The sequence below is a fragment of the Fibrobacter sp. UWH6 genome (genome assembly GCF_900142465.1).
Classification (GTDB): Bacteria; Fibrobacterota; Fibrobacteria; order Fibrobacterales; family Fibrobacteraceae; genus Fibrobacter.
Map to the genome: position 1 here is coordinate 57,672 of NZ_FRAX01000007.1, position 57,671 is coordinate 115,342.

Annotated in this window: 50 protein-coding genes and 2 tRNA genes (2 of these 52 cut by a window edge); 25 read left to right on the plus strand and 27 right to left on the minus strand. The window is 49.2% G+C overall.

Translation table 11 applies throughout. From position 1 onward, the window contains the following. The 6 genes from BUB73_RS07905 to BUB73_RS07930 all read left to right on the plus strand — a co-directional run. Nucleotides 1-1,087 carry the 3' portion of an RHS repeat domain-containing protein gene (locus BUB73_RS07905; RefSeq protein ID WP_073284902.1) on the plus strand. It extends 53 nt beyond the left edge of the window, so the window shows 1,087 of its 1,140 coding nt (coding positions 54-1,140); its start codon lies beyond the left edge, outside the window; the stop codon is at nucleotides 1,085-1,087. 1 nt (nucleotide 1,088) lies between these two features. After that, nucleotides 1,089-1,535, plus strand: a complete 447-nt coding sequence (locus BUB73_RS07910; protein WP_088658771.1) for a hypothetical protein — start codon at nucleotides 1,089-1,091, stop codon at nucleotides 1,533-1,535. Nucleotides 1,536-1,604: 69 nt separating this feature from the next. Further along, nucleotides 1,605-2,939 (plus strand): RHS repeat-associated core domain-containing protein, encoded by a 1,335-nt coding sequence (locus BUB73_RS07915; RefSeq protein ID WP_073284907.1) that lies wholly within the window; start codon nucleotides 1,605-1,607, stop codon nucleotides 2,937-2,939. Then, entirely contained in the window at nucleotides 2,936-3,223 is a 288-nt protein-coding gene (locus tag BUB73_RS07920; RefSeq protein WP_073160973.1) for a hypothetical protein, read from the plus strand. Before BUB73_RS07915 ends, BUB73_RS07920 begins: the two co-directional genes overlap by 4 nt. A 43-nt stretch (nucleotides 3,224-3,266) precedes the next feature. Next, nucleotides 3,267-4,076: an RHS repeat-associated core domain-containing protein gene (locus tag BUB73_RS07925; RefSeq protein WP_083539695.1), complete on the plus strand. Its 810-nt coding sequence runs from the start codon at nucleotides 3,267-3,269 to the stop codon at nucleotides 4,074-4,076. A 135-nt stretch (nucleotides 4,077-4,211) separates the two neighbouring features. Then, nucleotides 4,212-4,496 carry a hypothetical protein gene (locus BUB73_RS07930; protein ID WP_175552197.1) on the plus strand — a complete coding sequence of 95 codons (285 nt, stop codon included), beginning with the start codon at nucleotides 4,212-4,214 and terminating at the stop codon, nucleotides 4,494-4,496. 82 nt (nucleotides 4,497-4,578) lie between these two features. Here the strand turns inward: BUB73_RS07930 and BUB73_RS07935 are convergent, their stop codons facing one another. From BUB73_RS07935 to BUB73_RS07950, 4 genes are all read right to left on the minus strand, one after another. After that, complete coding sequence (locus BUB73_RS07935; RefSeq protein WP_073284913.1) at nucleotides 4,579-5,169, minus strand: zeta toxin family protein; 591 nt, start codon at nucleotides 5,167-5,169, stop codon at nucleotides 4,579-4,581. Next, a complete protein-coding gene (locus BUB73_RS07940; protein ID WP_073160981.1) occupies nucleotides 5,166-5,363 on the minus strand; it encodes a hypothetical protein in 198 nt (65 codons plus the stop codon). Before BUB73_RS07940 ends, BUB73_RS07935 begins: the two co-directional genes overlap by 4 nt. Before the next feature lie 139 nt (nucleotides 5,364-5,502). Then, nucleotides 5,503-5,940: a hypothetical protein gene (locus BUB73_RS07945; RefSeq protein WP_073160983.1), complete on the minus strand. Its 438-nt coding sequence runs from the start codon at nucleotides 5,938-5,940 to the stop codon at nucleotides 5,503-5,505. After that, nucleotides 5,933-6,283: a DUF3990 domain-containing protein gene (locus BUB73_RS07950; protein WP_073284915.1), complete on the minus strand. Its 351-nt coding sequence runs from the start codon at nucleotides 6,281-6,283 to the stop codon at nucleotides 5,933-5,935. The genes BUB73_RS07945 and BUB73_RS07950 overlap by 8 nt, the downstream gene beginning before the upstream one ends. Before the next feature lie 163 nt (nucleotides 6,284-6,446). On the opposite strand from BUB73_RS07950, the gene BUB73_RS07955 reads away from it, so the two are divergent. Then, nucleotides 6,447-6,710 (plus strand): hypothetical protein, encoded by a 264-nt coding sequence (locus tag BUB73_RS07955; RefSeq protein WP_143395192.1) that lies wholly within the window; start codon nucleotides 6,447-6,449, stop codon nucleotides 6,708-6,710. A gap of 262 nt (nucleotides 6,711-6,972) precedes the next feature. On the opposite strand, the gene BUB73_RS07960 is transcribed toward BUB73_RS07955, so the two are convergent. The 3 genes from BUB73_RS07960 to BUB73_RS07970 form a co-directional block, all read right to left on the minus strand. Further along, nucleotides 6,973-7,971, minus strand: a complete 999-nt coding sequence (locus BUB73_RS07960) for a class II fructose-bisphosphate aldolase (protein ID WP_073237255.1) — start codon at nucleotides 7,969-7,971, stop codon at nucleotides 6,973-6,975. Nucleotides 7,972-8,082: 111 nt separating this feature from the next. Then, nucleotides 8,083-9,204, minus strand: a complete 1,122-nt coding sequence (locus BUB73_RS17680; RefSeq protein ID WP_254795016.1) for an OmpA family protein — start codon at nucleotides 9,202-9,204, stop codon at nucleotides 8,083-8,085. Beyond that, a complete protein-coding gene (locus BUB73_RS07970; RefSeq protein ID WP_073160991.1) occupies nucleotides 9,204-9,605 on the minus strand; it encodes a DUF4398 domain-containing protein in 402 nt (133 codons plus the stop codon). Before BUB73_RS07970 ends, BUB73_RS17680 begins: the two co-directional genes overlap by 1 nt. Before the next feature lie 147 nt (nucleotides 9,606-9,752). Here BUB73_RS07970 and BUB73_RS07975 point away from each other — a divergent pair, with 147 nt between their 5' ends. Continuing rightward, entirely contained in the window at nucleotides 9,753-10,940 is a 1,188-nt protein-coding gene (locus BUB73_RS07975; RefSeq protein WP_139259158.1) for an RICIN domain-containing protein, read from the plus strand. 314 nt (nucleotides 10,941-11,254) lie between these two features. On the opposite strand, the gene BUB73_RS07980 is transcribed toward BUB73_RS07975, so the two are convergent. The 6 genes from BUB73_RS07980 to BUB73_RS08005 all read right to left on the minus strand — a co-directional run bounded on the left by BUB73_RS07980 (nucleotide 11,255) and on the right by BUB73_RS08005 (nucleotide 15,780). Next, a tRNA-Asp gene (locus tag BUB73_RS07980) sits at nucleotides 11,255-11,330 on the minus strand. Between the two features lie 25 nt (nucleotides 11,331-11,355). After that, a tRNA-Val gene (locus BUB73_RS07985) sits at nucleotides 11,356-11,430 on the minus strand. 18 nt (nucleotides 11,431-11,448) lie between these two features. Beyond that, the gene (locus BUB73_RS07990; protein ID WP_073237252.1) at nucleotides 11,449-11,649 is read right to left on the minus strand and encodes a hypothetical protein; all 201 of its coding nucleotides are present in this window, start codon (nucleotides 11,647-11,649) and stop codon (nucleotides 11,449-11,451) included. Between the two features lie 532 nt (nucleotides 11,650-12,181). Beyond that, nucleotides 12,182-14,467: an HD family phosphohydrolase gene (locus BUB73_RS07995; RefSeq protein WP_073284921.1), complete on the minus strand. Its 2,286-nt coding sequence runs from the start codon at nucleotides 14,465-14,467 to the stop codon at nucleotides 12,182-12,184. Between the two features lie 16 nt (nucleotides 14,468-14,483). Then, a complete protein-coding gene (locus BUB73_RS08000) occupies nucleotides 14,484-15,458 on the minus strand; it encodes a PhoH family protein (RefSeq protein WP_073160996.1) in 975 nt (324 codons plus the stop codon). A 16-nt stretch (nucleotides 15,459-15,474) separates the two neighbouring features. Beyond that, nucleotides 15,475-15,780 carry a hypothetical protein gene (locus tag BUB73_RS08005; RefSeq protein WP_073161095.1) on the minus strand — a complete coding sequence of 102 codons (306 nt, stop codon included), beginning with the start codon at nucleotides 15,778-15,780 and terminating at the stop codon, nucleotides 15,475-15,477. 112 nt (nucleotides 15,781-15,892) lie between these two features. Between BUB73_RS08005 and BUB73_RS08010 the strand changes: the two genes are divergently transcribed. From BUB73_RS08010 to BUB73_RS08060, 11 genes are all read left to right on the plus strand, one after another. After that, nucleotides 15,893-17,272: an aminopeptidase P family protein gene (locus BUB73_RS08010; RefSeq protein ID WP_073284923.1), complete on the plus strand. Its 1,380-nt coding sequence runs from the start codon at nucleotides 15,893-15,895 to the stop codon at nucleotides 17,270-17,272. A gap of 70 nt (nucleotides 17,273-17,342) precedes the next feature. After that, complete coding sequence (locus tag BUB73_RS08015) at nucleotides 17,343-20,774, plus strand: MFS transporter (RefSeq protein ID WP_073284926.1); 3,432 nt, start codon at nucleotides 17,343-17,345, stop codon at nucleotides 20,772-20,774. Between the two features lie 16 nt (nucleotides 20,775-20,790). Next, on the plus strand, nucleotides 20,791-21,687 hold the full coding sequence (locus BUB73_RS08020) for a hypothetical protein (protein WP_073161002.1): 897 nt from the start codon (nucleotides 20,791-20,793) through the stop codon (nucleotides 21,685-21,687). A 137-nt stretch (nucleotides 21,688-21,824) separates the two neighbouring features. After that, complete coding sequence (locus BUB73_RS08025; RefSeq protein WP_073161004.1) at nucleotides 21,825-22,067, plus strand: acyl carrier protein; 243 nt, start codon at nucleotides 21,825-21,827, stop codon at nucleotides 22,065-22,067. Nucleotides 22,068-22,095: 28 nt separating this feature from the next. After that, nucleotides 22,096-24,492, plus strand: a complete 2,397-nt coding sequence (locus BUB73_RS08030) for a beta-ketoacyl-[acyl-carrier-protein] synthase family protein (protein WP_073284929.1) — start codon at nucleotides 22,096-22,098, stop codon at nucleotides 24,490-24,492. A 22-nt stretch (nucleotides 24,493-24,514) separates the two neighbouring features. Next, on the plus strand, nucleotides 24,515-25,246 hold the full coding sequence (locus tag BUB73_RS08035; protein WP_073161008.1) for an SDR family NAD(P)-dependent oxidoreductase: 732 nt from the start codon (nucleotides 24,515-24,517) through the stop codon (nucleotides 25,244-25,246). Beyond that, on the plus strand, nucleotides 25,243-25,695 hold the full coding sequence (gene fabZ / locus BUB73_RS08040) for a 3-hydroxyacyl-ACP dehydratase FabZ (RefSeq protein ID WP_073161010.1): 453 nt from the start codon (nucleotides 25,243-25,245) through the stop codon (nucleotides 25,693-25,695). Before BUB73_RS08035 ends, fabZ begins: the two co-directional genes overlap by 4 nt. Before the next feature lie 8 nt (nucleotides 25,696-25,703). After that, the gene (locus BUB73_RS08045) at nucleotides 25,704-26,435 is read left to right on the plus strand and encodes a lysophospholipid acyltransferase family protein (protein WP_254795017.1); all 732 of its coding nucleotides are present in this window, start codon (nucleotides 25,704-25,706) and stop codon (nucleotides 26,433-26,435) included. After that, nucleotides 26,432-27,280: a patatin-like phospholipase family protein gene (locus BUB73_RS08050; RefSeq protein ID WP_073237233.1), complete on the plus strand. Its 849-nt coding sequence runs from the start codon at nucleotides 26,432-26,434 to the stop codon at nucleotides 27,278-27,280. The genes BUB73_RS08045 and BUB73_RS08050 overlap by 4 nt, the downstream gene beginning before the upstream one ends. A gap of 59 nt (nucleotides 27,281-27,339) precedes the next feature. Beyond that, nucleotides 27,340-28,092 (plus strand): flavodoxin family protein, encoded by a 753-nt coding sequence (locus BUB73_RS08055; protein ID WP_073237230.1) that lies wholly within the window; start codon nucleotides 27,340-27,342, stop codon nucleotides 28,090-28,092. A 170-nt stretch (nucleotides 28,093-28,262) separates the two neighbouring features. Beyond that, nucleotides 28,263-30,467 carry a DUF6055 domain-containing protein gene (locus tag BUB73_RS08060; RefSeq protein WP_139259159.1) on the plus strand — a complete coding sequence of 735 codons (2,205 nt, stop codon included), beginning with the start codon at nucleotides 28,263-28,265 and terminating at the stop codon, nucleotides 30,465-30,467. Here BUB73_RS08060 and BUB73_RS08065 read toward each other — a convergent pair. Together BUB73_RS08065 and BUB73_RS08070 are read right to left on the minus strand one after the other, a co-directional pair. Beyond that, nucleotides 30,446-31,210: a thioredoxin family protein gene (locus BUB73_RS08065; protein WP_073284934.1), complete on the minus strand. Its 765-nt coding sequence runs from the start codon at nucleotides 31,208-31,210 to the stop codon at nucleotides 30,446-30,448. The genes BUB73_RS08060 and BUB73_RS08065 overlap by 22 nt on opposite strands. A 132-nt stretch (nucleotides 31,211-31,342) precedes the next feature. Further along, nucleotides 31,343-32,728 (minus strand): TrpB-like pyridoxal phosphate-dependent enzyme, encoded by a 1,386-nt coding sequence (locus BUB73_RS08070; protein ID WP_073237219.1) that lies wholly within the window; start codon nucleotides 32,726-32,728, stop codon nucleotides 31,343-31,345. Between the two features lie 210 nt (nucleotides 32,729-32,938). On the opposite strand from BUB73_RS08070, the gene BUB73_RS08075 reads away from it, so the two are divergent. The 3 genes from BUB73_RS08075 to BUB73_RS08085 all read left to right on the plus strand — a co-directional run bounded on the left by BUB73_RS08075 (nucleotide 32,939) and on the right by BUB73_RS08085 (nucleotide 34,875). Then, the gene (locus tag BUB73_RS08075; protein ID WP_073161029.1) at nucleotides 32,939-33,922 is read left to right on the plus strand and encodes a UDP-3-O-acyl-N-acetylglucosamine deacetylase; all 984 of its coding nucleotides are present in this window, start codon (nucleotides 32,939-32,941) and stop codon (nucleotides 33,920-33,922) included. After that, nucleotides 33,909-34,394 (plus strand): 3-hydroxyacyl-ACP dehydratase FabZ family protein, encoded by a 486-nt coding sequence (locus BUB73_RS08080; RefSeq protein ID WP_254794956.1) that lies wholly within the window; start codon nucleotides 33,909-33,911, stop codon nucleotides 34,392-34,394. The genes BUB73_RS08075 and BUB73_RS08080 overlap by 14 nt, the downstream gene beginning before the upstream one ends. A 190-nt stretch (nucleotides 34,395-34,584) precedes the next feature. After that, nucleotides 34,585-34,875 (plus strand): GIY-YIG nuclease family protein, encoded by a 291-nt coding sequence (locus tag BUB73_RS08085; RefSeq protein ID WP_073284936.1) that lies wholly within the window; start codon nucleotides 34,585-34,587, stop codon nucleotides 34,873-34,875. A gap of 81 nt (nucleotides 34,876-34,956) precedes the next feature. On the opposite strand, the gene BUB73_RS08090 is transcribed toward BUB73_RS08085, so the two are convergent. Then, nucleotides 34,957-35,556: an L-threonylcarbamoyladenylate synthase gene (locus BUB73_RS08090; RefSeq protein WP_073161039.1), complete on the minus strand. Its 600-nt coding sequence runs from the start codon at nucleotides 35,554-35,556 to the stop codon at nucleotides 34,957-34,959. A 92-nt stretch (nucleotides 35,557-35,648) separates the two neighbouring features. On the opposite strand from BUB73_RS08090, the gene BUB73_RS08095 reads away from it, so the two are divergent. After that, complete coding sequence (locus BUB73_RS08095; protein WP_139258440.1) at nucleotides 35,649-36,035, plus strand: hypothetical protein; 387 nt, start codon at nucleotides 35,649-35,651, stop codon at nucleotides 36,033-36,035. Nucleotides 36,036-36,039: 4 nt separating this feature from the next. Here BUB73_RS08095 and BUB73_RS08100 read toward each other — a convergent pair whose 3' ends face one another. The 5 genes from BUB73_RS08100 to BUB73_RS08120 form a co-directional block, all read right to left on the minus strand. Next, entirely contained in the window at nucleotides 36,040-36,450 is a 411-nt protein-coding gene (locus BUB73_RS08100; RefSeq protein ID WP_073161043.1) for a YraN family protein, read from the minus strand. 148 nt (nucleotides 36,451-36,598) lie between these two features. After that, nucleotides 36,599-38,104 carry a serine/threonine-protein kinase gene (locus BUB73_RS08105; protein ID WP_073161046.1) on the minus strand — a complete coding sequence of 502 codons (1,506 nt, stop codon included), beginning with the start codon at nucleotides 38,102-38,104 and terminating at the stop codon, nucleotides 36,599-36,601. Next, nucleotides 38,101-40,149 carry an ATP-binding cassette domain-containing protein gene (locus tag BUB73_RS08110; protein WP_073284939.1) on the minus strand — a complete coding sequence of 683 codons (2,049 nt, stop codon included), beginning with the start codon at nucleotides 40,147-40,149 and terminating at the stop codon, nucleotides 38,101-38,103. The genes BUB73_RS08105 and BUB73_RS08110 overlap by 4 nt, the downstream gene beginning before the upstream one ends. Before the next feature lie 98 nt (nucleotides 40,150-40,247). Beyond that, nucleotides 40,248-41,441 carry a pyridoxal phosphate-dependent aminotransferase gene (locus BUB73_RS08115; RefSeq protein WP_073284942.1) on the minus strand — a complete coding sequence of 398 codons (1,194 nt, stop codon included), beginning with the start codon at nucleotides 41,439-41,441 and terminating at the stop codon, nucleotides 40,248-40,250. Continuing rightward, nucleotides 41,422-43,770 (minus strand): MMPL family transporter, encoded by a 2,349-nt coding sequence (locus BUB73_RS08120; protein ID WP_175552198.1) that lies wholly within the window; start codon nucleotides 43,768-43,770, stop codon nucleotides 41,422-41,424. Before BUB73_RS08120 ends, BUB73_RS08115 begins: the two co-directional genes overlap by 20 nt. Before the next feature lie 138 nt (nucleotides 43,771-43,908). Here BUB73_RS08120 and BUB73_RS08125 point away from each other — a divergent pair, with 138 nt between their 5' ends. Beyond that, on the plus strand, nucleotides 43,909-45,390 hold the full coding sequence (locus tag BUB73_RS08125; RefSeq protein WP_073284948.1) for a BamA/TamA family outer membrane protein: 1,482 nt from the start codon (nucleotides 43,909-43,911) through the stop codon (nucleotides 45,388-45,390). 45 nt (nucleotides 45,391-45,435) lie between these two features. Here the strand turns inward: BUB73_RS08125 and ruvB are convergent, their stop codons facing one another. From ruvB to BUB73_RS08145, 4 genes are all read right to left on the minus strand, one after another. After that, nucleotides 45,436-46,506, minus strand: a complete 1,071-nt coding sequence (gene ruvB / locus BUB73_RS08130) for a Holliday junction branch migration DNA helicase RuvB (protein ID WP_073284951.1) — start codon at nucleotides 46,504-46,506, stop codon at nucleotides 45,436-45,438. Between the two features lie 4 nt (nucleotides 46,507-46,510). Then, nucleotides 46,511-47,128: a Holliday junction branch migration protein RuvA gene (gene ruvA / locus BUB73_RS08135; RefSeq protein WP_073161062.1), complete on the minus strand. Its 618-nt coding sequence runs from the start codon at nucleotides 47,126-47,128 to the stop codon at nucleotides 46,511-46,513. 469 nt (nucleotides 47,129-47,597) lie between these two features. Next, nucleotides 47,598-48,365 (minus strand): lysoplasmalogenase family protein, encoded by a 768-nt coding sequence (locus BUB73_RS08140; protein ID WP_073284953.1) that lies wholly within the window; start codon nucleotides 48,363-48,365, stop codon nucleotides 47,598-47,600. Nucleotides 48,366-48,448: 83 nt separating this feature from the next. Next, complete coding sequence (locus BUB73_RS08145) at nucleotides 48,449-49,378, minus strand: hypothetical protein (RefSeq protein WP_175552199.1); 930 nt, start codon at nucleotides 49,376-49,378, stop codon at nucleotides 48,449-48,451. A 122-nt stretch (nucleotides 49,379-49,500) separates the two neighbouring features. Between BUB73_RS08145 and BUB73_RS08155 the strand changes: the two genes are divergently transcribed. Next, nucleotides 49,501-56,292: a VWA domain-containing protein gene (locus tag BUB73_RS08155; protein WP_073284960.1), complete on the plus strand. Its 6,792-nt coding sequence runs from the start codon at nucleotides 49,501-49,503 to the stop codon at nucleotides 56,290-56,292. Nucleotides 56,293-56,416: 124 nt separating this feature from the next. Here BUB73_RS08155 and BUB73_RS08160 read toward each other — a convergent pair whose 3' ends face one another. Next, a complete protein-coding gene (locus BUB73_RS08160; RefSeq protein WP_073284962.1) occupies nucleotides 56,417-57,670 on the minus strand; it encodes a hypothetical protein in 1,254 nt (417 codons plus the stop codon). Beyond that, on the minus strand, nucleotides 57,670-57,671 hold a 2-nt sliver of the coding sequence (locus tag BUB73_RS08165; RefSeq protein ID WP_073284964.1) for a tetratricopeptide repeat protein. It continues 1,378 nt past the right edge of the window; just 2 of its 1,380 coding nucleotides fall inside the window; its start codon lies off the right edge, out of view; the stop codon is cut by the window's right edge — 2 of its three bases fall inside, at nucleotides 57,670-57,671. The genes BUB73_RS08160 and BUB73_RS08165 overlap by 1 nt, the downstream gene beginning before the upstream one ends.

Consider the following 57,671-nt stretch of genomic DNA (forward strand, 5'->3'; position numbering starts at 1 on the left):
CCTGATGGCTTACGACGGCTCGGGCCGCCGCATCTCGAAGACTCGCTACGCCAAGGACGATCAGTTCGGCTACTGGTACCTTGACCATGTGACGCACTACACCGGCATCGGCACCGAGGTGCGCGAAGCCATGCGCCGTTCTGCATCTCCCAAGCCGGATGTCGTCGTGAATATGCCCCAGGGCCTGGGCCGCTACGGCGTGGAACGTTATTCTGATTCCTATGTTGCCAAAAGTGCCAATGAAAATACACAAGCATCCTTTGAATGGTTCCTCAAGAACCACATTGGCTCTACAATGCTGGTCTATGGAACGCAGACCGTCGATGATGCTGGTTTTGTTGACCTAGGTTCATCAAAGGCTGCCTACGACTACCGCGCCTTCGGCGAGCAGATAACGCTCTCGGAACCCGCTGAAAAAGTGACGGAAACGTTTACAGGCAAGGAACGCGACGACGAAACCGAGCTGAACTACTTCGGCGCAAGATATCTGGATCCAATGCTTGGATTGTGGATTAGTGTGGATCCGGCTCGTCAGTTTAGTAGTCCGTATCTGTATGCCGGAAATGGCGTGAACCCAGTGAATGTAATTGACCCCGATGGAAATAAAGTTTTTTATCATCCTTCAGTACGGAGTAATCAAAATTTTAAAAATGAATTTTCTACAGCAATCCAATATTTGAATAAAGGGGGCGTGTCGGGAACATTCGCATGGCTTCAAAAAAGACCAGAAAAAATCTATATTGCAAAGGCGGCTAATGGAGAAGGTTCTACAATAGACTATGATGATTATATGAAAGCAATTGTTATAAATTGGAATCCTAATGAGGCTTTGGTTTTTCCTGAGGGTACACAGAGTCCTGCTCTAGGAGTTTTACATGAAGGATTTCATGCAAAAGGCTTTTTGAAAAATCCTTCGTTGTATATGAAAAGGTTTCTGGAAAACGATGACCAATATGATAATAAAGAAGAACGGCGGGTTATCGAAGGTCCTGAGTCATGGGCTGCAGAAAAATTGGGGGAGTCTATTCGCTTTAATCATGGTGGTGAACCTGTTTACGTAGAACATTCTGATGAACTTCCGGAGTAAAATGAAAAAGTTGTTGTTTTTTCTCCCTATTTATATATATGCCAGTTGTGATGTCTTTTTGCAAGATAGAATTCCTTTGACAAATGATGGAATACGATATTTGAATGAATCGTTTGTTGAATCGTTTGTTATTCAATACGATTCATCAGATAATTCGACAAAATGGAAAAAAAATGTTTTCAGTAATCAGGTATGTTCTGATATTGAACAGTCATTTGGGAAAACATATTTACTTCAAAAAAATAAACCATCATTGTTTGGGTTCATTTTATGTGGAAAACAGGTGTATTTTATTGAAAAATATGTAAATCTTTACAGAGAAGATCGTAATATTTTTATTCCAATAGATTCTATCCCTTCATTAAAGAAAAATCTAATGGGTGTAGAAGCTTATAAAAAGAATTACGACATCCGTGTAAAAAAAATAAGACCGGAATTGACCAAGTAAAATTGTATTTCTCTAGAATAAATAAAACAGTGATGCCAAACCGTAACTTGAAAAAAGCAAAGCTAATAAGTGGTAACCGATAACTTCGTCTACGATTCCGAGGGGAATCTCATCGAGGACAAATCCAAGAACCTCAAAATTTCCTATGATTGGAGAGGTATGCCGGTGGAATTCAGGATGGAAACGAGAGCAGACGATGGGTCTCAACCTACGCGTAGTTGCAGCAGGGACAGTGTCAGGGTGCTGATGGCATACGACGGCTCCGGCAGGCGCGTGTCCAAGACCCGTGAGCGCAAGGCGTGCATTTCCGAGACATCCTCTGGCGCGACATCCGAGCGAACATACGCCGCCGACTGGGAACGTGAACTCGTGACCCACTACACAGGCATCGGCACCGAGGTCCGCGAAAGTTTCCACAACGGCTCTCCCAGCGAAACAAAGGTTGTGGTGAACATGCCCCAGGGCCTCGGCCGCTACGGCGTGGAAGATGCCACGGATCCCTTCTATGGTGTCGACAAGATGCAACTCGCGGGATACATCCCCAGCGCAAAATTTGAATGGTTTCTCAAGAATCATCTCGGAAGCACTATGCTCGTATACGGAACCTCCGCCTACAACGACACCTATTTTTCTGGCTACAAGGGTGGTGTGCAGGCCGCCTACGATTACCGTGCATTCGGCGAGCAGGTCTCCCTCATGGAACCCGCCGATAAGGTGACGGAAACGTTTACAGGCAAGGAACGCGACGACGAGACCGAGCTGAATTACTTCGGCGCAAGATACCTGGATCCTATGCTCGGATTGTGGACAAGCGTGGACCCCAAGCGACAATTCGCAAGCCCGTATTTGTATGCGGGGAATGGAGTGAATCCCGTGAATGGGGTGGATGATGATGGGAAAGCCTTTAATCCTTTTGGTTTGTTGGTTGGTGTTGGGACAGGTGTTGCTGCATCGTGGGATGCTCAGGCTGAATATAGGCGAGTTAGTGGAGAGAATTACAATCCCGTGACAGAAACTATTGTAGGCGTGGTTACGTATGGCGCCTATGTTGCTGCCGGAGCTGTGGGTATCAATGGAGGTCTTCTTAAGGCTACACTTTTAGGTGGTCTTGTTGGAGGATTAACTAGTGGTGGCTCAACGGCATTTGCTGAAATTCTAGGGTCAGAAAAACTTGAAGGTTTTGATGGAGATAAAGTTGCTGAAGATTTTACTAAAGGGTTCGTGACAACTGCGTTCGGAGCAATGATGGGCGCTGGTGCTACAGAATTATTGGGTGGAGCTGCTCCTGCGGGCTATGTTGCTCCTTCCTCTGCGGAAGCTATCGGTGGTGCTGTTGGTGGTGCTGCTGGATTCGTTCTTGACCAATGTACAACGTCAGAATGGAATAAGGAATTTGCCGAATGATTTATTTTATTGCAAGTATTCCTTTTACTGTTGTGTTTCAAATACATGTTTCGGCGTTGAATAAAACTAAAAATCGTAAGTTTTGGCATTTTTTTTTACAAATACTAGTAGGCCCCGTTTTTTGTTTTTCTTTTTTTGGTCCAGCATTTTTAGGAGCTTGTATGAACGATTCCAGAATTGCTGAAGGAATTAGTATTTACACAACTTCTTTAGTTTTTCTATTTAATATGTCTAGATTTTTTTATGAATTAGTTCGATATGGGAAGGAAAATGAAAAGAAATAATTGGGTTGAATATTGATTAGTATTTTTTTGGTGCACCCCTTAAATGTATCCGTTGTCCTTTTTTAAGCAACAAGTTGCTAATTGCTGTCCGCCATTTGGCGAGCAGGTGGACTTGATGGAACCCGCCGATAAGGTGACGGAAACGTTTACAGGCAAGGAACGCGACGACGAAACCGAGCTGAACTACTTCGGCGCAAGATATCTCGACCCCATGCTCGGATTGTGGGTGAGTGTGGATCCGGCTCGTCAGTTTGCTAGTCCGTATCTGTATGCGGGGAATGGAGTGAATCCGATTTCAAGTGTTGACAATAAGGGCAATTATATGGTAAGGCAACGAGGGGGATCTTATAAGATTCGTCCAATGAGCTATAGCGAAGCTACTGTCGGATGGGTGATAAGAGACTTTGCTGTTGCTGCAGCTTCCATTGTTGGTGCATATCTTTTGACAACAGGTACGGCAGCAGCTGCTTTTGTTGGAGGATCGACTGCTTTATATGGCGCTACAAAAGGATTTGTTACAGGGGGAACAAATCGACTTGGTGGAGCTTCTATTGGAATAGGAGAAGCCGGAGTTCAGCATGTTACGGAAAGAATTATTATTGAAGGATCAGCAGCTGTTGGAAAGACAATGGCCGTCGGCTTAAATGCTTTTGATGCCTTGCTTGGTGCTTCAGATTTGTATTCAAAAGCCGATGATGAAGCTTTTATTGAAGATTTTAACAACAGCTTCGCAAATTGTAACAATGGAGGAGATTGTAATTCATTCCCGACACAACGTGCTGCAGAAGAGTTTGCGGAAGGTCTTGGCGGTGGTAGGGTTGATGTTGGTGACATTATAGTTGAAAAAGAGTGATTTGATATGAAAAGGTGTATCTTATATATTTTGGCATATGTCTTTTTTTCGGTAACGTACATTCTCATCTTTGATCCATGTCCAAAGATTTGTGTTTGGTCTTTTGTTCCGCCGTTTTTCTTTTGGTTGATATTTGTGTTGATGCATTCTCATGGTTGGAAAACAAATGCAGATGTTGTATCGGCACAAATGAAAAGTGGAACATTATTTGATTACGAACATGATGATGAGTTTGACAGAGCTTTGATGAATAAACCTCGTGATGAGAAATTCATTTTAATGGATAAGTATTTAAATCATGATTTTATTCATAATCCTGAGGATGATTTGTTTGATGAAAATATGAAAAAATTAAAGGTGAATAAAAAAGATTCAGAAACAACAATGGTCAAGCGTAATACTCTTAAGGAAAAACCATAACTATCACTACAAACAAGGGTCGCGCCTTCATTGGTGCGGCCTTTTAAAATTACAAGAATGTCCTAGGGTTACAGTGCCTTGATTACAGCAGTTCCTGAACCCAATTGGGCAATATCTCGGCGTACTGCTTATACAAGGCTCCGTCAACCATTCTGCAAATCAGCTTAGGCAACTGATTGTCGACGGAATTGTCGTAGATGTAAGCTCTGTCTACTATGGAGATTGCGACGGCAGCATTCGCTAGTGACTTGTAGTAGCGGGTCACGATTTTAGAAATAGGGACTTCGTGGCCGCCTGTGAGGAAACGGTTTGTTACACGAAGAACGTTAATTGACGGCTTTTCTGTGCATACAAAGAAAAATCGTATGAAGAATCCTGCGTCTTTTGCCTTGCGTATGAATTCAAGCTTCTCGTCTGAGGAAAAAACGGTCTCAAAGACGAAGTTTTTCTTTTCTTCAAGGCATTTGTAGCGAAGTTCGGTAGAATGCTGAGCTGCTTTTAGCACTGCTTCGGGGGAATTCCAGTTTCCGAACATTTCTTGGGCGATGTTGTCCGGGTTGATATAGACGCTATCGGCTGCCCATTCATTTTCCAGCAACTGAATGGTCGTAGTAGTCTTTCCGGAACCGTTTGGACCGGCAACAATGCATAGTGTCGGTTTCTTTTCGCTCATAGCAAACCAAGACGTGATTTTTTCTGGGCGATATTTGAAGCGACTTCTGCACGCATACGATCCATAGCCTCTTCTGCCTTGCGGGAGGATTCACGTGCTGCTGCACCGACCTTTTCCATAAGGGCTTCCAGCATTTCGTCGGAAGGCTCCTCCATGGATGATAGCCTGTATTTTTTCAATTCTTCGTCTGCCATGTCTGTAAATATATGAAAAAAATGTGATGAGTTAATACGTCGTTTTGTCCAAATCCCTGAAAATTTCCTGTGATTGGAGAGGAATGCCGGTGGAGTTCAGGATGGAAAGTAAGTCGCGTACGACGGTTCCGGCAGGTGATTATGCAGCCAAAATTTCTCCGTTCTTGTAGCACGCGTCGATATATTCTCGAGATTGGTAAAACAAGTCGGAATTGTAGTTTGAAATCTTTGCCGCAAGCCAGGACCTGAAAATTTCTTTGATTCCAGAAATGGAGTCTTTTTGAGCAAAGTTGTCTTCTACAAGACGTGCGAAGACATCCCCGATGTCCCAATAGTCGGGCACTGTGTATTTGCAGCTGGCTATATTGTCAAATGATCCCAATGGTATGTTGTTCCTGACAATAAAGTCGTCGGCCACTTTTTCGATGGGTTCGCAGTGAAATACATCTTGATAATTGTAAATTCGGTCGACATCTTTTCCGAGTAGTTCAACAACACGAGATCGCTCGTTCTTCGTTATTCGTCCAATGTACTCAATGAGGCTGCATGTATAGAATAAAGCTGTATTCTTAATCATGAACTTCCCTCGCTGTTACAAAGGTCAATGAACTAATTGCGTTCTGGGTGCTAAAGCAAATCTGGTGTGTTGTAACGTCGTAATCGTGTTTGACGCCTTGTCTGCAGGCGACGATAAAGTCCAACCATTCGTCGGTCATCTTTTCAAATCTTAGAATATTTAGAGAAGGGTCTTCTTTATAATCATGGACGTTCACAAAGCCTTCACCAAATCGAGTCGCCCATCGGATCGCCTGTTGTTCGATGGAAGTGCAGTAAAAACCGAAATAAAAGTCTTTGTTGTACTTTGAGACTCTTACTTCTGGATGCTCAACAATTTGTGTACTTCCATGGAAAATCTGCATAACCCCAATATAGATAAAATTTTTTGTAAAAATTCGTCAGTCAGATCTTGTTTCATGACATAAAATCGTTCAAAAGATAGGTGTTTAGTGAATTTTTGAACGCACTATTCACAAACGCATGAAAATTTCCTATGATTGGAGAGGAATGCCGGTGGAGTTCAGGATGGAAAGCACACGAGTTTGCAGTATTGGCAATATGGACGCTGGAGACGTCAACATGCCGCAGGGCCTGGGCCGCTACATGCCCGAGGACGCCTCGGCACCAGTAGTGCCATCGACGACTCTCGACGAAAATGGAAAGCCGACCGACTGGAGCATATTCAATCCTAAATTCGAATGGTATCTCAAGAACCACCGTGGTGGCCATGCGCAGTTGTCTATAAACTTATATGCAGAATGCAATCTGTTTATCCATCATAAAGTTTAGGGCTCGTTTGGACGAGCTTGCTTTGAACCGCCATTAAGTTATGCTGATTCTATTATTCGTGGTGAAAATCGTGTCCCACGGCACAGTTTGTGAAAAAAAAGGCACTCGGTGGAACCGAGCGCCTTTTTGAGAGCGAGAGCTACCGGAGGTTTTATAAACCCGCGGATTTGCTCGAGCGGTCTCTTTGTGAAAAAAGGCCACTTGGTTAGAAACCAAGTGACCTTTTCAACTTTTTAGTTAAGCGAGCGGTGCTCGCTAACTATTAAAGCTTGTCGTTAGAACCAAGAACGTCGACGATCTTGTGTTCGTACATCTTCTGCATGTTTTCGCGAGCCGGCTTCAGGTACTGACGCGGGTCGAAGTGATCCGGGTGTTCGTTGAAGTACTTGCGAACTGCAGCAGTCATAGCGAGACGGCTGTCGGAGTCGATGTTGATCTTGCAAACTGCAGACTTGGAAGCCTTGCGGAGCTGTTCTTCCGGAATACCAACTGCATCGGGGAGCTTACCGCCGTTTTCGTTGATGGTCTTAACTTCGTCCTGAGGAACGGAAGAAGAACCGTGGAGAACGATGGGGAAGCCCGGGAGCTGCTTTTCGATGGCTTCGAGAACGTCGAATGCCAGGGGAGGCGGAACCAGGATGCCGTCAGCGTTGCGAGTGCACTGTTCCGGCTTGAACTTGTAAGCACCGTGAGAGGTACCGATGGAGATAGCGAGGGAGTCGCAACCGGTACGGGTAGCGAAGTCAACGACTTCTTCCGGCTTGGTGTAGTGAGATTCTTCAGCGGAAACTTCGTCTTCAACACCGGCGAGAACACCGAGTTCAGCTTCGACGGTAACGTCGTGAGCGTGAGCGTATTCAACAACCTTCTTGGTGAGGGCGATGTTTTCTTCGTACGGGAGGTGAGAACCGTCGATCATAACGGAAGAGAAACCGTTGTCGATGCAGTCCTTGCACAGTTCGAAGGAGTCACCGTGGTCGAGGTGGAGAACGATCTGCGGATTTGCGCAGCCGAGTTCCTTGGCGTATTCAACAGCACCCTGAGCCATGTAGCGGAGGATGGTGCCGTTTGCATAGTTACGAGCACCCTTAGAAACCTGCATGATGACCGGAGACTTCTGCTTGACGGAAGCCTGAACGATAGCCTGCATCTGTTCCATGGTGTTGAAGTTGAAAGCCGGGATAGCATAGCCACCAGCAACAGCCTTAGCAAACATTTCCTTGGTGTTAACCAAGCCGAGTTCCTTATAAGAAACTGCCATTTTTTACCTCTTGTTTTTGTAATGGCGACTTGCGCCGCCGGTTTAAGATTACAGGCGAGAATTTAGAAAATTTGAGCCATTTTGGAAACGTTTCCCGCCAAAATATGTGATTTATTGAGCCTGCAGGGCCTTGTCCTGGATAACCAGGTCAACGCGGCGATTCTTCTGGCGGCCTTCCTTGGTGGAATTGTCGGCGATAGGCATGCTCATGCCCAGGCCCTTGGCGGTCAGACGGCCGGCTTCGATACCCTGTTCGACCAGGAAGTTCATCACGTTGTCGGCTCGCTGCTGAGAGAGCTTCATGTTATGCTCTTCGGAACCGGTATTGTCGGTGTTACCTTCGATAGACACGTTAAACTGCTGGTATACGGAGAGAATACCGGCGACCTTGGCCAGGCTGGTCTTCAAATCGGACTTGAGGGTGGCCTTGTTCACGTCAAACAGGATGTCGGACATAGAAAGTATAATGCCGCGGGCGTCCTTGGATACCTGGATCAGCTTGGACTGGAGTTCGTTCAGCTTGTTCATGGCATCCTGCTGGCGGGCTTCAGCCTTGGCACGTTCTTCGGCAAGAGCCTTCTTTTCGGCTTCCAGGGCGGCCTGTTCTTCGGCCAGCTTCTTCTGGAGTTCGGCCTGCTGCTTCTGCAGTTCCGCTTCACGTTCGCTGGCGGCCTTCAGGGCGGCTTCCTGGGCTGCAGCTTCTGCCTGGAACTTTTCCTGGTTCTGCTGCATTTCTGCCTGGAGACGTTCCTGCTGACGCTTGGCATCTTCGTTAGACTGGGCTAGGCGGGCCTTTTCTGCTTCGAGGTCGGCGGCCAGGCTAGACATCTTGCCGCTGCGGGCGTTGGCGATCTGTTCCTGGATGGCTTCGATGGAGCGGTTTGTGGCGGCGCGTTTCTGCCAGTTTTCTGCGATATGGTTGCGCAAGGTCTGGGTTTCGGCCTGCATCTTGGCGATTTCGACGTACTTTTGGCACTTAGCGGCCAATGGGGGAATCTGTTCGGAATTCAGGTCGTCAATTTCTACAGCCTTCAATTCGTTGAGGGTGCCGTAGGCGTGGGCGAGGGTAAGCTTTGCAGAAATAGCGTTTGCCGGTGCAGAAGCCTTGGTGTCCTGGAGGGCGGCTTCACAAACTTCGGAAGCGGTGGGGGAGGGCTGACTTGCGACATCAGCTTCGGCGGCAAAACTCATGGATGCAGCCAGAATACCCAGTGCTAAAATTTTCTTGTTCATTACTTGGCTGCTCCTTCCTTATTGGTTTCCTTGTCGAGAATGCTCTGGTAGAGGAGCTTACGTTCTACGTCGGCTCGCAAATCGGCTTCAACCTTCTGGTCTTCGGCCTTGGCGGCATCGCGTTCGCTAGTAGCAATTGCCAACAGCAATTCAAGTTCACTCTGTTCAAGAAGAACCTGAGCCTGCTCATCTTCGCCGGCTTCTTTTAGAACCCTGGCGGAATCAATCTTGGCGGTGGCGCTTGCAGTGGCGGTGGGGTTGACGCTGTTTTCGCGGGCCACAGCCATCGTGGCCTCGGTCTTACCTATGGAATTGTTCAGTGGACCATGGTTTCCTGCACATCCTGTGAGTGCGGCGAAAGCAGCCAGGCTTAGGCTGCATACTATAACTTTAGCCTTCATTAGGCTCACTCCTATATTTGAAATTTTGTCTTTAAATTATAAAATATGCGGTTTATGTGCGCAGTATATCACAAAAAAAAGTTTTTTACTTGCGATAATATATGCATGAAAGTAGATTTTGGGGTGGTGTATGGTGGCGGAGTTGTTATGAATCGAATTTTTGTTTCGGCCTTTGTTTCGGGCCTTTTTTTCTTGTCGTCCGGGGCTTTCGCCAAGGTGGATTATCACCTGAACAAGGTGGCGAATCCGTCTGACGATGAATTGGATGCCTACGAGCATATTGCTGCCGCCATGGATTCCGCGGTGTACATGTACAACAAGTACACCCATATGACCAAGCACATCGAGGTCTATTATAACACGGGTGTGCAAACCGCCGACGCCAGCTATAACGGCACCATGCGCTTCGGATCGAACCGCTCCTACATGAAGGTGCGCACGGCCATGCACGAAATGGGTCACACCATGGGTATGGGCACCACCAGCGAGTACACCGCCATGCTTAAGGACGGCGTCTTTCAGGGCGAAACCGCACAGGCCAAGCTGAAGGAACTGACGGGGGATCCCACCGCCGTTCTCAAGGGCGATTCCCAGCATTTCTGGCCATACGGTCTGAATTACGATTCAGAACTTCACTCCGAAGAGGATTTGATTATCCATTGCCAGATTGTAGAAGCCATGTACCAGGACATCTTTAAGGAGAAGTTCTTTATGGAGGCCCGCGTAAGGTATATGTCCGACGATAAGTGCATGGGCATTACGGCAAGCAATGGCCTTGAGATGATGGACTGCTCCGCCGCTGGAACGGTGGCGAAAATCTGGAGCATCGGGGACAGCCCCGTTACCTACCGTTTTGAATTTGGCGACCGCGTCATTGACGTGCCTAATGAATCCACCGCGGCAGGCGTCGTTCTGAGTACCTATTCCTGGAATGCCGGTGCCCATCAGCGTTATGTGCTGGAATCTGCGCCGGTAGGCAATTCTAACGCTTATTACCTGCAAAATTACAAGAGCAAGCTTTACCTGTTGCCGTCCGAAAAGAACGTTGTCCAGGACGAACGTAGCCGCAGTATTGAATCTGGCGTCTGGGTGCTTGACCAGGTGGAAGAAGGTTCTACAGGCGGTGACACCCTGGTTGCGGATACTTCGACGACAGATACTACGGTTGTGGATCCGTCTGAAAAGGATTCGTCTAACGTGGAGTCTATCGGACAGTCCGCAGGACGGGTGGTTGCCAAACCGCTGAACGTAATGCTAACTTCAAGATCTTTTGATGTGATGGGTAGGTCTGTAAAGAAGAACCGCAAACAGGAAAAGTTCCGTATAGTATTCTGATAGTAAAATCTTTGGACGCTGAAGATCAAGTGCGATGATGACGCAAATGATCAAGCGAAGGGCCTCCTGCGGGAGGCTTTTTTCGTGAGGCGGGACTGAGGGGGATACAGGTGGGGTGTTGAGATGCTGAGATGTTGAGATGCTGAAACAAGTTCAGCATGACATGGTTCAGCATGACGTTGAGCGGGGAGGCTTGGTTTGTTTCACTACGTTCAACAAACGAAAAGACCTTCTCAAAAGAGAAGGGTGAATTTGGTTCGTTTCACTACGTTCAACAAACGAAAAGACCTTCTCAAAAGAGAAGGTCTTTTTCGCGGGATAGACGAGGCTTGAACTCGCAACCTCCGGCGTGACAGGCCGGTGCTCTAACCAAAATTGAGCTACCACCCCAAAAACGTTTCCGTTTTATTGGTAGTGGGCGATAACGGATTCGAACCGCTGACATTCTGCTTGTAAGGCAGACGCTCTGAACCAGCTGAGCTAATCGCCCGAATGGGTGTGTTCAGAATTACTGAACGTCGTTCTTATCTTCTTTCTTGCCTTTCAAGAGAATTCCCAGAGGGATAATCACCAAGTAGGCGAGACAGAGAATAAGAGGTGCAACCGTAAGGGAAATCGGGTTTTCTGCAGGGCCAGTAGCGAGGCAGATGAAACCGACTGCCAGCAAGATAACTCCAAGAGCAATAAGAACAAGATTCTTTTTTGTCATTGTGTTTCCTACCGTTTCACGATTACGAAGCCAAATATACAAAAGCAAAAATATTTGTCAAGGGAGAAAGAGAAAAAAAGTGAAATTTTTTAGGTATGAGGTTTGAGGTATGAGGACGGAGCCTGCGGCTCCTTTGGGCTAGATAATCGCACCGAAGGCGCCTAAGTTAGGTATGAGGTTTGAGGTATGAGGACGGAGCCTGCGGCTCCTTTGGGCTAGATAATCGCACCGAAGGCGCCTAAGTTAGGTATGAGGTTTGAGGTATGAGGACGGAGCCTGCGGCTCCTTTGGGCTAGATAATCGCGCCGAAGGCGCCTTACTCATCGCTCACAGCTCATTACTCACAGCTCGTATCTCATAAATCAAATCTACATCACAAGATCCCTCGACTCCACTTCGTTTCGCTCGGGATGACACCCGCTCTTCACTATCCACTGTTCACTATCCACTGTTCACTAAAAAAGAGCCGTCAGCTAATCGCCCACGGCTCCTTTATCCTTTAAACTTTAAACTATACGCTTTAACCTATCCGCTACTTCTGTCCCGGATACTTGACTCGGGTGTGGTATGTTCCGTCGAGGCTGGTGAGGAAAGCCTGTTCCAGCTTGAACAGTTCCTTCACAGACAAGTTACATTCGTTGAACTGACCTTCCATGAATCGACCTTCGATGGTGTTATGAATCATGGCGGTCAGAGCTTCGGGGGAGGTATCAGTCATAGATCGGCTGGTTGCTTCGATGATGTCTGCCAGCATAAGGATTGCGGTTTCCTTGCTCTGGGGCTTGGGACCCTTGTAGCTGTAATCCTTGATGTTGACCTGCGCTCCACTTTCTGCAGCCAGTTCCTTCGCCTTGTGGTAGAAGAACTTGATTTCAGAGGATCCGTGGTGTTCGCGAATACCGGCAGCCACCAAGTCAGGAATATTGTATTCCTTGGCAAGGCTAGCACCCTGTTCCACATGCTCCACGATAATCTTAACAGATTGAGCCGGGTCAATGTTGTTATGGGGATTCACACCTTGCTTCTGATTTTCGGTAAAGTATTCAGGGCGCATGGTTTTTCCGATATCGTGGTAAAGAGCCATGACGCGGACCAACAGAGAATTTGCGCCGATACTATTGGCAACCTTTTCGGCCAGGTTAGAAACCTGAATGCTGTGGTGGAACGTACCCGGTGCGATTTCAGAGATGCGCTTTAATGCGGGACGATTAAAGTCAGACATTTCCATAAGCGTCAAAACCGTCGTAATACCAAAGACTCGTTCAATCAAATGGATCAAAAGCACCGAGGCCAAGGAAGAACAGATGATCACGTTCATGCCGCCGACAATCATGTTCTGGTAGAAGGCTTCAAAGGAAAGACGGTTACGCAGGAGGAAGATGACGCAGATTGCTGCAGCCATGGCAATAACGCCAGAAAGGATACCCCACACAAACTGAACGCGATAGCGCATTCTAGCAAGAGGGTAGGTAGCGCCAAAGGTCACGCTGAAGGCGCAAATGGCAGCAGCAAGGTCATAACCGTTCAGCACACCAAAAATAAGAGCCGAGAATGCGCTGAAGGCAAATCCCAGACGGCGGTCAAAAAGCACGGTCGCCATAACAGGAGACAATGCAAACGGGTACAACCACATGAAGTCAAAATTTTCGGGCAAGATAGTCAATTCAGACCGGTTCAACGTTCCAGAAAGATTGTGGACAATCCAGAAAGCGACCAGCTGCAGAAGGACCAGCGAGGTGAAACTCCAAAGCTGGCGGGCGTCCTTGAACATGGTGCGGGAGGGAATATTCAGGAAGAACAGGAAGAACATGGTGATGATGATGACAAACACCAAGGCGTTACCGTAAATAGCGGTAAAGGTCTTGGAATTTTCTTCCTTCTGTTGAGCCTGCTGAAGTGCGTCAATCTTTTCAAGAATTTCCTTGGTAATGGGAGCGCCCTGAGTCACGATTTCCATGCCGCGGGGAACCATGCCCTTAATGAGGGTCACCTTGTTGCGAGCTTCTTCGCGGCTGGCCATAGTTTCTTTTTCTAGATAGAAAACGTTGGGCATCATGAAAACAAACAACGTTTCATAGAAGGCGCTAAGGAGCCCCTGTTCATTGGGGAAACTCATTTGCAGCTGGGCGAATGCTTCGTCGATGCGGCGGCGGAGAGGCTGAATGTTCGCCACTTCTACGGTGGATGTTTCATTATTCTTGAGCAAGGTGATGTTGGGCTTGCTGTAGATAATGCTCTTGAGATCCTGCAGATTGTAATTGTCCTTATAGAGCTGGGCTGCAGTTTCGGAGCTTGCCAACAAAGTGTTGGAAATACCCTTCTGCAGAATCTGATTGAACACAGAAAGCAAGGAATCGCGGGCCTTGGCGTTCTGGCTCAAGGGCTTGATGGCAGAAGTGGAAATTCTCTGCTTTACGATTTCATAGACACGGGATGCCTGAACCACCTTGACCTGCACGGTGGAATCGCCACCCTCGGAAGAACTGGCCTGGGAAATCTGGGCCTGGAGGGAACCGTACTGAGCCAACTTGTGCAGGAACACCTTCAGGTCTTCGTACACGCGGTTGGTTTCGTCGTTGTTGAACTCGAAAATGGCGTTTACTTTGTCTGCTGCACGAGCCTTTTCGGATTCAATTTCCTGCTGGGACTTAGGCACTTCGAAATTGATAGGTGCCACAATGGTGCGGGGGCTAACCTGACCCAGACGGGGACGTTCTGCCTGGAGGGCGATGTTCTTGTCGGGGAAGAGGAAAATGGCGGTGGCTACAACGAGAACCCAACCGATAATAAGGTGAATTTTCAGCTGCTTTTTCGTCATGTTCTATAAAGTCCTTTTAGCGTTCTTTTTGCTGATAGGCGAGGAGGATGTCTTTTACAAGGTGATGGCGAAGGACGTCGGTGGCGGTAAAGTCAACCTGAGCGATTCCCCGGATTCCCTTGAGAATATCCATAGCGTGAACCAACCCTGACTTTTGCCCCTTGGCCAAGTCGACCTGGGTGGCATCGCCAGTAATAATCGCCTTACTGTGAGGGCCCAGACGGGTCAGGAACATCTTCATTTGTTCGGGAGTGGTATTCTGGGCCTCATCAAGAATGATGAAGGCTCGCTTGAGGGTTCGACCGCGCATGTAGGCGAGGGGAGCCACTTCAATAGCGCCTGTTTCTTCGTAACGGCGAAGCTTTTCTGCGGGGAGCAGTTCGGCCAGACTATCGTGAATGGGGCGCAGATACGGGGCAATCTTTTCTTTAAGGTCGCCAGGTAAAAAGCCCAAGGATTCACCTGCTTCTACGGCGGGGCGCACCAGGCAGATGCGCTCGGCTTCATGGCGTTCAAGGCTTGCCACTGCCAGAGTGACAGCCAGGAAAGTCTTGCCGGTACCAGCGGGCCCCTTGGCGAAAATGACGTCGTTATGTTCGACCGCCTTCACCAGTTCGGCCTGAGCCTGGGTCTTTGCAAACACGGAAACACCGAAGCGATTTCGGAAGACGGGGGTGCTGGGGATGGAATTGTCCATAGGTTCGCCCAGTTCGACGGGTCCCAGAAGACGTTCCACCTGTCTAGCTCCGATTGCACCGCCATTTCGGGCAGCCATCTTCAGCTGGTCCAGTACGGCAAAAACACCGGCAATGTCGCCCTGTACAGGCTTGCCGTGTTCATCCAGATCCTTGGCGATAATAGTCAGCCCCGGCAGGCGGGTCTGTATCTCAACAGAAAAACGGCTCTCCAGTAATCGGAAAACCGCTTCATTCTCGCCTGAAATCGTACGTTTCAGGTCATCAGATAGGGAATAGCGCTTGATTTCGCTCATTCAATGTTCTTGCCAATTATTCGGCGGCGGAGTCGTCTGCAGTAGACATACCCAGCTTGTTCTTGGCTTCGAAGATTTCCTTACGGAGCTTGTGGTTCTCTTCGGTGAGAGCGGTAGCTTCCTGTTCGGTCTTCTTCAGCTTGTTTTCGTCGATTACTTCCTTGGGAGCGGCCTTCTTCTTGCTGCCGCCCTGGACTGCAGCCGGGGAATCGGAATCATCTTCGTATTCATCGTCGCTGCCACCGTTAGAACCAGCGCAAGCGGTAAACATAGCAACAGTCATAGCTGCAACAATCAACTTCCAATTCTTAAAAAATTTCATTTGTTCAGGCTCCATTTTGGTCTGTGATGGCCTAAATGTATAATATTTTGTGGCGAAAAGAATGTGAAAAACGTAAATTTTGTGGCAAAAATGAATGATTTTGAGGTTCAGAATGTCTTTAAACGAAAAAAAATCTGTTTGCGACCCTTATTCCCAAGTTTTTATATCCTCTAAGGACTACAATTCCAGAAACCTTTACAAAAAACGCCGGGAGGCCATGCTCAGGGAACTGGATTCCTTCTGCGTTATCGCCGGAATGCCCATGGAACCGGGTGGCGAAGAAGCCTTTGTGCAAACCTGGAACAAGATGATCCAGGAACCCGCCTTCCTTTACTTGACCGGAATCAACCAGGCCGGGTGCTATCTGCTGCTTGACCCCAGGGACGGGGCCGAAATCCTGTTCGTACCTGAAAAGGATCCTTTCAAGGAATTCTGGAACGGCAAACGTCTCGGCTATGTGGAAGGGGACCGCGATGTGCAGAAGGTGACCGGTTTCAAGGACGTTCGCCCCCTGGATGAACTTTGGGATACGGTGGTGGAGCGAGCCCGCAAGAAACCCAATCCCGGTTTCGCCTATGCGTTCTATTTTGAAAAGTGGCCCGATGACCATAACGACCAGTTCCGAAAGGAGATGAAGAAGGCCCTGGCCAGCGAGAGTTTGAAGGGATTTAAGCTGAAGAGTGCCGCTAGCCTTCACTGGAAACTGAGACTGCCTCTGGAAAAGGAACGCATTTCTGATGCCTGCGTGGCCCAGAACATTACGGACCAGGCATTCCGCGCAGTGCTAGGCCAGATGTCTAGCTTGAAGAATGAACGTCAGCTGGGCCTTTTGCTGGACTATGAGATGCAAAAACGTAGCGACGGTGATTTGGCTTTCCCGACCATTGTGGCCGGTGGCGCAAATGCCTGCTGCCTCCACTATGTCAAGAAGGATGAACCGCTGCAGGATGGCGACCTGGTGCTCCTGGATTTCGGAATCCGCTACAATTCCCTGCATAGTGACTTGAGTCGCACCCTTCCTGTTAACGGCAAGTTCAACCCGTTGCAGAAAATGTTGTACGAAATCGTACTGGACGCCCAGACGGAATACCAGAAGTCGGTACGCCCCGGCGTAAGCCTCAAGGAAATCGGAAATATTCCCTGGGATTTCATCATGGATGCTCTGGATGAACGTCTTGTGAAAGGCGCAAAGGGCAAGTTCAAGTTGCTTTATGACCGCCGCCCCCATGGGGTAAGCCATTTTATCGGCGAACAGATCCATGAAGGTGAACCGGGTACCCGTTCCCTGGAAGTGGTGCTGGAACCGGGGATGCTGATTTCTTGCGAACCTGGCCTTTATGGCGAATTTTGGGCAAATATCGGAGGAAAGAAGTTCCACGAGAAGATCGGTATACGCATCGAAGACGACCTGCTGATTACAGAAAAGGGCTTCCGTAACCTTTCTGAAAATATCCCCAAAACTGTAAAGGATTTGGAATCCCTCATTAAATAGGGAATATCAAATTTTTTAGATTTAGGAGCCGAATCTATTTTCGGCTCTTTTTTATTTGAGGCATAGGAAAATGTGGAAAGTTAAAGGTTCTGTTCGATATTTCTTATCGATCCTTGCAACAGTTTTTGTTCAGACAGGTGTGTTTATTTACGCCCAGAAAATTCTTTCGGGTTCCTTTACGGCTGATGGAAGCGGACAGACCTGGCAGGCCTTTATGCTGCAGGTTTTCTTTATCGCCCCTTACATCTTGATGGTCTTTTTTGCGGGATTCTTTACCAACAGGTTCTCCAAGAATAAGGTGTTGGCATGGTCCTCGTTATTGATGACTTGCTTTGTCATTGCCCAGGCGGTGTTGGTGACTTGCGGCATCCCCCGTGTGGCGTTCTGGCTTTCTATTGGCCTTAGCAGTGGTTTTGCCATTCATAGTGCGGCAAAGTACGGCATCCTCAAGGAAATGTTTGGCGTTCGTAATCTGAGTTTCGCCAATGCCTTCCTGCAGATTTTCAGCTTGGGCGGCATGATATTCGCCTCCTGGCTTGCCATTGTCGGTGTGAACTTGATTAACCTGGATTCCCTGGTTTCTTACGAGGCCGTTCACCGCATTTTGTCCCATTCCGTGGTGATTCCCTGGATCTTGACGGGGGTTAGCGTACTTGGTACGATTGCCAGCTTTATGGTGCCTAGGGTAAAGTATGAAAATCCCAATGTGAACATCGCCAAGGTCCGTAAGCACTTGAGTCTGGGCTGGCGTGTTCCCTCCCTCCGTGGTTCCATCATCGCCCTTTCTATGTTCTGGGCTCTGGCCCAGGTGTTCGTGCTGGTTTTCCAGGACGCTTCCGGCTCTCAGATCCTGAACATGATGCAGGATTACCTGGCATTTGCCGTGGTGGGTCTTGTGGTGGGTTCCATTGTGGCTGCCGCCAAGTCCAGGGATTTTATTGAAACCGGATTCATTCCCCTCGGTATGTTTGGCGTGTCCATCTGCATGTTCCTGGTCCCGTTCATGGTGAACCCCTTCGCCCTGGTGGTCCTTTATTCCTTGACGGGACTTTTTGGCGGCTTGTTCCTGGTGCCGGTCAACGCACTTCTACAGTATAACACTCGTCCCAACAATTCGGGCTCCGTTCTAGCCCTTTCCAATATGATCCAGTCCATTGTTTTGATTGGATTCCTGTTTGTTTTCTCTTACCTGGTCCGTTATACCGATATCCTGCCCCAGTACTACTTCCTCGGAATTGCAGTCATTTCTGCATGCGTGTTCCTCTGGTCCATTTCCAACTTGCCTCAGGCCATGATCCGCACGGTGTTGCGCCTGGTGTTTAACCGTTACAAGATTCGCGTGCTGGGTGTGCAGAATATTCCCAACGAAGGTCCGGTATTGCTGGTGGGTAATCACCATAGCTTTATTGACTGGGCCATGCTCCAGATGGCTAGCCCCCGTCCGCTGTGTATCGCCAGCAACAAGGACCATTTCGACAAGTGGTACCTGCGTTCTATTCTGAAGCGTCTGGGCAATATCCGCATCGACAACAATAATCCCAAGCCTGCCATGGATCGCATTCACGAGGCCCTGCTGGCTGGTAAGGCTGTGGTCATTTTCCCCACGGGCGAAGTGTCCAAGTCACCTCATGTGGACCCCTTCCATATCGATTACTCTTCTGCCATTGACGATACTGACGCCGAAATTATCCCGTTCTATATTCAGGGTCTGTGGGGGAGTAACTACAGTTATAGTTCCTCTAACATGTATGGCGCTTCTGCCGATCGTTCCGTGACGGTAGCCTTCGGCGAAAAGATTCCGGCCACCACACCTCCTAACGAAGTCCGCGCCATCGTCCGTAAGATTTCTATTGAAGCCTGGCGCTATTCCGTGAATTTCTTGCGTCCCATTGCCGCCTCCTGGATTCGTACCTGCAAGCGCTATGTGAAGAACGGACCTGCCATCTATAACCCGGACGGAGGCCACTTTTCTGGCTACAAGCTGATGGGCGCCGTCATGGCGTTCCGCGGACTTCTGTGGAAGCTGTTGAATAAGAACGAGCAGAACGTGGGTATCATGCTTCCGCCTAGTCCGGCTGGAGTCATTGTAAACCTGGCCCTGTGGGTCATGGGCAAGACCAACGTGAACCTGAACTACACCTCCTCTGTAGAAAACGTAAAGTTCTGCTGTGAAAAGGCTGATGTATCTACGGTCATAACCAGTAGACAGTTCATTCAGAAACTGAAGGGTAGGGGAAACGACTATAGCCAGATTGCAAGCGACAAGGTTCGACTGTTCTATGCCGAAGACCTGATGAAGATGCTGCCCAAGCCTAAAATTGCCGCCCTTGTACTGCTTTGCGTGGTAATGCCCAGCTGGCTAATCCGTCTGATTTTCTGCAAGCATCGTTCCATGAACGACAATGCGGTGATCGTGTTCAGTTCCGGTTCCGAAGGTACGCCTAAGGGCATCGAACTGACCCAGCGCAATCTGATGGGTAACATCCAGCAGCTGGCCTGTATTTTGAATGTGAGCCGCGGTGACGTGATGCTTTCGGAACTGCCCCTGTTCCACAGCTTCGGCCTGACGGTGACCACGATTCTGAACCTGGTGGAAGGTTGCCCCATTGTGACCGTGGCGGACCCCACCGACGTAAAGACCATGGCTCGCGTCTGCTGCGAATTCCACGTTTCGTTCCTGGTGGCGACCCCCACCTTCTTGCGCGCCTTTACTGTTAGCCGTTACGTGCACCCGCTGGTATTCAAGTCCGTGCGTCTGATTATTGCCGGTGCAGAAGCCCTGCGTCCGGAATTGGCAACCGCATTCCGCCTGAAGTTCGGCAAGGAAATCTTTGAAGGTTACGGCTGTACCGAAACCGCTCCGGTGGCCTCCGTGAATACGGAAAACACCTTGCTGAATGACTATACCACCATGCAGCTCAATAACAAGCCTGGCACCGTGGGTCCTGCTCTGCCGGGAACCCAGTTCCTGATTGTTGATCCCGAGACCAACGAACCGTTGCCTACCGGGGAAGCCGGTATGATCCTGATTGGTGGATGTCAGGTAATGAAGGGCTACCTGAAGGATCCGGACCGCACTAAGGCCGCTATTGTCAACCTTGACGGAATTCGTTATTACCGCACAGGGGACAAGGGCTACCTGGATCAGGATGGTTTCTTGACTATCGTTGACCGTTATAGCCGTTTTGCCAAGCTGGGAGGCGAAATGATCAGCCTCGGAGCCGTCGAAAAGAAGATTCAGGACACTCCGGTCCTTGAAGGTTGCGATTATTTGATTACCACAGTTCCCGATGCAGCCAAGGGCGAAAAGATCGTTTTGCTTTACCAGGGCGAAAAGGAACCGAAAACCGTACTTACGGAACTTCGCGCCAGCAATAACTTCCCGCCCATAATGTTACCTTCTGTAGCTTTCCAGGTAGAAAAGGTTCCTAAGCTTGGTACAGGTAAGGCCGACTTTACTACAGCCAAGAAACTGGCCAAGGAACTGGTGGAAGCTAAATAGGGTAAAATGAGGACAAATGAGTGAAAAGAAAGAGATAAACTACGGGTTGACCGCTGTAAGAACGGGGCGGTTGGTGGCCGCCGTAATCGCCTTTGCCGGCATGTTGATGCTGTTTATTCAGCGGGTTCTTGCAGCGGTTCTTGTTATGGCGAATGATGCAGTGACTTTGGGTCTTGCACGCTATAATAATTTTACAGGGCGATTCGCCTCTAACAACTTTGCAGAAGACAAACAGCTTTTAGGTCTTCTGAAAGAAGTTCAGGATATTTTGCCTGCAGCAGATACGGCCCTGGCCATTTTGTTAGCCTTATCAATCGCCCTGTTGGCAATTGCCTTAATCGGTCTTGCCTTGCCGAGGCAATTTGTCCACATTCTGGTGGCCCTCAAGTTGCTAAAATGGGAAAATGGGGAAGGTGACGACGAAGGAGAAAGGGTTAACCCGCGACAAGTTCTCGAAACCATCGGCAACGTTCCCTTAAAAAAGTTAGCGTTTCCTGTTGCCATTATTATAACACTTATTATACTCTGTTTGGGAATTTCTACCTGTCATCAGCGAGTTATCTCCAATTCCGTTGAGGGAAATCTGGAAGATATGCAGCTGAAAGCCCTGGCCTATATCGATGCCCAGAAAGCCTATTTTGGCAAGAATAAGACTATTGGAGGTCCGGCTGCCTTAAAAATGACAGATTCCCTGTCTACAGACGCATTTGACATGAAGGTAACTGCAACCCGTTTTAGTGCCGTATCTAAAATACCCCTGGGAGAATGTCCGGCAGGGAGCCGTTGGCAGGTTGCGGCCAGCACAAAAGGTGTTTTTAACGTGGAATTATCCCTTTATCGAGGGGTTCCCAAGGACACAAATTGTGTAAAATTGACTCCGGATTTCAAAAATTTAGGACGAAAATCACGCTAAAATTCATTTTTTTCTTCATTCATACGCCAAAATGGCCCATTCATGCACCTCGCAGCCTTTTTGGGGATTTTTTGAAGAAAGATTTTTGTATCTTTGTGCCAAAAAAAAATTAAACCATAAAAAAAGAGAGGATTAGCATGGCTAATGAAGAAGTTAAGAGCAAGTTGAAGGCATTCTTTATGTCTGATCTGGGTGTGGATGGTGACGTTCTGAACTATGACACCCCGCTTTTCGGTGAAGAAATCGGCCTGGATTCCGTCGACTCCCTGGAAATCATCTCCTTCGTTGACAGCACCTTTGGTGTTTCTATGACTGGCGTGGGTAAGGAACCCTTCCAGAGCATAGATACCATTGCTGACTTTATTGAATCCCACAAGTAATTCAATCTGATTTTCGGATTTATCTTTTATGACTTCTAATGACTGCCGCTGTGTCGTTACCGGTCTTGGCGTTATTTGTGCCATCGGTAACAATGTTGAAGAAACTTGGAAAAATGCCCTAAATTCTGTTTCGGGTATTCATAAGACCACCTCTGTAGATACCAAGAACTGCTATGCAGATCTTGCCGCAGAAGTGAATTGCGACTCCCTGGATGCAATTGATGCTCCCGAAGAAAAGGATCGCGCCTCCAAACTTTGCATTAAGGCGGCAAATGAAGCTCTAAAAGATGCCAATCTCGGAAATTTTGGCGACGACCAGCGTGTCGCCGTGATCATCGGTAGCTGCGTGGGTGGTGTCATTAGCGTGGAACATTACCACCAGAATGGCCGCCCGGCTGCTGATATTCCCAAGATGCCCATCGCTTCCATCGCATCCCAGGTTGCTGAAACTTGTGGAGCTGGCGGCATCGTGACCAACGTGGCAAATGCATGTGCTGCAGGTACCATCTCTATCGCCCTGGCTTGCGACTTGATTCGTGCCGGTCGTGCCGACGTGGTGATCGCAGGTGGTGCAGATTCCTTTGCCGCAGTGCCTTATTCCGGCTTCCTTTCGCTCCACGCACTTGACGAAAACGGTTGCTCTCCCTTTAACCATTGTAATGGTATTACTCTGGGTGAAGGCGCCGGCATCGTAGTTGTGGAATCTTACGAACATGCCCAGAAGCGCGGTGCCAAGCAGTATTGCGAAGTGCTGGGTTCTGGCGTGACAAGTGACGCTCATCACATTACCGCCCCCCGTGAAGATGGCCTGTGCCTGACCGAAGCCATGAGTCGCGCTGTCAAGAATTCTGGTATCAAGAAGTCTGACATTGGCTATCTGAATGCCCATGGTACTGGTACCGGCAAGAATGATAATGCCGAAATCAACGCCTTTGGCAAGTTCTTTGCCGAAGAAAATCCCACTATTAGTGTAAGTTCTACCAAGGTGATGACTGGTCATTGCCTGGGTGCCGCAGGTGCTATCGAAGCCGTCTTTAGCATCAAGGCTCTTACCACAAATACCGTTCTTCCCACACTCCATTATACTGCCGAAGATTCTGAAGCCCTCAAGGCCAAGGTCGGTCAGATGGACTTTGTGCAGAACACCCCCAAGTCCAAGGAACTGAACTGCGTTATGAGCAATAACGTGGCATTCGGTGGCACCAACGCAAGCATTGTCTTTAGTAAGATGGCTGGCGATGTAGTAAAGCAGCCGGCAAAGGGCAAGAAGATTGCCGTTACCGGTATCGGTATCGTAAGCCCCCTGGGTAATTCCAAGCAGGCTTACCTGGATGCTGTCAAGAACGATGCCAAGCCCGAAAGTGCCTCTGTCCATTCCACCATCACCAACGATGACTACAAGGAATTGGGAATCAAGATGGCATTCTACCGCAAGTTGGATAATCTGGGTCAACTCCAGACCGTTTCCGGCATGCGCGCTCTCCAGGACGCAAACTTCTCCGTTACCGATGACAATGCCAAGGACGTGGGCATTATCGTAGGTACCAGCGAAGGTGGCCTGGGTGCAACTTATGATTTTGAAGAATTGATTGCGGAACAGGGCAATGCCAACGGCAGTGCTTTCAAGTTCCCCCATACCGTTTACAATGCTGCAGGTGGTTACCTTTCCATCTGCTCCGGCATCAAGGGCTACGGCGTGACCATTACGACGGGTCCTGTTTCTGGTCTCGATAGCATCGGATACTCCATGAGCGTTATTTATGACGGTCAGGAAAGCGCCATGATGGCTACCGGTTCCGACGAAAACCTGCCCATTATTACTGAATTTGCCCAGAAGTTGAATGTGGCCGCCGATAAGGTCGTGGCTCCCTTCGACGACGCAGAAGGTTTCGTGGTTGGCGACGGTTCCGTTTCTATTATGATGGAAACTGAGGAATATGCCAAGGCTCGCGACGCCAAGGTTTACTGCTACGCCCTGGGTTACGGCAATGGCCGTAAGAACGTGAAGTTCGGTAAGGTTGCCGGTTCTGGCGAAGCTTTGGACAACGCCATTAACGATGCCCTTAAGGATGCTGGCCTCACTGTGGCTGACATTGACGCCGTTTGCGGTTTTGCCGACGGTTTCAAGACAGTGGATGACATTGAAAAGGAATCCCTGGCCCGCGTATTTGGCGATAAGCTGGAAACTCTTCCCCTGTTCGAAGTGAAGGAACGCGTTGGCGAAGGCCGTGCCGCTTCTGCCACTTTGGCTGCCGCCGAAGCCGCCCTGCTGCTTTCTGGCGAAATGGAAAGCGACAATGCCTACTTCGTGGCCAAGGACGGATCCGTTTCCAGGAAGAACGTTGACGCAGCTGGTCTTAAGAAGATTTTGGTGGTTGCCTTTGCTACAGGCGGTTCCTATAGCGCCGTAGTATTCGGTAAGTAATTTACTTGAGAAGGAGATATTGATGAAGGTTGCGATTGTTACAGGTGCATCGAAAGGTATCGGTAAGGCTTGCGCCCTGCGCTTGGCCCGCGATGGTTTCACCGTTGTGGTGAACTACTCCAGTTCCGACGAAGCTGCTGCCGAAACCCTTGACTTGATCAAGGCCGAAGGTGGCGACGGCATGGTGTATAAGGCTAACGTTGCCGATCTGGCCCAGGTAAAGGCCATGGTCCGTGATGTGTTTAAGGCTTATGGCCGCATCGATGTGCTTGTGAACAATGCCGGTATCGTCCGCGATCAGTACCTGCTTGAAATCAGCCAGGAAACCCTGGACAAGTGCTTCGACCTGAACGTGAAGGGCTACCTTTACTGCGCTCAGACTGTGGGCCTCAAGATGTTCAAGCAGAAGTCCGGCGTCATCATCAATATGTCTTCGGTCAGCTCCAAGTTCGCCTTGCCCGGCCAGAGCGTCTATAGTGCCACCAAGGGTGCAGTAAACTCCATGACCCAGACTCTTGCCAAGGAACTGGGTGGCTGGGGCATTCGCGTGAATGCCATTGCTCCGGGCTTTATCGCTACCGACATGATCGAGGCCATTCCCGAAGAAACCCGCGAAGGTTACCTCAAGAATATCCCCCTGAAGCGTTTTGGTACCCCCGAAGACGTGGCCAACATGGTTTCGGCTCTTGCTTCTGACCAGTTCTCCTATGTAACCGGCCAGGTATTTGTGCTGGATGGAGGTCTCTCTCTATGAGTTCCATGAATATTTTTGAAATTAGCGAAAAGATCGCCCAGCGTCCGCCTTTCCAGATGATCGAGAAGGTGACGGAACTGGTTCCCAACGAATCTGCTGTGGGCATCAAGAACGTTAGCGTCAATGAACCCTACTTCATGGGTCATTTCCCGGGCACCCCCATTATGCCGGGTGTGCTTATTGTGGAATCCTGCGCTCAGCTCTGCTCCCTGGTGATTGAAAAAAAGCCCGAAGATCTGGATGACAAGCTGTATGTGTTGCTGAAGATTGACGGTTTCAAGTTCGTGAAGCCTGTGATTCCCGGCGACCAGCTTGAAATTGCCGTGAACAAGACCAAGGGTGGTGGCATTATTGTTGGCTTTGACTGTGTGGTCAAGGTAAACGGAAATCTTCACGCCAAGGGCAGTCTTACCTTTACCACCATTCCCAAGGACTCCTTGGGTAAGTAGGTCTGGAATTGAAACGCATCCTAAAGTTGTTGGCGGAACCGTTTATGCAGCTTGCTGTATGGACGGTCATCTACTCGGTTCGAGCATACTTCTTTATTGTATTCCGCCCCAAGGTTACTTTTACCGATCCTTCGGTTCAATCTTATAAGTTCAAAGAACCGCGAATCATTATCGCGAACCATTGTTCTCCTTGCGACCCGATCATGCTCCTTTCACTGATTTTCAAGAACAGGAACATCGTGGTGGCCAAGGACTGGTTCGAGATGAAGTGCTTCCACTGGATTTTGACCCGCGTCCATGTGATTCCCTGTGACCGCTACAATCTGGACACAGAATGGGCCTTGATCGCCAAGAAAAACCTGGAAGCCGGTAAGTCCGTCATTATTTTCCCCGAAGGCAAGTGCCGCGAAGATGGCTTGATGAACGAATTCAAGTCGGGCTTTGCATTCCTGGCCCGCAGCACAGGCGTGCCTGTTGTGTGCGTCGGTCATGACGGTACTTATAAGCGTGGGCATCGCACTGCGCTGGTCTTTGGCGGAGAAGAAAAGATTGAACGTGTGAAGGGAATTCCTTCTTCCCAGCACCTGGCAGAACGCAGCGAATACTTCCGTCAGAAGGTCTGGAAGCTGAAGCAGCAGGCTCAGGGAAGGAACGTAAACGAAATCCTGCCGCCCCCCGAAGAAACGCCTGAAGAAGTGACAGCAGAAAATGCGGCTAAAAATGCAGAGGTGTCAAAGTGAAGTTCGGTCTTGTTCTAGAAGGCGGTTCCCGTCAGACTATGTTCAGCGCCGGTGTGCTTGACACCTGGATGGACGAAGGCATAGATTGCTTTTCTTACGTGGCTGGAGTTTCGGCCGGCGCCCACGCCGCTTTAAACTACATCACCCGCCAGCAGGGCCGTTTGCGCTTTATCATGCTGCCTACCCGTCTGCAGAATGGTCATAAGTGGGCTAACAAATATATTGGCATCCACAAGGAATACTACGCCTTGAATTACGATGCCGCCGACGGCAAGATGCCTCTGGATTTCGAAGCCTATTCCAATTCGAAAATCGAGTGCGAAATTGGCTTGACTTGCTGCGAAACCGGCCGTGCAGAATTCATGTCCGAAAAGAACGACAAGAAGCGCTTGCTGGATTTGATCAGTGCCAGCTGTGCCTTGCCTATGCTTTTCCCCATGGCGCCCATTGGCGATAAGCATTACGCCGACGGATGCATTACGGTGCCGGTTCCTTTTGAACGAGCCTTCGAAAAAGGTTGCGACAAGGTGGTGGCCCTTTCGACCCATTACCCTGGCGAGGCGGTAACGGATTTCCGCAAGTATCGTGCTGTGCTGAACCCGATGTATAAGCGCAAGTATCCCGACTTGTTCCGCGCCCTGATGGTTCGCCTGAAGCGTTACGACAGGATGTTCCTGGAAATGGAAAAGCTTGAAAAGCAGGGCAAGCTATTCCTGATTCGCCCCGAAATCGACTTGTGCGACCAGTTTGATTGCGACATGGGAAAGATGAACGAATCTTACGACCATGGTGTTGAATACGCCAAGCGCCGCATGGATGAGCTGAAAGCATTTTTACAAATCTGATTGTGCAAAAAAGTTAGAAGTTTTAAATTCGCTACCTCATAAACATTAGGAATAGAAAAGTGTCCGATAAGAAGAAAGTGCTTGTAATGGTGGCTAGCCCCAAGAATGAACGGAGCGGAACCCTTATCCCCACCAATGCCTTTGTGGAAGGTATTCTGGAAGGTGGCGAATTTGAAAGTGAATACATCTATATCGACCGCATGAACATCAAGCCCTGCCGCGGTTGCCTCAGTTGCTGGGGCCGCCCCGATGGCAGCTGCTTTATGAAGGACGATGATGTTCCCATGATCCGCAAGAAGTTGGAAGAGGCTGACATCGTCATCTGGAGTTTCCCCCTTTACCTGTTTGGGGTACCCGGCCAGATGAAGTGCCTGATGGACCGCATCGTAGGCATGGTCCACCCGTATATGGGCCAGCGACTCAACGAGCCCGGCGCCATGGACAGGCCCATGCACGGTCTGCAGAACCAGAAGCCCGGCCAGAAGATCATCTTGCTTTCGAGCTGTGCCTGGTGCGATCTGGATGTTGTTTATGAACCCATCATCAAACAGTTCAACATCATTCTGGGTGCTGATGGTTACACCCTGGTGGCTTGCCCTCAGATGCGCGCACTGCACCATCGTGGCGGCGAACGTCGCCTGAACATGCTTCGAGCCAAGTACAAGAAGGGCGGTCTGGAACTGGCAAAGACTGGTGCCCTTTCCAAGGAAACCATCGACTTGCTGCAAAAGCCCATGTTCAGTGAAGAAGTCTACAAGGAACTGGTGGTGCAGTTTGTGACCCACATGTTCGATCGCGACGACAACTTCTAGAAAAATTCCGCTTTATGAATCGTTCATGTCCCGCTTTAAAAGGCGGGATTTTTTACACGGATTTAAACACAATTAGCGCTTGTCGCCCCGAGGTCCAGGCCCTTTTTTTAGTTAAGAATTTATATTCCAAAGTAGGCCAATTAGGGATGATTGGTTATTAAGGAGTGTTTATGATTGGATTTAAATCGCTGGCGGTAACCGCTAGCCTTATAAGTTTCGTTGGAGTGGGGACCGCCTTCTCGGCCGTTACCTGGAAACCGGTTTGTGCATCGGCGGGTCACACACTTTTGGCAAGCTCAGACCATTTTGAAATCTGCAAGAAGGCGACTCACGACGATGGCTCCGCCAACAATGCCACCTTGGATAATTCCACTGCGCAGAACGCCTTGAACACTCTGGAGCACATTTTCTCGGTTTACCACGATTCCGCAAAGTGGATGTACCCCCAGCCCAGCAACGCCAATGAAAAACTGAAGAGTGTGGCCTACCTTTTCGAGGATTCCAAGATGGCGGCCCTTTACGGCGGCGGCAACACGGAAGCCTGCGTGAAGAACGGGGCAGGGAAGGACGAATGTTCCCCGGGTCTCTGGCTAGGTTCTGGAGCCTTCAAGGACCTGTGGGGCCTGGCACACGAATACGCCCACGGCCTGCAGAGCGTTGCCGGATGGATGGGTTCCAACGCCACCGCCGGCTGGATCTGCGAATCCCACGCCAACTGGATGGCCCATCAGGTGAACCCCACTGACGCCCACTACTGTTCCGAGGCGCTGATCAACTTTCCGTACTTGTATTATGGAAGTTCCCGCGACCGCTATTGCAACTGGCAGTTCATGGAACATCTGAAAGAGGAATTTGGCGGAGGCTGGAAAGGCGTGCAGATGGTGAACCGCATGTGGATGGATAAGATTGACGATGGCGAAATTGGCTACTCCTCCCAGACGCCCTTTAGCGCCATGATTGGCGCCTACGACTGGACTTACGAAGATTTGACAGCCCAGTTCGGCAAGTTCGCCATGAAGAACGCCACCCTGGAATATGCCGGGGCAAAAAAGGCGCTGTACCAAAAGACCTGGGGAGACTACGAATTCGCCACCCGCCGCACCACAGGCTCCGGCGACATCTACCGCAGACACAGCCGTGTTACCATGTTGGATGAAGTGGATAGTTTCTATCAAGTACCCAGTTACTGGGCTCCGCAACGTTTCGGCTACAACCTGGTGCGAATCTATCCCGACTCCGCAGGAAAGGTAACCGTCAAGTTCCGCGGCATTGTGCAGGCTTCTAAACCGTCGTCTGAATTTGGTTGCCTGGGAACCGAAACTGTGTGGGAATGGTCCGATGCCCAGAACAAGTGGGTGCAAAAAAATCTCTGCAACCTGTCACCTGAAATTATGCCCGACCCTGGCTCCAGCTGGACTGTGGGACTGGTGGCCGAAGGCTCCGACGGAACGCCCCGTTACAGTGAAATGAAGTCGGGAACGGCGTTCAATCTGAGCATCGAGACCAAGGCAAACGACAAGGCCCTTTGGCTTGCGGTGACAGCTACTCCCAAGGACCTTTACACCGTTACCTGGGACCAGTTTTACTACACCATCTACAGATACCCCTACATGGTCCGTGTTGAAAACGGCAAACCGGAAGGTTATGAGGATGGGGCTTGGACGCCGACAAGTACCGCTAACTATACAAGGCATTCCAATGGCGGAGGCTGGGTAAGCTCCAAGGCAAAGGTGGCTGCTACCGCCTACGTAGGCCCCGATGCAGTTGTCAACGGGGGAACCGTTAGCGGTGAAGCCCGCATTGAAGATTACGCTGTTGTTAACGGCGGGACCATCAGCGGAAATGCGGTTGTTTCTAGACGCGCCCTGGTGACTTCGGGAACCATCAGCGATAACGCTAGATTGACGGACGACGCTTGGCTAGTTAGCGGTAGCGTTTCTGGCAACGCCAAGGTGGGCGCACTTTCTATTATCGTGAATTCTACCATCGCAGATGATGCCCAAGTTTATGGCGTCATGTGGGCGGTGGCAAGCAAGAAGCTAAGCGGAACCGCACAACTCCGTGGAGACCTTGAAAACAACTTTACCAAGGAACTGACTTCTGGCGTATTCTACGGAATGGTGGATGACGGTATGCTCAGCGATCCCGTTTATGGAGCAGGCCGTACCCAGGCTCCCGAAGATGCTACCCAACTCCCCGAAATTTCAAAGTGGTACACCATTGACGAAGATAAGGAACTTGTCGAAAATAAGGATCCCACAGGAATTGCCAATCGCGTGCGCCCGACAATAATAAAAAAGACCCAAGGCAAGTTCGATGCCATGGGCCGTAAGTTAAAAGGGCGCAAATTTAATTACTTACACTTGAAGCCCTGAAGTTCCAGGCCAGACTTCATTTCGGCATAGCTGGACTTGCGCTGCATATTCATTGCCTTGATAAAGGGGCTTTCATTTGCAGTGTGGAGTCTAAAGCCGGTAATCGTTTCTTCTACAGTACCCTTACCGCTTTGAATAAACATTTGCTTTATATGATCACGACGGTTGTCCATTTCAGGCGGAACAAAAACGTCGGTAACCAGGTCGACGTTATCGATATGGTCATCGGTAATTACAAGGGTCATCGTCACATGGTTCTGAAGGCCTCCAAACTGGCCGTTGGCGGAGCAGCTCAACTTCTGGGTGCCGGTCTTTTTCTTTGCCTTGGCTGGCTTTGCTGCGGGCTGGGCCTTAGGAGTATACTGAAGAGCTGCGAGCAAATCCGCTTCGCTGGCGGCACCCTGGATACGGTTGATGACTCGGCCATCCTTAATCAAGAAGAAAGTGGGGAAGGCCTGGATAGGCAAGGTATTCTTGATCTTTTGAACGTTAGGTTCATCAAAGCCCACGGAAGCCACCTTAACATCGGGATACTTCTTTGCGATATCGATGAGGGTCGGAATCATGATCAAACAAGGCGGGCAGCTGGAAGAGAATACATCCAGGATGGTAGGTTTGTCGGTATGGAGAATTTCCTTTTCGAAATTATTGTCATCCACACGGACGATCTTGATGACATCTTCAGCCTGGGCTGCAGAAAAAATCAATGCAACTGAAAGTGCTAAAATTTTCTTAAAGTTCATTGTAAGGCCTTCCTTTTTTATAAACGATAAAATAGAAAAAATCTCGTAGGGAACCCACGAGATTTAGGTTGAAGTTTAAAGGACAAAGATTAAAGAAATTTCTTTACGCTTTAACCTTTCTGCTTTCCGCTATTAGACCTGCGGGAGCTTGGCGAGGCTTGCTGCGATGTCTGCATCGGTGGGGATGTAGTCATTCATTTCGCCGTCGTTGAACTTCTGGTAAGCCACCATGTCGAAGTAGCCAGTACCGGTGAGGCCGAAGAGGATGTTCTTCTGTTCGCCAGTTTCCTTGCACTTGAGAGCTTCGTCGATAGTAGCGCGGATAGCGTGGCTGGATTCCGGAGCCGGCAGGATACCTTCGGTCTGAGCGAAGAGCTTAGCAGCTTCGAACACCTTTGTCTGTTCTACGGAAGCAGCGCGCATCAGGCCCTGATCGTAGAGTTCAGAAAGGACAGAGCTCATGCCGTGGTAGCGCAGGCCACCAGCGTGGTTTGCAGACGGAATAAAGCCGGAGCCCAGAGTGTACATCTTGGCCAGCGGGCAAACCTTACCAGTATCGCAGAAGTCGTAAGCGTACTTACCGCGGGTAAGGCTGGGGCAGCTTGCAGGTTCGATTGCCAGAATATCGTAGTCAGCTTCGCCGCGGAGCTTTTCGCCCATGAACGGGGAGATAAGACCACCAAGGTTAGAACCACCACCTGCACAACCGATGATCATATCGGGCTTAACACCAAGCTTCTTGAGAGCGGCGTGGGCTTCGAGACCGATAACGGACTGGTGCAAGAGAACCTGGTTCAGCACGGAACCAAGAACATAGCGGTAGCCTTCCTGAGTAACGGCTGCTTCAACAGCTTCAGAAATAGCGCAACCCAGAGAACCAGTGGTGCCCGGGAATTCTTCGTTGATCTTGCGGCCAACGTTGGTGTTCATGGAAGGAGACGGAGTGACAGAAGCGCCGTAGGTGCGCATCACTTCGCGACGGAAAGGCTTCTGTTCGTAGGAGCACTTCACCATGTAAACCTGGCAGTCAATGCCGAAGAAGGCGGAAGCCATGGAAAGAGCGGTACCCCACTGGCCTGCACCAGTTTCGGTGGTCACGCCCTTAAGGCCCTGCTGCTTGGCGTAGTAGGCCTGGGCGATAGCGGAGTTCAGCTTGTGGCTGCCGCTGGTGTTGTTACCTTCGAACTTATAGTAGATGTGAGCCGGAGTGCCGAGGGCCTGTTCCAGGAAGTAGGCGCGGACCAGCGGAGACGGGCGGTACATCTTGTAGAAAGTCTGGATGTCCTGAGGAATGTCGATATATGCGGTATCGTTGTCCAGTTCCTGCTTGACCAGTTCGGAGCAGAACACGCCTTCCAGTTCGGCGGCAGTCATGGGCTTACCGGTACCCGGGTTCAGGAGCGGTGCCGGCTTCTTCTTCATGTCGGCACGGACGTTGTACCACTGCTTCGGAAGTTCGGATTCTTCGAGGTAGATCTTGCAAGGACCATCAATCTTAAGAGAGGAGCAATTACGCATATTATTCCTTTTGGTTTGTAAAGCTTGGTCGGGCAAAGCCCGTTTTTGAAAAATCAAAAAAAGTTCGCCTTAAATTTACACAAAAAAAGACGGATGTAAAACGCAAACCTTGTAAAAACATCGTTGAAAATGCGAAAACCGCACTAAAGATGCTACTGACAAAAGGCAAATCACAAGGTATGGAAAGTTATACTATCTTTGCCCAAAGTTATGACGACCAATTCACAGCATTACGAATTTAAGTCTCCGTCGCTGAGCTACAAGAACGCCATGGTGACGGTGGACGTTCTGGAAAGGGATCCTACACACAAGCCCCGAGTGGTCTGGAGCGTAGATGGTAAGGAAGTCTACCGCACGGATCTTTGCAAGATTTTTTCTGACTTGAAGTTTGAAGCTGCCCGTACAGCCATCTACACCTACGACGACGAGGCTCGTGCCCATGCTGTCGGTTTGAACTGCGGTGCTATGGCCAGCCCGGAACATCTGGCTCCTGTTTTTCTGATGTGGCCCCACCGCCGCTTTAACGTGAATATCGTGAGCGGAGCCGATGTGAATTGTGGAGCAGACGGCAAGTCCGCCGCGAAGGTTGCAGAACTTCCCTTGATGGATGGTTCTGCTGCACCGTTTTTCTATGGCCTGCGCCGAGCTGCGGGGGAGCCTGAAGAACTTGTTTTTTACGATGCCCCGGTAAACGCTAACTGGGATTTGAAAACGTCGGGTGATAATCCGCGAACCTATGGCCATGTACGTATCATGCCTGCAGAAACTTTCGAGGTGGAGTACGTTCTGGACCGCAGTGTGGCCCGCGGTGACACCTGCGACTTGCAGTCGGCCGCATCGGTTAGCCTTTATTCTCCAGAGAACCTGTTTCAGATTTTTATGGCCCGCACGTTTATTTCTCAGTTAGAACTTGACGCTGCGCGGTCCAACGGTCTATTAAAAGGCGTAGATGAAAGCTGCGGACTTCTTTTAGACGCAAAAGCCTCCGCAGGATGCCCCTGCAACGAAAATTTCCGTGTCGCCAATGAACCTGCCATGCATAAAATACTAGATTTAATTGGCGATATAACATTCATTTGTCCTGCACTCCCCAAGGTGCGGATTGAAATCACCAACGGTGGGCACGTTTCTCACCGACAAATCATGGAGAAGTTAATACCTTATGTCTCTGCTGGACTCTTTGAAAAAATCTGATAAAGAAGGCGTTCTCTACGGCGAAGATGTTTGCCACGAAGTTCTTCCCCAGAAGTTCCCCTTTGCTTTCGTTGACGAAATCCTGGAATTGAACATGGGTGATGGCACTGCAGAAAATCCCCCTTCTCTGGTGGGCCGTATGCACGTTACTGGCGAACAGGACTTCTTCAAGGGCCATTTCCCCGGCAATCCGGTGATGCCCGGCGTGATCCAGATTGAATCCATGGCTCAGGCAGCAACTCTCCTGACCATGATCGCAATGGAAGATAAGACTGTTGGCAAGCGCCCCGCCTTCATGGGTGTGGAAAACTGCCGCTTCCGCAAGGCTGTGATTCCTCCTACCGATATCATCCTGAAGGTCCGTCTCACTGACCTCCGCATGGCTCGTCGCGGCATCTTCAAGTATGCCGGTCAGGTGTTCATCGGCGAAGACCTGGTGACCGAAGCAGAATTTTCTGCAGCTATGGTTTAATTGCTCTCCCCGCAAGGGGGATCATGCCCACTAAGCACTAAAGTGCTAAGTGGTCAAAGTGTGTCGCGGGAATGCTGGTTCGTTAACGGCGTTACGTCATCCTGAAGGGCGTAGCCCTGAAGGATCCAGTACATAAGTAAAAAAGAGGATTGTCATCAAATGACAGTCCTTTTTTGGTATCTTCGTTTTTATGGAGAAACATAGCTACACATATATACTTTTTAGTCAACGAAATGGGACACTATATATTGGTGTTACTAATGATCTGAAACGCAGAGTTTCCGAACACAAAAGCAAGGCAATTCCTGGTTTTACGCAGAAATATGGAGTTGATAAGCTTGGATATTTCGAAGTGTATAATGATATCCGCTTTGCTATAGAACGGGAAAAAGTGTTGAAAGGGTGGAGAAGGGTGCGCAAGATAGAATTGCTGGAAAGCATGAATCCAACATGGAGGGATTTGTATTTTAATTTGTTCTAAGTTCGTTATGGATTCTTCGAGCCTGCGGCTCTCAGAATGACGATAATTGATGGCTCGGGATGACGATGGTTGACGTGAAGTCTACATCTCCGGGTCCAGCTCGCCGCGGATGATTTCCACTTCGCCGTGTTTGACCAGGCTGATGATGTTGGTGGGGCAGATTTCGATAGGGCCGCAGTCCACCATCATGTCTACGGAATGCTCGAAGGTTTTCCAGAGTTCGTCGGGCTCGTAGATGTCTTCGTCGCTGAGCTTGGCGGCGGTGCTGAGGATGGGCTTGTCGAAATGCTGGAACAGTTCCTTGAAGAAGGGGTGGGTGGGCATTCTCACGCCGATTTCGGGGCGCTTTACGTCTAGGCGGCGGGCGATGTGATGGTCGGCGGGCAGAATAAAGGTGAAGGGGCCGGGTACGCGGGGCTTCATGATGTTGAAGGCGAAATTGTCGATGCGGGCGTAGTCGGTGGCGGCACGGATATCGGGAATGATCAGGGCCATAAAGAACTTCTTCATGGGCTTTTTCAAGGCATAAAGTTTGTGGATGGCCTTGGGGGATTCTGCGTTACAGCCGATAGCATAACCGGATTCTGTAGGGTACAGAACAAGACCGTCGTCTTCCAGGGCGGCGGCGGCCAGCTTAACAATGCGGGCCTGAGGATTTTGTGGATGTACTTCAAATCGCATGTGCTGAATTTAAACAAAAAAGCTTGAATTGGCTCAAAAAAATTTATTTAAGGATAGTCCATGTTGACTATCTTTGCACTATGCGTTATTCTATGATTGTTCTCCTGGTTGTTTCCGCCCTCCTTTCCGGATGTTTTTCTGCGGGGGATGACTTCTATTCCTACGTACTTCTGAAGGGGAGTATCCAGCGCGAAAATCCCGAAGATATGGTGGACGTGGCTGTTGATTCCCGCTGCACCTTGATGGCCAATGACTTGGAAGGCGGTGACTATGAGGTTTCTATCGGAGCCATCGAGAACTGTAACGTGGTATGGACCATCAACAACGAAATTGTCCAGAGGGCGGTGGTTCATAAGGATTGGGATACCCAGAATCACCTGATCGGTATGGAAATTACCGTTATAGATGAACGTTCCAAGTCTAGCAAGACGGTCTATTCCAAGACGCCTGATTCCAGAGAATGGATCATCGAACTTTAATGCGCTAACATTGGGGAACCACCTGGGTGCCTTCGAAGGCGTTCTGAATGTGTGAAAATTGCAGGGGAGACTGGTAGACCCTGGCACTCAGTACATCAAAACGACAAGGCTGGTCAAAACCCCTGGGGGCAATCTGGGGGTGAGAGTGGAGAAAGTGGCAGGCGGTGTGCCAGATCTTTTTCTGCTTTAGGCGGTTCACGCGGGCGGCGGGATTCCCCTGCTGATTATTCCAGACGGACTTGACTTCTACAAAGACGATTGTTTCGCCTTGTTTTGCCACAATGTCCAGTTCACCTCCGCGGTAGGCATAGTTGCGGGCCACCACCTGATAACCGTTACGGGTCAGGAATGCGGCTGCCTGGTCTTCGATGGCGTTGCCTTTTTTGCGTGTGTCAGAATGTACGGTCTTGTTCATGCATAACCTTCTTTTTATTAAAAGTTTAACGAACCGCGCAATGAAATTGCGCGACCCCTCTTTCATATAGTCAATGCATGTCCTGTACACGTTTCGTGTTCAGGTCGACGATTTTTGCCCGTTGCCCGGGCGGTAGAGGCTTTGCCTCTTAGGGCAGTTCCATTCCCAGCAGGCGGATTTCAGAAACAGCGAAGTCTGCGTTTTCACCTTCGTGGACGTTGTCCAGGTAAATCTTCAGTTCGGTGGTTTCCATGGCCTGGATGGTGGGGTACTGCATACCCTTGATGTTTTCCAGCTTTACCTTCTGCTTGAAACCGTCCTTGGTTTCGAGGGTCAGGGTGCGGGGCTTCTTGAAAATGCGGAAACGGTCACCGAAGGCGTCGTCCACGGACTTCTGGTAGCCAACGGCGATACCGAAATGGGTGACCACGGCGTTGGTTTCAAAGTAAAGGGTCAGAACGGGATTCTGGGGCTTCTGGGGGACGGGGGCCAGCCAGGCGGTCTTCAGGTCATTGTCCTTAAGGTTGTCCAGCGGATATCCCTTCTTCTGGTCGATTTCCAGTGCCTTAGTTTCGTAGTTGCCCATGGCGTCGTTCCACTCCAGTTCGCGGAGGGTGCTTTCGGGCTTGTGGGTGAGCATCAGCAGGATCAGCAACATGATGATCAGCGGGAAGATGAACACGGCCAGGGCGGTGAGCTTCTTCTGCAAGAGGCGGGCCTTGGGCGAAATCTTGTTGGCCATGTCGGCGATGGACTGGGTGTGCTTGTGGAGCAGAGTCTGGTTTCCCATGCGTCCAGTCTGGCGATCGCGTTCGGTGGTGAACACCTGGTCACAGGCATCCAGGAATTCCTGCATGTCGTGGAAGCGTTCGTTCAGCTTTTTCTTGAGGCACTTGAGGATCAGCTTGGAGAGGCCTGCAGGCATATCCTTGCGGAACTGTTCCGGCGGAGGGGGCTGCTGCTGAACGTGCTTCAGGGCGATTTCGATGGGCTTTTCACCTTCGAAGGGGAGGCGACCGCAGGTCATCTCATAAAGAATGACGCCCATGCTGTAGATATCGGTCTGCAGGGTGACGCTGTCACCGTGGCACTGTTCGGGGCTCATGTATTCCGGGGTACCCATGGTCATGCCGGTGCGGGTCAGGCGTTCCTTTTCCATTTCCTGGATGTAGGAGATGCCGAAATCCATGATGTACACGCGGTTGTCGCGGGTCAGCATGATGTTGGAGGGCTTGATGTCGCGGTGAACGATACCCTTGTTATGGGCGTAGAGCAGGCCGCGGGCAATCTGGCGGATAATGACTTCGATGGCCTCGAAGGAGAGCTGTTCCTTGTTGTGGAGGATGTCCGAAAGGTTGGTGCCTTCCACATAAGTCATGGAAATGAACAGCTGGTTGTTCTGCTGACCAAAGTCGAACACATGAACCACGTTCTGGTGGTCCAGTTCCTTCATGGCCTGAGCTTCCATGTAGAAACGCTTGATGGCCTCTTCATCGGAGGAGGCGTCCAAGATCTTGAAGGCTACTTCGCGGTTAAGCCTTTTGTCCATGGCCTTGTAGACGTTGCCCATGCCCCCTTTACCCAAGGTTCCAATGAGGTCATAGTTTGCGTTAAAAGGACGAGGAAATACTTCTGGCTTCTGCGGTGCGATCATTTTGCGTTCTTGGATCTAAAAAGTTTAATTGCCATCACAATATAAAAACCTACAGCGATGGCGATGGCGGCAACAATGTTTACAACGGGGTCTTGACGCTCTAAAAGTAGGTTCAAAAGGCTATTTTGGTTGTAGCGGGACCAGATTACGGTAGACAGGGCGCGGCCAAGAGCCTGCATCTGATCTAGGGGAACCAGCGCACCGGCAAGTGCTACCTGGGGAATAATAAGCAAGGGGAGGGTAGCGTTTGCCTGTCCGGAATTCCTGGAGAAGGCGCTCACCATTAAGCCCACCATGACGGCTGGCAGGACCATGGCTGCCGTAGTAAGCAAAAGTGCTGTCACGGGAACGTGGGAAGCGATCCTGAAATTGACGAAGGCGTATACGATAAGCGTCTGAATCCAGGCCACCAAGGTGGGGAGGGTGGCCTTTGAAAGCAGGGTGGGCAGGACCTTTACGCCCTTACGGAACTCGCCCTGGAGAATCTGACGTTCCTGAACAATTTCGCGGATTGACAAGGAAAGGGCTAACCAGTTTGCCGAAAGGATGACGGCGAAGGCTACAATCCAAAGAGAAGTCAGCTCCGAGAAAATCAGGGAGAAAAGTCCACCGATAACCAGGGGTTGAATAATCAAGGTGAGGGTCTTTCCCAGGTCGCGGAACCATTGTTTTGCGGTAAGACCTATCTTGTAGAACAGCACAGGGGCAAGTTCATTCTTTACGAAATAAATGTTTGGATGGGCGCTCTCGTCGCCGTTAGAATCGTCCTGATTATCCTGGGCCTTACGTTCCCAGGAGTTCTTCCAGTTGGTGGCGGATTCGTCGTTCAGGTCCGAAAGAATTTCTTCGGGATCCCTGGTGTTGAAATAGCGGAAGGCATCGGCGGGGGTGCCGTAAAAACCTTGTTCCCCGTGATGTAATACCAGCACCTTGTTGGCGATGTCCAAAGCTTCGTAGCTATGGGTGGTAAGAATCACCGTGTGACCCAGGAACGAAAGCTGTTGCAGATGGGTGCAGAGGATCTTGGCGTTGTAAGGATCCAATCCGGAAAGAGGTTCATCGAGAACGATAAGGCCCGGGTTGCCCATGAGTTCGCGGGCCAGGGCCACACGACGGTGTTCGCCTCCGCTCAGAGTCTTTACCAGATTGTCCATGCGTTCGGTCAGACCGAAAAGCTGACAGAACTGCTCCATGCGTTTTTGGGCATTGGCCTTGAATTCATGGTGGTTCATGCTGGTGCGTCCGCCATCCAGAAGTGTTTCGCGGACTGTCAGGTCGCGGCGCAGTTCCGGATCCTGCTCCAAGAATGCAATATGCTTGCGGATTTCTGCATTGCGGTAATCCAGGCCTCCGATGCGGACCTGTGATTTTTCGCCACAGCTGTGAATGCCCTGTAGCAGTCGCAGGAGGGTGGATTTTCCCTGGCCTGAACGACCGATAATAGCCATGATTTCGCCGGCGGGCAGCGTGAAATTCAAGTCGCGGACAATCTGCTTTTTACCTGCAAAAATATCCAGCTGGCGGGCGGTGACGCTAAAACCCTGAGGGGCGTTAAAGCAGGCGACACGGCCTTCCGAAAGTTCCAGCTCATAACCGGGAATCTTGAAAATTTCACCTTCGTTCAGGGGTATGGAGCGAAGGACTTTCCCCTGGGGGGAGACCATCTTCTGTGTAAAGTTGATCAGGGCGGCGCTCGCAGACGTCTCGACGGAAATACCTTCAGGCAGTTCCGTTTCAGAATTGTTGAAGGCATCCATCACCAGTAACGACAGATGGCGATCCTTCAAGGTGGCCTGCAACTTCTGCGTTCCGATAAGAATGACATCGCCATCCTTAATGGGAAGCGGTGCAGAAACGTCGGCACCATTCAGCTGCGTTACGCTGTTCTCGGTCAGGTTCCGCAAAGTCCATTGGCCAGAAACGCACTCCAATACCGCATGCTGTCTAGACACCATCAGGTTATCTAGCACCAGGCAATTATCCGACTTACGGCCGATAGTAAAGGGCTTGTCGGCTGAAGGAGTGACGATCTGGAAGGACTTCATATAACTAATTATAAGGTAGGAATTATGAATTACAAAACTTTAAAATAGTTCTAAAACCATCTTGATGAATCTCATAATTCATAATTCGTAATTCATAATTAAACCAGAGCCTTCAGGCCGGCGATAAAGCGGTCGCATGCCTTTTCCAAAGTTTCGTCACTGGCTGCGTAAGAGAAACGAACACAGGTATCGTCACCGAATGCGGCACCCGGCACAATGGCAAGGCCCTGAGACTGCAGCAAGTATTCGCAAAGTTCAACGGAACCGCCAATGACCTTACCCTCGGGAGTCTTCTTGCCGTAGAAACAGGTCACGGGAGCGAACAGATAGAATGCGCCCTCCGGTGCGTGAGCGGGAACCGGCAGGATTTCTGCGGTACGCTTCAGCATGTAGTTGCGACGCTTCAGGAATGCAGCCTGCATGGCTTCTACGTTAGACTTGTCCATTTCAAGAGCGCCCAATGCGGCGTACTGCGCTACGTTGCTAGGGTGGTGTGTTGCCTGTCCCTGGATTTTGCCGATGATCTTTGCGATGTCGGCGGGGGCTGCGTTGTAACCGATACGCCAACCGGTCATGCAATGGGACTTGGAGAAACCGTTAATGACGATGGTACGTTCAGCCATGCCGGGGAAGGCGGCGGCGCTTGTAAATTCGGTATCGTAGACGAAGTATTCATACACTTCGTCAGAAATGCAGTAGATGTCCTTTTCCACGATTACCTTGGCCAGTTCACCCAGTTCTTCCTTGGTGTACACGGCTCCGGTGGGGTTGCAGGGGTTATTCAGGAGGATTGCCTTGGTCTTGTCTGTAATGGCGGCGCGGAGCTGTTCTGCGGTAATCTTGAACTTGGCTTCCTTGGTAGCTTGTACAATTACGGGCACACCACCAAGCCACTTTACCAGTTCGGGGTAAGTGACCCAGTAAGGAGCGGGAACGATCACTTCGTCACCCGGATTCACAAGTGCTGCCAGGGAGTTGAACACGGCATGCTTTGCACCGCTAGTCATGATGATCTGTTCCGGCTTGTAGTCCAGACCGTTTTCATCTTTCAGTTTCTTGGCCACGGCCTTGCGGACTTCCATAATGCCCACAGGTGCGGTGTAGCGGGTCTTGCCCTCGTCAATAGCCTTGCAAGCAGCAGCACGGATAGGCCCCGGTGTAGGGAAGTCCGGTTCACCGGCACCCAAACTGACAACGTCCTTGCCATCAGCAATCATCTGCTTGGCCAAAGTATCGATAGCGACCGTCAAACTGGCGGCAATATTCAAAGTTCTAGTGGATAGAGGTTTCATTTTTTCTGAGCCTTGATTTCTTGATGACGCGGTAAGTATCCAACGTACTTGCGATAAGGGGGTAAATGGTTAACTGTGAAATGAATATGCAAATCAATCCGATGACACTGATAATGCCCATGCTGCGAATACCCGGGTGGGACGAAAGCAACATGGCGAAAGAGCCGATAAAACTGGCCCCCTGTGCCGTAAGGATTGAAGAAAGCTTTGCGCGCAGAACGGTCCAGGCGGTTCCATTCTGCTTTTCGTAATAGGATGACCAGAGCTGCAAGGAGCCATCAACACTGACCCCAATCAGCAGCACGAATGCCAGGGAACTGTAGAACGAAATATGGATTCCCCAACCGTGAACAAGAATGGTCAACCAGCTCATAGAGAACATGGAAGGGAGTACCGTAAAGAAGGCTCGGCTCAATTTATTGTAGTACAGCAGCAGAATGAACCAAAGCATGATAATCCCAAGCACAATGGACTTGTCGACATTCTGGAGCACCAGGTCCAATACGTTTGCTCTAAGGATGGGGGTTCCGCAGACCTTGAATTTGTTGTCCTGGATGCCGTCAAACTTCTGGAGTTGAGCATTAATGTGGCGGCAGGCCAGGCCATTGTCAGGATCGGAAGAGGGGATGATAAAGGCAAATACTCCGGACTGACCGTCCTTGCCCGAGAACTTGCGGCGGATATCTTCAGAAAGTTTGAATTCCTGGATGTCATTCTCATAGTTAGAGAGCATCTCCACGATAGAAACACTGTCGTCTGTGGCCAAGCGAGACAAAATCTGAGGAGTCAGCTCCGCCTTCAGGTGTTCCAGCATATTTTTCTTGTTCTTGCTCATCTTGGGCATGAACTGGTACTGGGTGTAAATTCTTCCCAAGTCGGGAATCTGTCCACGATCCTTCAGGTGTTTGAAGTCTTCCTGGATGCTGCTACTGTATGAGGAGTCCGGCAACATCACAATGACTGGATCGAAGGTGGAGAATCCGGTCTCTTCGATCAGGGCGTTCACCTTCTGCTCATCCAACTGCATTTCGGTCTGCCTGAAATCGTAAAGGAAGGCCAGGTTGTTGCCGCTGTACAAAAGGCCTGCGCTACTGAGGATGCTGATGCATACAATGATGGCCCAGTTCACCTTATTGGGGAACAGCTTGAGACGTCGAGGAATGTGTCGGGAAATTTCGGCAATGTTGAACATCTTCTTCTGCTGGGCAAAGCGCAACAGCGATACACCCAGAAGGGGGCAGATATAGAGGTTCATCAAGACTCCGATGGCTCCAAGGATTGCCAATTCCCGCAAACCCGGCAGAGGAATCAGCAACAGCGAAAGGAACAGGGCAGCCATGATTAGCGAAGAGGCCGCAACCGGAGGCATAATACCCAGGATAGCACTTTCGGTACTGAGGGTGGGGCTTAAGTTTTGGTCACGTTCCTGGAAGAATCGGGTCAGGAGGTGCGTCTGTATTTGCATGGCGTGGCCCGGCAAAATCAAGGCCAGGTTTAACGTAAACAGATTGATTCTTCCAAAAAACAGGTAGGCAATCCCGAACATGAATATGGTGGGAAGTGCAATAGGCAAACCAGAAATCAGGATCAACTGGGGCCGTCTATAGAAATGGAGCATGGACAGCACCAGGAGGATGATGACAGCCATTCCCCCCGCGAATTTTGCCTCGGGCAGAAGTTTCTTACCGGTCTTGATTGACTTGTAAATCTTTCCGGTATAGTAGACTTCAATGTTTCGTGAGCTTGCTGCAGAGTCAAGATAAGCTTTGGCTCGGTTGTAAAGATTGCGATTTGACTGCAGGTCGGTCAGGGAATGGGTGGGGTAGATGTCAATGACACGGATTGTCCCATCATTGTTGGCATGGGACTGTTGGAGTTCCCTAAAGTATTTTTCTTCGATCTGCTTTACCAGTCCATCAGCCTTTTCTGCAGTTGCACCTGCACTATCTGCAGATTCAGTAAGGTCGACTAGAAAGGGATTGCTTTTACGGAAATGGGCGTTTTTGACACTGTCAACCATGTTGACTACAGCGGCAACTTCGTCTTCATTGGCATACAGGAGGCGGTTCTTCTTGAAAAAGTTTTCGTCGGCGGCAAACTCGATAAAGTGAACCAGAGGGTCCTTGGAGAAATCCCTGGCGAAATTACGGGCCAGGTTGAAATTCGTCAAACTGTCTTTTGATTGTAAGACAATAGTGAGGCTGCCTAATCCACCAAAAGAATTTTCAATATCCTGATAATCTAGTTGTACCTCATTTCCCTTCAGAGAATCCTGCAACTGGAGTTCCCAACGCAAATGGTTAATGGGATAGATACAAAGTGCGGCCAATACCAACGATACGATGATATTCGCCCTATAATTTTGCCCTAATCTCTTAACTATTTTTGCGAACGCAGAAAACATGACAACAATATAATTATAAATTGGGGGGGTATGAAGTTGGGTTTATGTAGGAAGATCGCTACGATGGCGTTTTGTTTGCAGCTGATGGCTGCAAGCCCTTTTGCACAAACCAAGGAATCCAATGATCCTGCACCTCAAAATTCAACTTCCGAAAATCCCGAAACAGAGAACGTCGAAGAAGAAGATTCGTTCAAGTGGTCTAACCTGTGGAAATGGCCCCTGGACTACATCATCCAGCCAGTACTGAACGTCCTCATCTACCCGATTGCGACCCCCATCGATTACGCGGTCAAGAACGGAGTCATCGAAAGGTCGGTGGATTTAATCACCTTCGGCGAACGCAAGAACATATTCATTTACCCTAGTTTCAACTTAAAACCGGGCGCAAGTACCGAACTGGGCGTTGTCTATCGACACCGTAGCGTATTCCTGGATCGAGATTATCTAGTGCTGCAAGGGGAATTTTTTGCCAACGGCGACTTGGCCTTCGATACACGATACACCAAGCAGTCTATCCTTGGGACTCCGCTTTTCGCCGGCGTTCGTTACAGTATCAACTGGAACCGAGACAGACATTTTATTGTTCCCGAAACAAAGGCTAGCTATCTACAGCCGGATTCCAGCTTTAGTATTACCTGGCGACTTGGCGCACCGCTTTCTGACAACCGCAACTGGAATGCTGAAATCTGGACAACCCAAAACTTCATCAAGGCCGATGTTCCCGATATCGAAGACTCCCTGTTATTTAGCAAGAAGTTTTCCATCGAAGACCGCGGACTATATCAAGACCATATGGAATTTCCCATTGGTGCATCCATCATCTACGACGACCTGGATTACCCATACGCCCCATCCCGAGGTTCCCGCGTCAGTTTTTCAGGTTCCTATAACATTGTCAGCAAGTACGACGGCGTAAGTGTCAAGGAACTGGGCGATGAAGCCAAGGACTATTATGACGAAGATATCATTAATGGTTCCAAAAGAAAGCACGATTACATCCGCACGGAGTTCTTGCTCCAGCGTTATTTCTTGCTAGGCAGCAGCCCCAACTATATTCTAAGCGCAACAGAAGCCCGACAGAACCGTAAGTTCTATACCGACTTTTCCTGGGATGAAGCCATTCGTGTATGGCGTCCCGAAAACATGATGCAAACCCTTTTTGAGAGAAGGGTTATCGCCTTACAGTATAGGCTAATTGATTTATGGGAAATGGAAAAAGGCGGCGCACCCTTTAACGCATTCCCCACATTGAATGCAAGAACTCCGCTGCGTGGATATGGGGATACATGGGCATCCCATCATATCATGTCCTTGAGCGCAGAATATCGCTGGCCGGTAGACCGCTTTGTTGATGGAGTCGTGTTCGACGAATACGCACTTATCGCCGATAAAATCGACAAGTGGAGTTTCGACCATTACTACAACTCATGGGGCTTTGGCATCCGAGTTCGTCAGCCCAACATGTTCCTGTGCCGTGTGCAGCTGGGATTCCACGGACTGCACGGCGTCAATATGATTATAACCATCGCACCGGAATTCCGATAATAACCGAAGCTGCAGCAAAAGGAACGGCAACAACTCGAGCCGAAACTAAAGAGGCATTTCTTCTTGCAAATTGAAGCCCGCCTGCGTCTGCCCCTGGAACTGCGATACAGCTCTGGGTGGAATCGGCCTGTGCAGCATCTCGTACGCGTTGTGGGTGGCCATGCGCCCTCTAGGAGTGCGGGAAAGCAGGCCCTTTCTAATGAGGTAGGGCTCATACACTTCTTCAATGGTATCGGGTTCTTCGCCAATAGCAGCCCCGATAGTTCCAAGGCCCACTGGACCTCCACCGAAATTGTCTATAAGCATCGTAAGAATTTTACGGTCCATGCCATCTAGGCCTTCGCCGTCGATTCCCAGCATATCCAAAGTTTTCTGGGCAGAATTCAAGTCGATAACTCCAGTTCCACGAACCTGAGCCACATCGCGGCAACGCCTTAACACGCGGTTGGCGATACGGGGTGTTCCGCGGCAACGACCACCTAGCAATCTGGCGGCATCTTCATCCAATTCAATATCCAAAATTCTTGCGCTACGCATCAAGATCAGCATGATATCTTCTTCATCATACAATTCCAGGCGATACTGAAGACCAAATCTATCACGCAAGGGGCCAGTCAGAAGGCCGCTGCGGGTGGTCGCGCCCACCAGGGTAAAATGCTTCAGGGGGAGGTTTACGCTGCGGGCCGCAGGGCCGGAATCCAGCATGATGTCCAACCTGAAATCTTCCATGGCGGGGTAGAGGTATTCTTCTACAACGCGGTTCAGACGATGGATTTCATCGATAAAGAGAATATCGTTTTCCTGCAGACTAGTCAAAAGACCTGCCAAGTCACTGGCTTTTTCAAGAACCGGTCCGCTGGTAATATGGATGTTCACGCCCATTTCCTTGGCGATAATCCCAGCCAAAGTCGTCTTACCAAGTCCCGGAGGACCAGAAAATAGACAATGGTCCAGGGCGTCTCCGCGATGCCTTGCCGCCTCAATGGCGATAGAAAGACTTTCCTTAATGGATTTCTGTCCGGTAAATTCCGCAAGTGATGGGGGACGGAGGGTGTTTTCGGCATCGCCTTCGTCACCAGAACGTCTTTCCGGAGAAATAATACGCTGATCTTCCATAGGATTACAAATACTTTAAAGCTTCGGGAATAAGTTGAGCGGCATCGGCGGAATCGCCCAGAACTTCGACGGCCTTCACAACGGCCTTTTCGGCAGCAGGATCCTTGACACCGAGAGTATGGAGCGCAAGAACGGCTTCAAGTTTAGCCCCGGTAAGGGCGCCCATGCTAGTAACTCCGCTACCTTCTACGTTGCCTAGGCCCTGAAGCATGGTGCCTGCCTTGTCTCTCAAGGTAAGGACCATCTGTTCGCAGGTCTTTTTGCCAAGCCCCTTGATTTTACTCAGGGCGGACTTGTTATCGCTGGCGATCATATTCAGGAGATCCGCCGGCGTGACTCCACTCAGTATGCGCTGGGCCATCTTAGGTCCAACGCCATTGACGTCCAACAACATCAGGAAGGTGTCCTTTTCCGTCTTGTCGGCAAAACCGAACAACGTCATGGAATCTTCACGAACGACCAAGTTTGTATAGATGGTCACTAGGGTGTTACCATCGCCAACTTCAGGCAATTTTCCAGCCGTGTGGGCCGAAACATTGATTCCATAGCCAATTCCATTTACATCCACCACAATAAAAGTGGGGGACTTTTCTATAAGACAACCTTTGACTTGTTCGATCATAGTTCCAAATGTGCAGTATAAAAAACTTACTGCACAAATATACACTCCCGTACGGGCTGTGTCAAGTCGTTTCGTACACAAAAGTGCAGGTCTTATACAAAAAAGAACCCCGCCAGCTTTTGCCAGCGGGTTCCTTTACATTCTAACTGGATAGAAGTCCGTTTATTAATTGGAGTCCTTTATGCAACGGACGGAGAAAAGTCTTGTGTCAGAATCCTCGTGGCTAACACGACTGAATGCATCCTGTTCAACAAGGGAGAGGCCCATAAACAGGGTTAAAGCACTCCAAGCTGCGCTAACCCGAGAAAAACTGAACGATCGCTTTATAACAAACCTTTTTTCTCTAAAATAGGAAATGTTAATATTACCGTCAGTAAAAAAATAAGCTTCCGTAGTATGTTTAGGACATGAGATTTATCAAAAAAAGCCGACCTTTATGGCCGGCATTCTCATTTTCATGGTTTGCTTTTTATTTTTTGCGGATTCCACTCAATACTAACATGAGCAACGCAGGAACATAGAAGAACCAAACCAAGTTATTGGCAACGGTAGCAACGACTTCCTGAGTACTATGGTCGTCTCCAGTTGCCAAGGAAAATCCCACGCAGACATCGCCCAAGTAGAAAAGTATCATGCCAAGCCTAATAAGAGAGGCATTCTTTTGGGGGAAGTAACCGTACCTGGACACGCGAAGACCTTCGAAAAGGGCGCAAGTCAAGAATGTTCCATAGACAATGATAGTGGGAACCAGACCGGTTTCAAACACTCCCAGAAGACGAAGGTCAAAGAGGACCAGCACAGAGGCGAAAGGAACCAGGATAATCCACGGAATGCTATTGTCAGTCTCGTTCTTACGGGTAAATCGATAAATGAGAATAGACTGGAACACAATAAAGAAACAGACACCCATGAGCATAAATTCCACGCTGAACTGAGCGAGTGATTTAGCGTTATGCAGAAGCTTAAAGCAGATATCGGCCAAAAAAGCCGCACCCATGGCGGTCAACAACAGACGATGGTCGCGCCTGCCTAGACAATCCTTACCAATAGCAATGGCCAAAATAGCGACAAGCACTGTCGTTGCGAACTTGGTATAGTGCTGCACATAGCTTGAATCTGCCAAGCATTGTTCAACAGCCCCGCACTGGTAAAAAACAAACCAGTCTCTAATAAAATAGAATACAAAAAGGACTGTAATAACGCCCAGAAGGACCTTGATACGCTTTGGAAGAATCATGGCGTAAATAATAAAAAAATATTTATTGCGAAAGTTGCTTTTAACGTGTAAACATTACTTTAATGCAAATTGTCTACCCGCCATTACTTCTTGTTTTTGGCACTCTTTTTAGAGCTAGTCTTCTTGGGCTTGGTATTTTTCACCTTAGCCTTGCGTTTTTTGCCAGTCGATTCAGAAATTTCACTAGACATTTCAACAGATTTGCCATTTTCCGACTGTTTTTCAAGAGCAGACGGTTCCTCAGAAGCTATTTTGGCATTCTTTTGAGCATTTACGACAGTCAGACTGTCTTCGAAAACCTGAAGACTCTCTTCAAAGGAAGAACCATCGCCAGAGTTGGCAGGACCAACTTCGTATTCATCGTCTTCATCATCGGCATTACGGATAATCGTACGACGTTCGTTTCTTCTATGACTAAATTCAAAGCCAACCGAGAGACGAATCGCAATGCGCCCCGAAGAAATTCTAAACTTTTGCTTCTTCCATTCGAAAGACTTAAGAATGGAGGTGTAATCGTAGCCCGCCTCCAGGGCGATACGGTAGGGGAATACACAGCCTGCACCGATGTATACCATAAAATCAGTAGGCATTTCCCACCAGGGATCGTCGAAATCCAACGGCATAACATAACCTAGACGGGTTACAACATAGGGGTCAAAAATACTTTCGTCGTAAATAGAGCCGAAAGTAAGGTTCAGCCAAAGGGGGAGGGTAGCCGGAGTGAAATCGATTCCATCGCGAGTCTGCTTGCTCTTATAGCCAAGACCTAGACCATAACGAATGGGGGCGTACTGGGCAGTGAACAAAAATTCCAGGTCGCCCTGATACATAAATTGCGTTTTCTGTTTTCTTTCAGACTTCACACCGTCATCGTTATTCTCGATCGTGACAGATGCGGGGGTCAAAAAACCGAAACCCGGGCGAATTTCCATGGCGAAACTGACGACGGAAATTGCAACGACTAGAAATGCAATCTTACTGCAATTGGCAAAAATACGTGACATAGCTTTCATTTCTCCTAACTTCCTTATCCAACCGCGGCCAAAGATAGCTTTTTTTACTTACAAAATTGCGCTGAAGAAAGAATTTTTTTCTACATTTCACGTCACTGGGATGATTTCTTAGGAGGTTCTTCATGAAATTGAAGAGCGATTTTGGTGCGTTTCGCATCGTAATGGCTTTTTTGTGTTTCGTTTGCTCTATGGCTTTTGCCTCGGGTACTGTACTTAACATTACCGAAACGGAATTAAGCTTTAATCACACAAACGACAATTACTTATCGACGTCCAGCGGAACCCGATTCTGCTTTAAAGCTCCCAAGGCAGGGAGTTACATCATTCAGTTCTCTACTGTTAGCGGAAGAGATGAACTTTACTACTACGGGTCCGATAGCTCTTTTAGTTCTTATTCTGCGTCTGCGCATAAGGTTCTGTACTATGGCTATACTGAAAATTTCGGTATAACAGCCACTTCAGCTGGAGAGAAATTCTATTTCAGGATAGAACCTTATACCTCTTCCTATTATTCTTATACCCGTACGGTAGTCGCCAAGGACGGGGCCAAAGTCACTTTTGAAAACCTCAAGGCCGACAATGCCAGTTCCGATTCTGTTTACCTGGCTGGAGACACCGTTTCAATCTACGCTCCTGGCGATAAAGACCACAAGTTCAGCAAGTGGAAAGTTTCTTCGGGTACTTGCACCATCGGCGACGCAACCAAGGCAACCACAACCCTCGCCGTTAATGGGAATTGCAAAGTGACCGCCGAATTCACAGATGCCGTCATGTACAAGATTACCACCACACCGGTAGAATATAGCCCTGCGGCCAACTATTATTCCGGATCGGCGACAAACGGGGTCCGTTTTTACCTCATAGCCCCCAAGAGTGGCGGCTATCGCGTTACCGTTTCTCCGAAAAACAACGATCGTTTCTATTTCTACCGCCATGTCACTTCCACATTCGCGACCACCGCCTGGTATGACTACAGCGGTTATGACATGAGCGATTCCATGTTGGTCAGTGCAGGCGACACCCTGTTTTATAGTGTCAGATCCTATAACACTCGCGACTCCAACAAGACATTCTCTATCAGTTATTCCACCATCAAGACAAATACAATTTCCTTGACCAGCGCATCGGCTAATTGTTCTACCGCTGTGGCCCTGGACACAGCCTTGCCTGGTCAAATTGTTTCTTATACGGGTTACAGCAAGGTGGGTTACCGCCCCAACGGCTGGAAAGTGCTGACTGGCGATAAAAAACTTTACGACAGTACCGCTTACACCATTAGCGACACCATCAATACCGATACAAAATACCAGCTGCAGTGTATTGCCGGTAAATATTACGACATTACCTCCCAGAAAAAGGGCTATACCTTCATAAACGATTTCTATGACCGTTCTCCGGAGTATGGTATACGATTCCGTTATACAGCTCTATCTGCCGGAATCTATGCCATCAGAGCCACCTCCAAGAGTTATTCACACTACTTCTACGATTACGGCAATGATTCCACCGCAACTAGTTACAAAAGGCGTAACTCATTCTCCTACTCATCTCCCGTTACCCAGTACATAAAGGTCAATGCAGGAGACAAGTTCTTTTATACCCTTACGTCTAACTACTCTAGCTATTTCAGCGATTCCGTTTACATTGTAGCCAAGAAGGCAGCCCTCATACAATCTCCCAACAAGTCTTATCCAGACACAGTTGCATTGGGCGACACCTTAACTGTTACAGCAAACACCGCTCAGGACACTCGATTTGGCGGATGGTATGTGGAATACGGTTCCGGTAAGTTCCTGGATTCCACTTCCATGACAACCAAGTTCATTCCCTCATCGGATTCCATCAAGATCAATTTCCATGTAGATTCCGCTAAGGTCTATACAATCTCCAGCAAGGAATCAACCTTCGACTATTTCAAGTACGGCAGCAAATCCTATAAATACGGAGTGCGTACCGTATTCGTAGCCCCGGATACTGGAACTTACGCCCTGGTGACGAATACAAATCAGACAACCTACGTCTACGAATACTCTTATAATACATTCGGATCTAGCTACAAAGACTATAATTACGCATATTCCGGAACATCAAAAATTATGTTCAACATGAGTAATGTGGGTGATAGTCTATATTTCCTTATCGCACCCTATTCCACCACAGTAAATGACAGTTTCAAGGTAAAGGTTCTCAAGACGGTCAAGGTGCGTGGCGATACCGCAGGATACGGTTATGTCTACGTGGGAACCAATTCAAGGAACTACGACTCTACCTATGTGAGCGGGGATTCCATCCTGCTTAGGGCCTACAGTAGGAATACATCCAAGTTCTCTCACTGGGAACATGTTTCTGGATCCTGCACGATTTCTGATTCCACCTTGTCAACGACTTACGCCCGCCTGAAGGGGGATTGCAATGTCCGTGCCGTATTTGTTGATGGTATCATCTACAACATTACCCAGACTCCCACTGCCTACACTGTTGACAAGCACTACTATATCGACAATTATAACAGTGAAGTTCGATTCCGCTTTGTGGCTCCCAAGACCGGCATCTACATTATTGCGGCAACAAGAGAAGTCAGCTCCAGCTACTACGAAAACACCCTATATCTGTATCGATATAGTTCCAGTTCGTTCTCTTCCTATACCGCCAGTAGGAACAAGGCCAACGTAGTCGTGGATTCCATATCGGTTAATGCAGGGGATACTGTCTATTACAAATTCCAGAACTACAGTTCATCTTACGCAAGGAATTTACCGTTCTGGATTAGCTATTCCTCCGCAGATAAAGGCTCTATCACCGTTCTTTCCGACATTCGCGGCCATGTGACTCCCGATACCGGATATGCCTCTGCCTGGCTTAATGTGGCTTACCCCATTTCGGCATCGGCCGACAGCGGATACAGATTCAACAAGTGGCGAGTGCTTTCGGGCAACGCCAACATTGCCGATACCCTGGCCAAAAATACCGTAGTTTCTACAAAGGATTCTGCAAAGGTAAAAGCAACCTATAAGAAGGGAACCATCGAAACCTTGACCACCAAGGAACAGAAGTTCTCCTTCATGCACAATTACTTTAGTGATTACACAGGATCGTCTATTTACTTTAAGTGGACTGCACCCGATACGTCCTGGCGTATGATCAGTTTTGTGTTTAGCGAATCGATTAGCGGCACGTTGTACTTCTATGGTAACGACTCCACGTTCTCCAACTCCGTTAGCTATTCCACGATCACTTCCAATTTCCAGAAGGGTTTCCAGCCCGGCAAAAAGGGCGAAACGCAGTACTGGAAGTTCGTATCCAGCACCACCAATAACTTTAGCAATGCGGAGTTCTCGGCCTTGGTGGCAACACCCTATGTGCTTACTGTAAACTCTCCGTCTAAGGGTTACACAAATCCCGCCGGTGACGTGGCTCTGGCTCCAGGAATGGATACCCTGATTTACGCCATTCCCTATGGCGGTTATACCTTTGATTCCTGGGTAACCAGAAAGGGGTCTGTTACCATTGACAATAAAAATAGTTCTAGGACTAGAATGAAGCCTACTACGGCTCAATGTATCGTAGAGGCTACATATTCGTTAGACTTTACAGTTCAGCCCAAGTTGACCATCAATAGTCTGGATCTGAACAACCACCCGGGCGTGTGCGCAACCGTATCTGTGGTAGACGAAAATTCCGGTCGCGCTATTCCAGGTCTGGATTCAACGGACTTTGTCCTCCATCAAGACAAAAAATCCGTTCCCATTCAGATCTCCTCTGTAGAAAAAATCGGTGGCGTTTCCGTGGTTCTTGTGGTAGACGAAAGTGGATCCATGGGTTCTACAAAAATGACTAGCGCCAAAAATTCCATCCGTCAATTCATTAACGAGATGGGACCTTACGACAGGACGGCTATCGTCGGTTTTGAAAATACTATTCGTGTACACCAGGCCATGACTTCCGACAGGGATGCCCTCCTTAATGCCGTTAATAATTTGAGCGCTCGAGGCGGAACCTACATCAACGATGGCATTTCCAAAGGCCTTGATCAGCTGGTGGGCGAAACTAATGCCACCGCAGTGATTGTTTTCTCTGATGGTTATGACGCTAGTGATGACGAGAGAAAGACTAGTTCTGTTGTTGCTCAGGCCAATGGCATGAATACAACAATCTATTCCATCGCCGTGGAATGTGATTCTGAAGAACCCCTAAAGACTCTTGCCGAAAGTACTGGAGGTTCCTTTACCATGGCCCCCTCTGCCGACCAATTGGCAGACATCTATGCAAGCATCCGCAGTGCCGTGCAGGCTCGATATGTGCTTTGCTACAACAGCCCCGACGCCGTTCTGGATGGAGATACCCACCAGGTGGTCATCAAGGGCACCTTCCTGAACAAGGTTAGCCGCGATACCGCCTACTGGGACGAAAGCTTCTTGCCCCCAGTCGTGACCTTGACCGATTCTACCAAGCGTCTGATTGGTTATCAACAATCTGAAGGAGTGGCAATCACCATTAAGGTTATTGTAAAATCCAAGAAGAATATTGGTTCTGTTTACATCTATACCAAGACATCGGACCTAAAGAATACACCTATGGTGTCTCACGCCATGACCCAGGTTAAGGATAGTCTATGGAGCTATACCATACCTGCAAGCAGTGTGGTCGCTCCGGGTATAGATTTCTATGTGGTGGCCACCGATGTCGACGGACTTGTGGGCAAGAGTCCCTCTGTTCCGAATCCGGCTAAGGAACCTTATACCATTCCCGTAAAGAACAACGTACCTAAAATTACATCTCTTGTCGAAGCCTGTATCGATACGACCAACGGTAAGGGAATCTTTGATTTCCAGGTTTCCGATACCGATGGTATTAATCAGGTTATCCTGTATTACAAGAATGATATTGGCGTCGTGTTCGAAACCCAAAACTTCATGCAGGATAGAGGCGATAAGAACCTCTGGTTTGCCGAAATTCCTACATCCTACTTTGTGGACAGCGAAGTAGAATTCTATGTCCGAGCCCTAGACAATAAAGGAGTTTCTGCACGCTGGAATAAGTTCAAGAATGCATCCGTTCCCGCCTGTAAGGACGGAAAGACCATCAGAGAAGTCAAGGATTCTATCGCCCTGGTAAACGTCTCTAACAAGAACGAGGCCATTGCCCGCGAAACAGAAGTCATCTCGGCGACCCTCACCACAGAAGACTTCTCCCGCGGAGTGGATACCGTGCTGGTGAACCTTTCTTGCCTTGTTTCCGGCGACATGGAAGAAAACCTGAAAATGGTGGAGACTTCTTCGGGCAAGTACAAGCTGCTTAACGACATGAAGAAGGATGAACGCAACGCCAAGCGCAACGACGGACGTCTTTCCTGTACCGCAGCCGACACCATCGTGGTTTCCTACAAGGATCCCATGTTCGGAACCACCGTGGCCGACTCCGCCGCAATCAGTTCCATGGAAGGTATTGAATACCGCTTTATGGATAGTAAGTGCTACGAAGACCTGGATTCTGTACTCACTTCTTCTACAGCACCGTTCTGCCTGGTCATCAATATGGAAAGCCCCACCTTGGACAAGGCAGACACTCTTGACGTAATCCTGTTTACCAACACCGACGACACCTTGAAGGTAAAGGCTGTTGAAACAGGCAAGTACACTTCTGAATTCAAGGTAAAGAATGCATACTTTACTTATGTAAGCGAAAAGAAGGCCCAGAAGGATACTGTACTGGATGCCGTCCTGAATTTTGACGGGGAATCCAACCGCATCAAGATCCAGGCTGAAGTAAAGTCCGACAAGTCCAACCTGAAGACTCGCGACTACCTGATCGTGAACTCCGATTACGTCGGCGCTGAATTGGCAGAACTGTACGACAGCGACCTGGACGGACAAGCCGACTCTATCCGCATTCACTATAAGAAGGCTATTACCGCCAAGATTGAAAGTATCGATACCCTCTACTGGAATAAGGCCGGCGACGAATGGCGTAGCGTCAAAAAATCTGAAATTGTCCTGGAAAGCGACAACAAGTGGATTCACGTCAAGCTAGAAAAGCCTTTCGAATACGGAAAGACCGCAATAGACACTTCTGCCAAGCCCTACCTGCAGCTGACCAAGAGCAAGGGCGATATCATGCAGAAGATGTTTATCGAGGATCATATCGGCGCCGTACCTGTTGAAGCGGTAAAGCATCCTGGCGAAATGACTATTTCTGAATATCTGGATGCATCCGACAAGCTTCCGCCCGATACTCTAGTCATTACCCTTTCTGAACCCATCAAGAACGTTGGCGACAGCGCCGCCTGGAAGAAGCTGTTCCGTTACAGCAAGAGCTGCAGCGATACAGCAACCCATTCCATTAACGCCGAGGCTCCCACCATCGATTCCACCGGAACCGTCTGGACCTTCGTTCTCAAGGATTACAACATTTCTGTGGACAACTGCATCAGGACCAACCCCGCAGCAAACTACGTAGACCGTTCCAAGAACCCCATGGGCCGCGGCGGAATCGACGTGACGGGTAAGGATGGCAGTGTCTACCTGTATGAAGTGGCCGGCAACCCCGCCATCAGCGGTTTGGGCAAGAAGGCCAAGTGGATCCCCGAAAAGGGCAACCAGTGGGAAGTTCAGCCCGACACCATTTCTAGCGTCAGGTTCCAGACCATAGCCCCCTTCCACGCCTTCATCACCATTTACGACGGGCTCTCTCACATTGTCACCTCCTTCCAGAAGGACTTTGGCCATAAGGGCGAAATGGAACAGGAAATCCGAGGTAACGACAAGAACCACTACAAGGTGGGATTCCTGAAGTGGAACCAGAGATCCAGCGATGGCCGCAAGGTGGGTACAGGCGTGTATATCTGGCGAATCGACTTCAAGTTCGAAGACGGACATACCGAATACAGAATCCTGCAGACCGGCGTAAAACGGTAAGCATTCCCGAAAGTTCGACCTAGAATACTCCTCAAAAAAAGGAACCCCGCCACACATCACTGTGAATTGGCGGGATTCTTTATTGCGTTTTATATGTGCGATTTAATTGTTTAACGGTCTAACATTAGAAACCGATACTTAACTCAGCCATATAGACACGTTCTTCATCTTGACCGGTGTAATATCCAAGTTCTTCAGCCCAGGTGGCAATTTCCAAGGTAAAGAAACGAAGTGCTTCTACAGCAATACCGGCAGTAGGGTAGCCACCCTTGAAGCCACCAGAAACTCGCAAGGCCAAGGCACGGAAGGCGTTGTTATAGCCGGGCCAGGCCAAGATATTCTGTTCCACTTCCAGACCGAAATTCACATGGGAAAGGGGCTTATAGTTGTTCCCCTTGCCAAAGGCGTCGGCATAGTCGCAGGCGAAATTGAATTTACGGCCATAGGCGGTATTCTTGTTAAAGAAACGGGGGCTATAGTTAAAACCGGCAGAAAGGTTCGGAGTGATCTTATCGCCAGCAAGATCCTTGAAGTAGACATCTCTAAGAGACATACCCAGACGAACTTCGCGAGTCAACTGATACAGCACACCCAGATCCATACCCATAGAAATGGAACTGAAATCCAGAATATGGTCGGTAGCGTCGTGGTAACGATCTTCAAGAGTATCCTGCAGGGTTGCATAGTTCATGATATCCAAGGTCATCATTTCGACCTTGTGACGCTTTGCAGCCTTTACACCGACACCCACAGACAGGTTGTCGGTAAAACCGTATGCCACTCCCGCCTGAGCCACACCATCCACGTAGAACGTATCCACAGCCAGGTAGGGGATAATCAGACCGCCATCCAAATGGGGAGAAATATTACCGTCAACCCAAATGGCACCACCAAAACCATGGAACGCCATTTCAGCATCCATCTTGATTTTCATGGTCAGCGACTTATGGTCATAATTGTTGATCTTGTGGATCAGTTCCGGATGAGCCGCCAGGGAGTCCATGAGAACCTTCGAAGAAGATAAGCCCAAAAGTTTCGCCGTATTATTGGCGTCGTTGTAGATCTTCTGAAGATCCTTGGCTACGTTATAGGTGGAGAAGTAAGTTTCGAAAGGGCCTGCTCCGCCAAGATTCAAACGCATGTCGCCTATGTTACGGGGGTAGTACCCCTGCTCCGGACGCAACTTGTAGTTTCCCAGTCTGTTAATCTGAGAAAGGCCTGCGTAGTTAAAATAAATAGCTTCCTTATCATCTACAACAGCCACATGGGCATTACCCATAGCTTCAGCACGCAGAGAATGGTGTGTAGGCGCCTTGGCAGCAAAGGACAATGCCGCAAGCGAAGTCGCCAGCATCAAAAAGGACTTACAATAATTCATT

Excerpts from the sequence above, each read along its gene's own strand:
- BUB73_RS07910 (WP_088658771.1), top strand. The coding sequence starts at position 1,089 with ATGAAAAAGTTGTTGTTTTTTCTCCCTATTTATATATATGCCAGTTGT.
- BUB73_RS07920 (WP_073160973.1), top strand. The coding sequence starts at position 2,936 with ATGATTTATTTTATTGCAAGTATTCCTTTTACTGTTGTGTTTCAAATA.
- BUB73_RS07925 (WP_083539695.1), top strand. The coding sequence starts at position 3,267 with ATGTATCCGTTGTCCTTTTTTAAGCAACAAGTTGCTAATTGCTGTCCG.
- BUB73_RS07935 (WP_073284913.1), bottom strand. The coding sequence starts at position 5,169 with ATGAGCGAAAAGAAACCGACACTATGCATTGTTGCCGGTCCAAACGGT.
- BUB73_RS07940 (WP_073160981.1), bottom strand. The coding sequence starts at position 5,363 with ATGGCAGACGAAGAATTGAAAAAATACAGGCTATCATCCATGGAGGAG.
- BUB73_RS07945 (WP_073160983.1), bottom strand. The coding sequence starts at position 5,940 with ATGATTAAGAATACAGCTTTATTCTATACATGCAGCCTCATTGAGTAC.
- BUB73_RS07950 (WP_073284915.1), bottom strand. The coding sequence starts at position 6,283 with ATGCAGATTTTCCATGGAAGTACACAAATTGTTGAGCATCCAGAAGTA.
- BUB73_RS07955 (WP_143395192.1), top strand. The coding sequence starts at position 6,447 with ATGGAAAGCACACGAGTTTGCAGTATTGGCAATATGGACGCTGGAGAC.
- BUB73_RS07960 (WP_073237255.1), bottom strand. The coding sequence starts at position 7,971 with ATGGCAGTTTCTTATAAGGAACTCGGCTTGGTTAACACCAAGGAAATG.
- BUB73_RS17680 (WP_254795016.1), bottom strand. The coding sequence starts at position 9,204 with ATGAACAAGAAAATTTTAGCACTGGGTATTCTGGCTGCATCCATGAGT.
- BUB73_RS07970 (WP_073160991.1), bottom strand. The coding sequence starts at position 9,605 with ATGAAGGCTAAAGTTATAGTATGCAGCCTAAGCCTGGCTGCTTTCGCC.
- BUB73_RS07975 (WP_139259158.1), top strand. The coding sequence starts at position 9,753 with ATGAATCGAATTTTTGTTTCGGCCTTTGTTTCGGGCCTTTTTTTCTTG.
- BUB73_RS07990 (WP_073237252.1), bottom strand. The coding sequence starts at position 11,649 with ATGACAAAAAAGAATCTTGTTCTTATTGCTCTTGGAGTTATCTTGCTG.
- BUB73_RS07995 (WP_073284921.1), bottom strand. The coding sequence starts at position 14,467 with ATGACGAAAAAGCAGCTGAAAATTCACCTTATTATCGGTTGGGTTCTC.
- BUB73_RS08000 (WP_073160996.1), bottom strand. The coding sequence starts at position 15,458 with ATGAGCGAAATCAAGCGCTATTCCCTATCTGATGACCTGAAACGTACG.
- BUB73_RS08005 (WP_073161095.1), bottom strand. The coding sequence starts at position 15,780 with ATGAAATTTTTTAAGAATTGGAAGTTGATTGTTGCAGCTATGACTGTT.
- BUB73_RS08010 (WP_073284923.1), top strand. The coding sequence starts at position 15,893 with ATGTCTTTAAACGAAAAAAAATCTGTTTGCGACCCTTATTCCCAAGTT.
- BUB73_RS08015 (WP_073284926.1), top strand. The coding sequence starts at position 17,343 with ATGTGGAAAGTTAAAGGTTCTGTTCGATATTTCTTATCGATCCTTGCA.
- BUB73_RS08020 (WP_073161002.1), top strand. The coding sequence starts at position 20,791 with ATGAGTGAAAAGAAAGAGATAAACTACGGGTTGACCGCTGTAAGAACG.
- BUB73_RS08025 (WP_073161004.1), top strand. The coding sequence starts at position 21,825 with ATGGCTAATGAAGAAGTTAAGAGCAAGTTGAAGGCATTCTTTATGTCT.
- BUB73_RS08030 (WP_073284929.1), top strand. The coding sequence starts at position 22,096 with ATGACTTCTAATGACTGCCGCTGTGTCGTTACCGGTCTTGGCGTTATT.
- BUB73_RS08035 (WP_073161008.1), top strand. The coding sequence starts at position 24,515 with ATGAAGGTTGCGATTGTTACAGGTGCATCGAAAGGTATCGGTAAGGCT.
- fabZ (WP_073161010.1), top strand. The coding sequence starts at position 25,243 with ATGAGTTCCATGAATATTTTTGAAATTAGCGAAAAGATCGCCCAGCGT.
- BUB73_RS08060 (WP_139259159.1), top strand. The coding sequence starts at position 28,263 with ATGATTGGATTTAAATCGCTGGCGGTAACCGCTAGCCTTATAAGTTTC.
- BUB73_RS08065 (WP_073284934.1), bottom strand. The coding sequence starts at position 31,210 with ATGAACTTTAAGAAAATTTTAGCACTTTCAGTTGCATTGATTTTTTCT.
- BUB73_RS08070 (WP_073237219.1), bottom strand. The coding sequence starts at position 32,728 with ATGCGTAATTGCTCCTCTCTTAAGATTGATGGTCCTTGCAAGATCTAC.
- BUB73_RS08075 (WP_073161029.1), top strand. The coding sequence starts at position 32,939 with ATGACGACCAATTCACAGCATTACGAATTTAAGTCTCCGTCGCTGAGC.
- BUB73_RS08085 (WP_073284936.1), top strand. The coding sequence starts at position 34,585 with ATGGAGAAACATAGCTACACATATATACTTTTTAGTCAACGAAATGGG.
- BUB73_RS08090 (WP_073161039.1), bottom strand. The coding sequence starts at position 35,556 with ATGCGATTTGAAGTACATCCACAAAATCCTCAGGCCCGCATTGTTAAG.
- BUB73_RS08095 (WP_139258440.1), top strand. The coding sequence starts at position 35,649 with ATGATTGTTCTCCTGGTTGTTTCCGCCCTCCTTTCCGGATGTTTTTCT.
- BUB73_RS08100 (WP_073161043.1), bottom strand. The coding sequence starts at position 36,450 with ATGAACAAGACCGTACATTCTGACACACGCAAAAAAGGCAACGCCATC.
- BUB73_RS08105 (WP_073161046.1), bottom strand. The coding sequence starts at position 38,104 with ATGATCGCACCGCAGAAGCCAGAAGTATTTCCTCGTCCTTTTAACGCA.
- BUB73_RS08110 (WP_073284939.1), bottom strand. The coding sequence starts at position 40,149 with ATGAAGTCCTTCCAGATCGTCACTCCTTCAGCCGACAAGCCCTTTACT.
- BUB73_RS08115 (WP_073284942.1), bottom strand. The coding sequence starts at position 41,441 with ATGAAACCTCTATCCACTAGAACTTTGAATATTGCCGCCAGTTTGACG.
- BUB73_RS08125 (WP_073284948.1), top strand. The coding sequence starts at position 43,909 with ATGGCGTTTTGTTTGCAGCTGATGGCTGCAAGCCCTTTTGCACAAACC.
- ruvB (WP_073284951.1), bottom strand. The coding sequence starts at position 46,506 with ATGGAAGATCAGCGTATTATTTCTCCGGAAAGACGTTCTGGTGACGAA.
- ruvA (WP_073161062.1), bottom strand. The coding sequence starts at position 47,128 with ATGATCGAACAAGTCAAAGGTTGTCTTATAGAAAAGTCCCCCACTTTT.
- BUB73_RS08140 (WP_073284953.1), bottom strand. The coding sequence starts at position 48,365 with ATGATTCTTCCAAAGCGTATCAAGGTCCTTCTGGGCGTTATTACAGTC.
- BUB73_RS08145 (WP_175552199.1), bottom strand. The coding sequence starts at position 49,378 with ATGAAAGCTATGTCACGTATTTTTGCCAATTGCAGTAAGATTGCATTT.
- BUB73_RS08155 (WP_073284960.1), top strand. The coding sequence starts at position 49,501 with ATGAAATTGAAGAGCGATTTTGGTGCGTTTCGCATCGTAATGGCTTTT.
- BUB73_RS08160 (WP_073284962.1), bottom strand. The coding sequence starts at position 57,670 with ATGAATTATTGTAAGTCCTTTTTGATGCTGGCGACTTCGCTTGCGGCA.